At 63.9% G+C, this 57,129-nt stretch carries 49 protein-coding genes (1 of these 49 only partly in view); 25 read left to right on the top strand and 24 right to left on the bottom strand.

What is annotated here, in order from left to right:
* The 3 genes from RR51_RS20955 to RR51_RS20945 form a co-directional block, all read right to left on the bottom strand.
* Positions 1-706: the 5' portion of an ABC transporter permease gene (locus tag RR51_RS20955; RefSeq protein ID WP_039614575.1), read on the bottom strand. It extends 146 nt beyond the left edge of the window; 706 of the gene's 852 nt are visible here — the first part of the coding sequence; the start codon lies at positions 704-706; its stop codon lies beyond the left edge, outside the window.
* Positions 703-1,509, bottom strand: coding sequence for an alkaline phosphatase family protein (locus tag RR51_RS20950; RefSeq protein ID WP_013971416.1), 807 nt, complete (start codon positions 1,507-1,509; stop codon positions 703-705). Before RR51_RS20950 ends, RR51_RS20955 begins: the two co-directional genes overlap by 4 nt.
* A 147-nt stretch (positions 1,510-1,656) precedes the next feature.
* Entirely contained in the window at positions 1,657-2,721 is a 1,065-nt protein-coding gene (locus tag RR51_RS20945; protein ID WP_039614574.1) for an ABC transporter substrate-binding protein, read from the bottom strand.
* Positions 2,722-3,036: 315 nt separating this feature from the next.
* Here RR51_RS20945 and phnR point away from each other — a divergent pair, with 315 nt between their 5' ends.
* Positions 3,037-3,750, top strand: coding sequence for a phosphonate utilization transcriptional regulator PhnR (phnR, locus tag RR51_RS20940; RefSeq protein ID WP_013971418.1), 714 nt, complete (start codon positions 3,037-3,039; stop codon positions 3,748-3,750).
* 100 nt (positions 3,751-3,850) lie between these two features.
* Here the strand turns inward: phnR and RR51_RS20935 are convergent, their stop codons facing one another.
* From RR51_RS20935 to minC, 7 genes are all read right to left on the bottom strand, one after another.
* Positions 3,851-5,980, bottom strand: coding sequence for a mechanosensitive ion channel family protein (locus tag RR51_RS20935; protein ID WP_039614591.1), 2,130 nt, complete (start codon positions 5,978-5,980; stop codon positions 3,851-3,853).
* Positions 5,981-6,024: 44 nt separating this feature from the next.
* Positions 6,025-6,192 (bottom strand): hypothetical protein, encoded by a 168-nt coding sequence (locus tag RR51_RS31310; RefSeq protein WP_003260099.1) that lies wholly within the window; start codon positions 6,190-6,192, stop codon positions 6,025-6,027.
* Between the two features lie 196 nt (positions 6,193-6,388).
* Entirely contained in the window at positions 6,389-7,678 is a 1,290-nt protein-coding gene (locus RR51_RS20930) for a M18 family aminopeptidase (RefSeq protein WP_039614573.1), read from the bottom strand.
* A gap of 169 nt (positions 7,679-7,847) precedes the next feature.
* Positions 7,848-8,483, bottom strand: coding sequence for an RluA family pseudouridine synthase (locus RR51_RS20925; protein WP_011532730.1), 636 nt, complete (start codon positions 8,481-8,483; stop codon positions 7,848-7,850).
* Positions 8,484-8,643: 160 nt separating this feature from the next.
* Entirely contained in the window at positions 8,644-8,898 is a 255-nt protein-coding gene (minE, locus tag RR51_RS20920) for a cell division topological specificity factor MinE (RefSeq protein ID WP_003252572.1), read from the bottom strand.
* Between the two features lie 3 nt (positions 8,899-8,901).
* Positions 8,902-9,714: a septum site-determining protein MinD gene (gene minD / locus RR51_RS20915; RefSeq protein WP_013971423.1), complete on the bottom strand. Its 813-nt coding sequence runs from the start codon at positions 9,712-9,714 to the stop codon at positions 8,902-8,904.
* A 101-nt stretch (positions 9,715-9,815) separates the two neighbouring features.
* A complete protein-coding gene (minC, locus tag RR51_RS20910) occupies positions 9,816-10,574 on the bottom strand; it encodes a septum site-determining protein MinC (RefSeq protein WP_023660587.1) in 759 nt (252 codons plus the stop codon).
* A gap of 111 nt (positions 10,575-10,685) precedes the next feature.
* On the opposite strand from minC, the gene RR51_RS20905 reads away from it, so the two are divergent.
* Both RR51_RS20905 and RR51_RS20900 read left to right on the top strand, forming a co-directional pair.
* Positions 10,686-11,621, top strand: coding sequence for a lipid A biosynthesis lauroyl acyltransferase (locus RR51_RS20905; RefSeq protein WP_024086430.1), 936 nt, complete (start codon positions 10,686-10,688; stop codon positions 11,619-11,621).
* A 149-nt stretch (positions 11,622-11,770) separates the two neighbouring features.
* Positions 11,771-12,919: a patatin-like phospholipase family protein gene (locus tag RR51_RS20900; protein ID WP_013971426.1), complete on the top strand. Its 1,149-nt coding sequence runs from the start codon at positions 11,771-11,773 to the stop codon at positions 12,917-12,919.
* Positions 12,920-12,998: 79 nt separating this feature from the next.
* Here RR51_RS20900 and RR51_RS20895 read toward each other — a convergent pair whose 3' ends face one another.
* Positions 12,999-13,742 carry an MlaA family lipoprotein gene (locus RR51_RS20895; protein ID WP_043936071.1) on the bottom strand — a complete coding sequence of 248 codons (744 nt, stop codon included), beginning with the start codon at positions 13,740-13,742 and terminating at the stop codon, positions 12,999-13,001.
* A gap of 73 nt (positions 13,743-13,815) precedes the next feature.
* A complete protein-coding gene (locus RR51_RS20890; protein ID WP_003260096.1) occupies positions 13,816-15,114 on the bottom strand; it encodes a hypothetical protein in 1,299 nt (432 codons plus the stop codon).
* A gap of 190 nt (positions 15,115-15,304) precedes the next feature.
* On the opposite strand from RR51_RS20890, the gene RR51_RS20885 reads away from it, so the two are divergent.
* Positions 15,305-15,673 carry a hypothetical protein gene (locus tag RR51_RS20885; RefSeq protein WP_039614572.1) on the top strand — a complete coding sequence of 123 codons (369 nt, stop codon included), beginning with the start codon at positions 15,305-15,307 and terminating at the stop codon, positions 15,671-15,673.
* 127 nt (positions 15,674-15,800) lie between these two features.
* Here RR51_RS20885 and RR51_RS20880 read toward each other — a convergent pair whose 3' ends face one another.
* Complete coding sequence (locus RR51_RS20880; protein WP_039614571.1) at positions 15,801-17,366, bottom strand: glycoside hydrolase family 17 protein; 1,566 nt, start codon at positions 17,364-17,366, stop codon at positions 15,801-15,803.
* Between the two features lie 197 nt (positions 17,367-17,563).
* On the opposite strand from RR51_RS20880, the gene RR51_RS20875 reads away from it, so the two are divergent.
* From RR51_RS20875 to RR51_RS20865, 3 genes are all read left to right on the top strand, one after another.
* Positions 17,564-18,424 (top strand): glycine betaine ABC transporter substrate-binding protein, encoded by an 861-nt coding sequence (locus RR51_RS20875; RefSeq protein WP_013971431.1) that lies wholly within the window; start codon positions 17,564-17,566, stop codon positions 18,422-18,424.
* A gap of 242 nt (positions 18,425-18,666) precedes the next feature.
* Positions 18,667-18,978 carry a DUF485 domain-containing protein gene (locus tag RR51_RS20870; RefSeq protein WP_003260090.1) on the top strand — a complete coding sequence of 104 codons (312 nt, stop codon included), beginning with the start codon at positions 18,667-18,669 and terminating at the stop codon, positions 18,976-18,978.
* Positions 18,975-20,639, top strand: a complete 1,665-nt coding sequence (locus RR51_RS20865) for a cation acetate symporter (RefSeq protein WP_013971432.1) — start codon at positions 18,975-18,977, stop codon at positions 20,637-20,639. The genes RR51_RS20870 and RR51_RS20865 overlap by 4 nt, the downstream gene beginning before the upstream one ends.
* A 55-nt stretch (positions 20,640-20,694) precedes the next feature.
* On the opposite strand, the gene RR51_RS28695 is transcribed toward RR51_RS20865, so the two are convergent.
* Positions 20,695-20,847, bottom strand: coding sequence for a DUF3309 family protein (locus tag RR51_RS28695; protein WP_039614570.1), 153 nt, complete (start codon positions 20,845-20,847; stop codon positions 20,695-20,697).
* Positions 20,848-21,159: 312 nt separating this feature from the next.
* Here RR51_RS28695 and RR51_RS20855 point away from each other — a divergent pair, with 312 nt between their 5' ends.
* Entirely contained in the window at positions 21,160-21,969 is an 810-nt protein-coding gene (locus RR51_RS20855) for an SDR family oxidoreductase (RefSeq protein ID WP_039614569.1), read from the top strand.
* A 120-nt stretch (positions 21,970-22,089) separates the two neighbouring features.
* Entirely contained in the window at positions 22,090-22,278 is a 189-nt protein-coding gene (gene csrA, locus RR51_RS20850) for a carbon storage regulator CsrA (protein WP_003259056.1), read from the top strand.
* Positions 22,279-22,392: 114 nt separating this feature from the next.
* Here the strand turns inward: csrA and RR51_RS20845 are convergent, their stop codons facing one another.
* From RR51_RS20845 to mnmC, 5 genes are all read right to left on the bottom strand, one after another.
* Positions 22,393-22,620 carry a YheU family protein gene (locus RR51_RS20845; RefSeq protein WP_013971435.1) on the bottom strand — a complete coding sequence of 76 codons (228 nt, stop codon included), beginning with the start codon at positions 22,618-22,620 and terminating at the stop codon, positions 22,393-22,395.
* 82 nt (positions 22,621-22,702) lie between these two features.
* Complete coding sequence (locus RR51_RS20840) at positions 22,703-23,887, bottom strand: osmoprotectant NAGGN system M42 family peptidase (RefSeq protein WP_013971436.1); 1,185 nt, start codon at positions 23,885-23,887, stop codon at positions 22,703-22,705.
* 128 nt (positions 23,888-24,015) lie between these two features.
* Positions 24,016-25,761 (bottom strand): N-acetylglutaminylglutamine synthetase, encoded by a 1,746-nt coding sequence (ngg, locus tag RR51_RS20835; RefSeq protein WP_039614568.1) that lies wholly within the window; start codon positions 25,759-25,761, stop codon positions 24,016-24,018.
* Between the two features lie 3 nt (positions 25,762-25,764).
* Positions 25,765-27,552, bottom strand: a complete 1,788-nt coding sequence (locus tag RR51_RS20830) for an N-acetylglutaminylglutamine amidotransferase (protein ID WP_013971438.1) — start codon at positions 27,550-27,552, stop codon at positions 25,765-25,767.
* A gap of 152 nt (positions 27,553-27,704) precedes the next feature.
* A complete protein-coding gene (gene mnmC / locus RR51_RS20825; RefSeq protein ID WP_039614567.1) occupies positions 27,705-29,669 on the bottom strand; it encodes a bifunctional tRNA (5-methylaminomethyl-2-thiouridine)(34)-methyltransferase MnmD/FAD-dependent 5-carboxymethylaminomethyl-2-thiouridine(34) oxidoreductase MnmC in 1,965 nt (654 codons plus the stop codon).
* A 153-nt stretch (positions 29,670-29,822) separates the two neighbouring features.
* Between mnmC and pap the strand changes: the two genes are divergently transcribed.
* Together pap and RR51_RS20815 are read left to right on the top strand one after the other, a co-directional pair.
* Complete coding sequence (gene pap, locus RR51_RS20820) at positions 29,823-31,316, top strand: polyphosphate:AMP phosphotransferase (protein WP_013971440.1); 1,494 nt, start codon at positions 29,823-29,825, stop codon at positions 31,314-31,316.
* Positions 31,317-31,569: 253 nt separating this feature from the next.
* The gene (locus RR51_RS20815; protein WP_039614566.1) at positions 31,570-32,532 is read left to right on the top strand and encodes a DMT family transporter; all 963 of its coding nucleotides are present in this window, start codon (positions 31,570-31,572) and stop codon (positions 32,530-32,532) included.
* Between the two features lie 123 nt (positions 32,533-32,655).
* Here RR51_RS20815 and RR51_RS20810 read toward each other — a convergent pair whose 3' ends face one another.
* Entirely contained in the window at positions 32,656-34,050 is a 1,395-nt protein-coding gene (locus RR51_RS20810; RefSeq protein WP_013971442.1) for a class II fumarate hydratase, read from the bottom strand.
* Positions 34,051-34,205: 155 nt separating this feature from the next.
* Between RR51_RS20810 and RR51_RS20805 the strand changes: the two genes are divergently transcribed.
* The 7 genes from RR51_RS20805 (at position 34,206) to RR51_RS20775 (ending at position 42,205) form a co-directional block, all read left to right on the top strand.
* Complete coding sequence (locus RR51_RS20805; protein ID WP_003259051.1) at positions 34,206-34,730, top strand: DUF2059 domain-containing protein; 525 nt, start codon at positions 34,206-34,208, stop codon at positions 34,728-34,730.
* Between the two features lie 10 nt (positions 34,731-34,740).
* Complete coding sequence (locus tag RR51_RS20800) at positions 34,741-35,037, top strand: BolA family protein (RefSeq protein ID WP_003252644.1); 297 nt, start codon at positions 34,741-34,743, stop codon at positions 35,035-35,037.
* 226 nt (positions 35,038-35,263) lie between these two features.
* Complete coding sequence (gene trhO, locus RR51_RS20795) at positions 35,264-36,196, top strand: oxygen-dependent tRNA uridine(34) hydroxylase TrhO (RefSeq protein ID WP_013971443.1); 933 nt, start codon at positions 35,264-35,266, stop codon at positions 36,194-36,196.
* 3 nt (positions 36,197-36,199) lie between these two features.
* Positions 36,200-36,832, top strand: coding sequence for a DsbA family protein (locus tag RR51_RS20790; RefSeq protein ID WP_015269296.1), 633 nt, complete (start codon positions 36,200-36,202; stop codon positions 36,830-36,832).
* The gene (locus RR51_RS20785; protein WP_039614565.1) at positions 36,825-38,657 is read left to right on the top strand and encodes an ABC transporter ATP-binding protein; all 1,833 of its coding nucleotides are present in this window, start codon (positions 36,825-36,827) and stop codon (positions 38,655-38,657) included. The genes RR51_RS20790 and RR51_RS20785 overlap by 8 nt, the downstream gene beginning before the upstream one ends.
* A 275-nt stretch (positions 38,658-38,932) precedes the next feature.
* Positions 38,933-41,389 carry an EAL domain-containing protein gene (locus RR51_RS20780; RefSeq protein ID WP_039614564.1) on the top strand — a complete coding sequence of 819 codons (2,457 nt, stop codon included), beginning with the start codon at positions 38,933-38,935 and terminating at the stop codon, positions 41,387-41,389.
* A gap of 30 nt (positions 41,390-41,419) precedes the next feature.
* Complete coding sequence (locus tag RR51_RS20775) at positions 41,420-42,205, top strand: TenA family transcriptional regulator (RefSeq protein WP_015269299.1); 786 nt, start codon at positions 41,420-41,422, stop codon at positions 42,203-42,205.
* A 126-nt stretch (positions 42,206-42,331) separates the two neighbouring features.
* Here the strand turns inward: RR51_RS20775 and RR51_RS20770 are convergent, their stop codons facing one another.
* The 3 genes from RR51_RS20770 to ubiG all read right to left on the bottom strand — a co-directional run bounded on the left by RR51_RS20770 (position 42,332) and on the right by ubiG (position 44,597).
* Positions 42,332-43,072 carry a YciK family oxidoreductase gene (locus tag RR51_RS20770; protein WP_015269300.1) on the bottom strand — a complete coding sequence of 247 codons (741 nt, stop codon included), beginning with the start codon at positions 43,070-43,072 and terminating at the stop codon, positions 42,332-42,334.
* A gap of 152 nt (positions 43,073-43,224) precedes the next feature.
* Entirely contained in the window at positions 43,225-43,896 is a 672-nt protein-coding gene (gene mupP / locus RR51_RS20765; protein ID WP_024086445.1) for an N-acetylmuramic acid 6-phosphate phosphatase MupP, read from the bottom strand.
* Between the two features lie 2 nt (positions 43,897-43,898).
* Positions 43,899-44,597, bottom strand: coding sequence for a bifunctional 2-polyprenyl-6-hydroxyphenol methylase/3-demethylubiquinol 3-O-methyltransferase UbiG (ubiG, locus tag RR51_RS20760; protein ID WP_003260863.1), 699 nt, complete (start codon positions 44,595-44,597; stop codon positions 43,899-43,901).
* Positions 44,598-44,708: 111 nt separating this feature from the next.
* Here ubiG and mtnA point away from each other — a divergent pair, with 111 nt between their 5' ends.
* From mtnA to rpsA, 7 genes are all read left to right on the top strand, one after another.
* A complete protein-coding gene (gene mtnA, locus RR51_RS20755) occupies positions 44,709-45,785 on the top strand; it encodes an S-methyl-5-thioribose-1-phosphate isomerase (protein WP_039614563.1) in 1,077 nt (358 codons plus the stop codon).
* A 366-nt stretch (positions 45,786-46,151) separates the two neighbouring features.
* Positions 46,152-48,917, top strand: coding sequence for a DNA gyrase subunit A (gene gyrA, locus RR51_RS20750; protein WP_039614562.1), 2,766 nt, complete (start codon positions 46,152-46,154; stop codon positions 48,915-48,917).
* Between the two features lie 267 nt (positions 48,918-49,184).
* The gene (gene serC / locus RR51_RS20745; RefSeq protein WP_015269304.1) at positions 49,185-50,270 is read left to right on the top strand and encodes a 3-phosphoserine/phosphohydroxythreonine transaminase; all 1,086 of its coding nucleotides are present in this window, start codon (positions 49,185-49,187) and stop codon (positions 50,268-50,270) included.
* Positions 50,270-51,364: a prephenate dehydratase gene (gene pheA, locus RR51_RS20740; protein WP_013971453.1), complete on the top strand. Its 1,095-nt coding sequence runs from the start codon at positions 50,270-50,272 to the stop codon at positions 51,362-51,364. Before serC ends, pheA begins: the two co-directional genes overlap by 1 nt.
* 211 nt (positions 51,365-51,575) lie before the next feature.
* Positions 51,576-53,783 carry a bifunctional prephenate dehydrogenase/3-phosphoshikimate 1-carboxyvinyltransferase gene (locus RR51_RS20735; RefSeq protein WP_039614590.1) on the top strand — a complete coding sequence of 736 codons (2,208 nt, stop codon included), beginning with the start codon at positions 51,576-51,578 and terminating at the stop codon, positions 53,781-53,783.
* Positions 53,780-54,466 (top strand): (d)CMP kinase, encoded by a 687-nt coding sequence (cmk, locus tag RR51_RS20730; RefSeq protein ID WP_003260862.1) that lies wholly within the window; start codon positions 53,780-53,782, stop codon positions 54,464-54,466. Before RR51_RS20735 ends, cmk begins: the two co-directional genes overlap by 4 nt.
* Positions 54,467-54,590: 124 nt before the next feature.
* A complete protein-coding gene (gene rpsA, locus RR51_RS20725; protein ID WP_003252673.1) occupies positions 54,591-56,267 on the top strand; it encodes a 30S ribosomal protein S1 in 1,677 nt (558 codons plus the stop codon).
* A 243-nt stretch (positions 56,268-56,510) separates the two neighbouring features.
* Here the strand turns inward: rpsA and RR51_RS20720 are convergent, their stop codons facing one another.
* Positions 56,511-56,966: an REP-associated tyrosine transposase gene (locus RR51_RS20720; protein WP_039614560.1), complete on the bottom strand. Its 456-nt coding sequence runs from the start codon at positions 56,964-56,966 to the stop codon at positions 56,511-56,513.
* Positions 56,967-57,129: the final 163 nt, after the last annotated feature.

The following is a 57,129-nucleotide window of genomic DNA, read 5'->3' as shown; positions in this document are numbered from 1 at the left end:
GCAGTACGTTGAAGTTGCCGGTTGTCAGCGCGTACACGGTGGCGTAGGCACCGAGGGCGTTGGCCAACAGGATGACGAAAGTGCCCAGCAGTGCCGGGGTCAGCACCGGCAGGCCGATGTGCCGCCAGAATTGCCAGTGGCTGGCCCCCAGCAGTGCGGCCGACTCGCGCCAGTCTTCGCGCAGTGCGTCGAACGCGGGGTACAGCAGCAACACGCCAAGCGGGATCTGGAAGTAGGTGTACACCAGGATCAGCCCGCTCTTGGAATAGATGCTGAAGTCCTCCAGCAGGCCGACCTGCTTCAGCAGCAGGGTCAGCGCGCCGTTGAAACCGAGCAGGATGATGAAGGCGAAGGCCAGCGGCACCCCGGCGAAATTGCTGGTCATGTTGGCGAAGGCGCTGACGAAGTCGCGCAGCTTCGAGTCCACCTGGCGCAGCGAGTAGGCGCCCAGGGTGGCGATGACGATGCCGAACAGGCTTGACCAGAAGCTGATTTCCAGGCTGCGTTGCAGGGCCTGCAGGTAGAACTTCGAGGCGAATACCTTGCTGAAGTTGTCCACGCCCCAACCCGCTTCCGATTGCAGGCTGTTGATCGCCACCCAGGCCAGCGGGGCGATCTGGAAGATGACGAAGAACACGGCGAACGGTAGCAGGCAGAGCAGGGCCAGGTAGCGGCCACGGGTGTTGCTGCTCTTGGGTGTGGTCACTTCAGCAGCTCCCGGCAGACGGTCTTGTCATGCGGCGCGCCGAGCAGCTCGCAGATGGTCCCGCACAACTCGGTCTGCAGCGGTTTGGCCGCAGGATCGAGGCTGAAGGCATCGCCGAAGACGAACAGCGGCACTTCGCGCTCCTCGGTCAGCAGGCCATTGTGCGAGCGGTCGTTGTTCATGCCGTGGTCGGCGGTAACCAGTACCTGGTAGCCCTCTTCGAGCCAGCCTGGCAGGTAGTCGGCCAGCAGGATGTCGGCGCTGCGTGCGGCGTTGCGGTACTGGCTGCTGTCCAGACCGTGGTGGTGGCCGACATCGTCGATGCTCATCGGGTGCACCAGCAGGAAATTGGGGGCGTGGCGGCGGCGCAGGTATTCGCCATCGGCCAGCAGGTGCGAATCGGGGTAACGGTCGTCCCAGTAGAACAGCCCGTGCTGGATCGGCAGCTTCGGTGCGTGGGTATGGCGGTCGCGCTGCGGGTCGAAGGGCGAGCGGTTGTACAGCTCGCTCATCCAGTGATAGGCCGCAGCCGCAGTGCCCAGGTTGGCCTCGCGGGCGTAGTGGAACACGCTGCGCTGGTTGGACAGACGGTTGACGTTGTTGTGCACGATGCCGCTGTCGATCGGCGGTACACCGGTGAGGATGCACTCGTACAGCGGCCGCGACAGCGACGGCAGTTCGCATTCCACGCGGTACAGCGCGGCACGGTCGGCCTCGACGTAGGCGTGCAGGTGGCCCATGGCGTGATGCGCGACCTGGTAGTTGAGGCCGTCGAGCAGGACCAGGATGACGTTGTGTTGCATGGTGGCTCCAGTCATAAACCGCGTTGGCTTCTTCGCGGGTAAACCCGCTCCTACAGGGGCATGCGCCGGCCTTGAGGTGTGCGCTGTACCTGTGGGAGCGGGTTTACCCGCGAAAGGGCCCGTCCAGGCGCTAGAGAAACTAGTCCCTTACTCCATCTCGATGATCACCTGCTCCTGCCACATCTGCGGCAGTTTCTTCGAGCTCGCTTCCCAGGCCTCGGCATTCTTGATCGGCTGTGCAGCCTTGTACTGTTCGTTGGGCAGCAGCTTGGCCTGCACATCGTCCGGCAGCTTCAGGTGCTCGGCACGGATCGGCCGCGCATGCCCTTTGGCCAGGTTGATCTGCCCGGCATCGCTGAAGATGTATTCACGTGTCAGCTTGGCCGCATTCGGGTGCTTGGCGTACTTGTTGATGATGGTGGTATAGCCGGAGATCACCGAGCCATCCGACGGGATCAGCACTTCGAAACGCTTGGGGTCGATCTGTTCACGGTAGCTCAGGCCGTTGAAGTCCCACACCACGCCCACTTCCACCTCGCCCTTCTCCAGGGTCTGGATGGTCGGGTTGGCCAGCGACAGGCGCTTCTGCTGGGCCAGCTTGGTGAACAGTTGCAGACCCGGTGCCAGGTTGGTCTCGTCACCCTTGTAGGCGATAGCCGCTGCCAGCACGCCGTTGGCGGCCTGGGCTGCGGTGCCGACGTCACCGATGGCAACCTTGTACTTGCCTTTTTCCAGGTCGTGCCAGGTCGTTGGCCGCTCGCCTTCCTTGACCAGGTCCTTGTTGATGATGAAGGCGATGGTGCCGGTATAGGCCAGCGCCCAGTGGCCGTCCTTGTCCTTGGCCCAGGTCGGCACCTGGTCCCAGGTGCTCGGCTTGTACGGTTGGCTCACGCCCTTGCTCACGGCGATCGGGCCGAAGGCGGCACCCACGTCGCCGATGTCGGCGCTGGCGTTGTCCTTCTCGGCTTCGAACTTGGCGATTTCCTGTGCCGAGCTCATGTCGGTGTCGCTGTGCTTGAGGCCGTACTTGCTGGCCAGGTCTTCCCAGGTGCCTTTCCAGTTGGCCCAGGCATCGGGCATGCCCACGCTGTTGATGTTGCCTTCCTTGCGGGCGGCGTCTTCCAGGGCCTTGAGGTCGGTATCGGCGGCCATTGCCGTGGTACACAGGGCGATGGCCGAACCGAGCAGTGACGCCATGAACAACTTTTTCATCCGAAGCTCCTTGGTGGGTGCCTTTAGCGATGGTTGTTATGAGTGAAGCCGTTGTCTGGTGACCGTTGGTCTAGGTCAGCAAACCTTGAGCCAAGGTAGGCTGCTTGCGTGACAGTTTGATGTAGGGAAGGGCCGGTGAAGGCCCTGAAGCTACAGCGTAGACCACGGAACCGCCCCGGTTCTGCTGGCTTGGCGCGTTTCTGGCAGTGTCTGGCCAAAGCCTTGTCACAGGATGTTCATCAGCCCTGCCTAGGCTTGCACTATTCTCCAAGTGCCCTGTTCTGGGGCTGGACTAGTCCAGATAGGTAACCTTTGATGCAGCCGATGCCACCGCGTGCGGTAACAGCCATCTGTCACGCCCTGCAGGAACAGATCGAGCACGGCCTGCTGGCGCCGGGCGGCAAGCTGCCGGCCGAGCGCAAGCTCAGCGAGGTGTTCGATACCACGCGCATTACCCTGCGTGAGGCGCTGGTGCAGCTGGAAGCCCAGGGGCTGATCTACCGCGAAGAGCGTCGCGGCTGGTTCGTCGCGCCCGAACGGCTGACCTACGACCTGATCGAGCGCAGCCACTTCCATGCCATGGTCCGCGACCAGGGGCGGGTGCCCAGTACCGAACTGTTGTCGGCGCGGCTGCAGCCGGCCTCGGCGGCCATCTGTGCGCGCTTGCAGCTGCCGGCGTTGTCCAGCGTGGTACGTATCTGCCGGTTACGGCGGATCGATGGGCGGGCGGTGCTGTATGCCGAGCACTACCTCAACCCCCGGTACTTCCCGGAGATTCTCGAACAGGACCTGGCCCAGTCGCTGACCGAGATTTATGGGCGGGTGTACGGCATCCAGTATGGGCAGGTGTGCTTCGAGATCTTGCCGACGGCGTTGCCGGTGGAGGCAGCCGGTGCCTTGAAGGTGTCGGCGGGAAGCCCCGGGTTGCATATCACCCGGGTCAACAGTGACCAGCATGGGCACCTGATCGACTGCGACCTGGAGTATTGGCGGCATGATGCCATCCGCATCCGCGCCCAGGCGGGTTGAGGTGTTGGCTTCTTCGCGGGCTCGCCCGCTCCCACAGGGGCCGCACAGGTTTCAGCCTTTGCACAGTACTTGTGGGAGCGGGTTCACCCGCGAAGAGGCCTTAACTGGAAGAACCGGCAGTCACTACCTGCACTGACAACCGTGGCGTTGCCAAATCCAGCCCGGCCTCATCCAGCTGCCGCTTCAAAGCCAGGTTGAAGGCCCGCGACACTTCCCACTGCTTGATCGGCGCAGTCTTGAACCGCGCTCGCAAGATCGCCGACCCCGACTCGAAGCTCTCCACCCCTTGCAGCTCCAGCGGCGACCAGATGTTGCGGCGCATCAGCGGGTCGTTGCGCAGCTTCTGCCCCACTTCGCGAATCAGCGTGATGGCCTGGTCGATGTTCATGCTGTGCGGGATCGCCACGCGGAAGATCGCGTAGCCGAACTCACGCGAGTAGTTCTTGATGCTCTTGATCTCGCTGAACGGGATGGTATGCACGATGCCGTCGATGTCACGCAGGCGTACGGTACGGATGGTCAGCCCCTCCACCGTGCCCAGGTGGCCGCCCACATCCACGTAGTCGTCGATGGCCAGCGAGTCCTCGATGATGATGAACAAGCCGGTGATCAGGTCGGCCACCAGCGACTGGGCACCAAAGCCGATGGCCAGGCCGATCACACCGGCACCCGCCAGCAGCGGGGTGACGTTCATGCCCATGTTGGCCAGGGCGACAATCACCGCGATGATGAAGATGACCACGAACATCACATTGCGGATCAACGGCATCATGGTTTGCGCGCGGGCGTTGGCCAGGCCCCGGCGCGAACGCACCAGTGCGTGGTGCACGGCGGTGTCGGCAAGGATCCACACCAGCCAGGCGACGATCAGCGTGCCGGCCAGGCCCAGCAGGCGCACGCTTATGTCGTGCCCGTCGCCTTCGGCGAAGCTGATCATCGACAGGCCCCATACACGCAGCCCCAGCTCGATGAACACCAGCCAGATGAACAGGTGCACCAGCAGGTAACCGAAGTTGCGCAGGCGCTCGGCGTACACCGCCTGGCGCTTGCTGGCGCGCTTGGGGTTGGCGGCGTGGCGGCGCACCAGGCCGTTGAGCACCATGCACACCACCACCAGCACCGTGCACATCAGCGACTGGCGCAGGGCGGTGCTGGTGTCGCCGGCCGAGATAAAGGTAGCGAACAGCGAAATCGCCACCAGGATCAATGCTGGCACGAACCAGAAGCTGCCGAGGATCTCGATGGTGTCACTGAGGGTGCGCCGGGTCAGGCGCCGTGACAGCGGCTGGTTGCGGATCAGGTGGGCGATCGGGCGACGGAAGCGCAGGATGAACAGCCCGGTGCACAGCGCCGCGATCACGTTGGCCAGGGTGGCCAGGGCGTGGGCCAGGTGGGTGCCGAGGGCGACCATCAGGCGCGGGTCGCTCATCGCTTCGCCAAACGCGGCGAAACTGCCGATCAGCCACAGCGGGCGGAAGGCCTGGTGGCGCAGGATGTACAGGGCGCGGTGGCGGTGGGGGCCGTCGAGCAGCGAGAAGGCGATCACGCAGATGGCCGAGAAGCAGGTGCCGACCACCAGTGCGTAGGCCAGCACCATGGCCAGCGACTTGCCCAGCGACGGCGGCAGCACGAAGCTCAGGTAAACGGTGAACACCAGCGCCACCAGCCATGGGCCCAGCTTGCGCAGGGCAAAGCGCACCAGGTCCCAGGTGCGCGGGTACTGCGGCAGTTCCTCGCTCAGGCCAAAACGCAGGCGTACCCGATGCCCGACCCAGTTGAAGGCGTAGGCCAGCACGCTCCAGACGGCGATGACGGCGGCAAAGCCGAACAGAATGGCCGGCCACTGGTGCACCGGCACCATCAACTCGGTCAGTTCGGCCTGGGCCTGTTCGATTTCCGCGGCCCAGCGATGGAACGGGCTGGCATCGCCGCTGAACTGCTTTTCGAAGTCCTGCAGGGCGCCGCCGATCAGGCCGAGCACGCCCTGTTCGACGGTGGGTTGCGATTGCCTGGTGGCGTCGCGCAGCTTTTTCAGGTCGGCCAGGAGCTTGGCCCGCTGCTGGTCGTTTTCCAGGTTCTTGATCACCTCGTCCAGCGACTTGCCCAGCGGTTCGCTGGCTTCTGGCTGCGCGGGCGCGCTGCCACCCAGCAGGCCTGGCAGGCCCGCAGCCTGTAACGGGGTGACAAACAGGAACAGCAGCAGGAACAGGCAACGCAGGAGAGCAGGCACTGGCAAAACTACCTCAGGTCAAACGATTGACCGAGTGTAGAGGTTCACGACGGCAGTTGCTCCAGGATTTTCCAGCAGGTGAGGCCAAAGATACCCAGTGTGCCGACCCACATCATCACAACGCCGATATTGCGCTCGCGCAGGCTGAAACCGATGGTCAGCAGCAACAGGAACAGAAACACCGGCACGAACAGGGACAGGAACGGGGACATGGACAGCAATCCTTTTGCAGTGGGGCCATGTAACAAGCATAGCGGGTAGCGGGCGAAGCGGGATTGACCTTCAGCAGGTGCAAGCAGGCCCGGCCTCTTCGCGGGTGAACCCGCTCCCACAGGAACTGTGCGGTACCTGTGGGAGCGGGTTTACCCGCGAAGAGGCCGGGCCTGCTTGCATCAAGGCATCAAGGCATCAGGGCAACTCGCGGCAACGGTAGAAGGCGCTCAGCACCTTCACCAGGTGCGCCAGGTCATGGCTGCCGCACAGTTCGCGAATCGAATGCATGGCAAAGGTCGGCAAGCCGATATCCACCGTACGCACGCCCAGGTGGCTGGCGGCAATCGGCCCGATGGTCGAACCACAGCCCATGTCGCTGCGTACCACGAAGCTCTGCACCGGCACTTCCTCGGCCATGCACAGGTGACGGAAGAACCCGGCGGTTTCGCTGTTGGTAGCGTAGCGCTGGTTGTTGTTCACCTTGATTACCGGCCCGGCGTTGAGCTTGGGCCCGTGGTTGCCGTCGTGCTTGTCGGCGTAGTTGGGGTGCACGCCGTGGGCGTTGTCGGCCGACACCATCAGCGAGCGCTGGATGGTGCGCACGTAGGCGTCGCCATCCGGCAGCAGGCGTTGCAGGGTCTGCTCCAGCATCGGCCCGTCGGCGCCACAGGCCGAGCAGCTGCCGACTTCTTCATGGTCGTTGCACACCAGTACGCAGGTCTCGTCGCTGTCGGCGGCCAGCAGTGCCTGCAGGCCGGCATAGCACGACAACAGGTTGTCCAGGCGCGCGCCGGCGATGAAATCACCGTTCAGGCCGACCAGTGCGGCGTCCTGAGTGTCGTAGAAGCTCAGCTCGTAATCCAGCACCACGTCGGCGATCAGCTCGTGCTCGCGGGCCAGTTGCTCGGTGAGCAGGGCGCGGAAGTCGATGCGCTCGTCACCCGCGACCTGGGCCAGGATCGGCGGCAGCTCGTTCTGCGGGTTGATCGCCCAGCCTTCGTTGGCGGTGCGATTGAGATGGATTGCCAGGTTGGGGATGACCGCGATCGGCAGCTTGAAGTCGATCAGCTGGCTTTCGACCTTGCCGTCACGGCGGTAGGTGACCCGGCCGGCCAGCGACAGGTCGCGGTCGAACCATGGCGCCAACAGGGCGCCGCCATAGACTTCGACGCCCAGTTGCAGGAAGCCCTGGCGCTGCAGCTCGGGCTGCGGCTTGACCCGCAGGCACGGGCTGTCGGTGTGGGCACCGACCATGCGGATACCGTTCAGCAACGGTGCCTGCTTGCCCAGCTTGATGGCGATGATCGACGAGTCGTTACGGGTGACGTAGTAGCGGCCGCCAGGTACCGTGGCCCAGCTGTCGCGCTCGTCCAGGCGCTGGTAGCCGGCAGCTTCCAGGCGCTGGGCCAGGCTGGCGGTGGCGTGAAAGGGCGTGGGGGAGGCCTTGAGGAAGTCGATAAGGCCAGAATTCAGTGCGTCGCGCATAGCTCACTCCAGACAGCAGTGGCGCGAGTTTAGCGTATTAGGTCGACAAATTGTGTCTGCCTCTTCGCGGCTGAAGCCGCTCCCACAGGTACTGCACAACCGTCGAAAGCGGTGCGGTCCCTGTGGGAGCGGCTTTAGCCGCGAAGAGGCCAGTACAGGCTGTACACAATCAGAAGGGCGCAGGGCACTCGAACTTCAACCGCTCACCGGACACCGGGTGGGTAAAGCTCAGCATCGATGCATGCAGGCACAGCCGTTCATGGGCAGCCAGTGCCTCGGGGTTGGCATACAGCCGGTCGCCCAGCAGTGGGTGCCCGATCGACAGCATGTGCACGCGCAACTGGTGCGAACGCCCGGTAATCGGTGTCAGCTCTACCCGGCAGTAATCACCGCAGCGCTCGACGATGCGCCAGAAGGTCAGCGCATGCTTGCCCTGCTCGTGGTCCACCACATGCCGTGGCTTGGTCGGCGGGTCGTAGCGCAGCGGCAGGTCGATGCTGCCGCTGTCCAGCGCCGGCTGGCCCCAGCACAGCGCGGTGTAGGCCTTTTCGGTTTCGCGGTCGTGGAACTGGCGCGACAGCTCACGGTGGCTGTCGGCATCCCGTGCCAGCAGGATGATGCCGGAAGTTTCCCAGTCCAGGCGGTGCACGATCAGCGCGTCGGGGTAGCCGTTTTCCTGCAGGCGAGTGATCAGGCAGTCCTTGTTGTCCTCGGCGCGGCCGGGTACCGACAGCAGCAGGGTCGGTTTGTTGATCACCAGGATGGCGGCGTCTTCGTGCAGGATCTGGATGTTGGACAGCGGCATTGCTTGGTCTCGGTTATATCGGGGAAAACACTGGGGCCGCTTTGCGGCCCATCGCGACACAAGGCCGCTCCTACAAGGGTTATGCATTTCCCCTGTAGGAGCGGCCTTGTGTCGCGATGGGCTGCAAAGCAGCCCCAATGCTCAAAGCCTGGTCGCCGGATCAGCGATCCGGCAAGGTGATGTTCAGCTCCAGAATCGAGCAGCTACCCTGGTTTTCCAGCTCGATATGCACATCATCGTTGCCGATGTTCACATATTTGCGGATCACTTCCAGCAGTTCTTTCTGCAGCGCTGGCAGGTAGTCCGGTTCGCTGCGTTGGCCGCGCTCGTGCGCCACGATGATCTGTAGACGCTCTTTCGCTACCGACGCGCTGGTCTGTTTCTGTCTGCCACGAAAGAAGTCAAAAAGGTTCATGGTTTACTTGCCTCCAAACAGGCGCGCGAAGAATCCTTGCTTCGGCACTTCGATGAACCGCAGGGGCTTTTCTTTGCCCAGCAGACGGTCGACGGTATCGCTATAGGCCTGGCCGGCATCGCTCTGGTCGTCGAGGATGACCGGGATACCCTGGTTGGAAGCCTTGAGCACTGCCTGGCTCTCGGGGATCACACCCTTGAGCTTGATCGCCAGGATCTCTTCGACGTCGGCGATGCTCAGCATTTCGCCCTTTTCCACGCGCTCCGGGTGGTAGCGGGTGATCAGCAGGTGTTCCTTGATCGGCTCTTCGCCGTTCTCGGAGCGGCGCGACTTGCTCGACAGGATGCCCAGCATGCGGTCGGAGTCTCGTACCGAGGATACCTCGGGGTTGGTGACCACGACGGCTTCGTCGGCAAAGTACATGGCCAGGTGTGCGCCTTTCTCGATACCGGCCGGCGAGTCGCAGATGACGAAGTCGAAGTCTTTCTTCAGCTCCATCAGGACCTTTTCCACGCCTTCCTGGGTCAGCGCGTCCTTGTCACGGGTCTGGCTGGCGGCCAGCACGTACAGGTTCTCGAGGCGCTTGTCCTTGATCAGGGCCTGTTGCAGGTTGGCTTCGCCGTTGACCACGTTGACGAAGTCGTACACCACGCGGCGTTCGCAGCCCATGATCAGGTCGAGGTTACGCAGGCCCACGTCGAAGTCGACGATGACGGTCTTGTGGCCACGCAGTGCGAGGCCGGTACCAATGGCGGCGCTGGTGGTGGTCTTGCCCACACCCCCCTTGCCGGAAGTAACCACGATAATCTTGGCCAAGGTGTTTCACCCCTAAAATAATCGGGACACACGTCCCTGCAAAAATACAAATAAATGGCAACGGTAAGAAAAGTTGCACTAAAAATGCTGGCAAGTATCCGTTAAAGACGGGTGATGTTCAACACGTCGCCAGACAGGCTGACTTGCACGCCGGTGCCCCACAGCGGGTCGCGGCGCAAGTCCTCGCAGACCTTGTACTGGCCGGCGATGGAGACCATTTCGGCGGTCATCTGCTGACAGAAGATACGTGCCTTGGTATTGCCTTTGATGCCGGCCAGGGCGCGGCCGCGCATGGCGCCGTACACATGGATGTTGCCATCGGCCAGAAGTTCCGCCCCCGGGCTGACCGAAGCGGTCACCACCAGGTCGCCGCCCTGGGCGTAGATCTGCTGGCCGCCACGTACTGGCGCAGTGATGATGCGGGTCGGGCGCACCTCGGGTTCGAGGATTGGTGGCGGGACAGGGGCTGGCTCGGGCTTCTTCACCTCGGGTTCGGGCTCCAGCGGCCGCTCGCGCGCGCCGGATGGCGGCAGCACCGGCAGGTCGATGGCGATGGCGGCGGCGATGTCCTCGATGCGGTTGGCACGGATGGCCAGGGTACGCAGGCCGTGGTGGCGGCAGATCCGCATCAAGCCGGGCAGGTCGATTGCCCCCTCGTCGGCCGGCAGCTTGTCCAGCGCCAGCACCAGTGGCGTGTTGCTGAAGAAGTTCGGTGCCTGGGCGACTTTGGCCGCCAGTTGGCGGTCGAGGGCTTCAAGGTCATTGCGCGCCAGCTCCAGCACTGTAATGGCGAGCATGCTGCCCTTGAGCTGGAACACGGAGGCGGTGTCGGGTGTGTGGTTTGGGCTCATGGTCTGCATAGACGGCTTGTTGCGAAAAAAGTGCCCTGACTTATAACGATAAGACCGGTTGCCCGCAACATGCGCTGATCCGTTGTAGAATGCGCGGCCTTTGTCTTTCCGGAAGCTTCAATGGAACGCCCGCGTTTTCGTCCCTATTTCCTTCACCCACGTTTCTGGGGCCTGTGGCTGGGCCTGGGCCTGCTGTGGCTGGTGGTCCAGTTGCCGTACCGGGTCCTGTTGAAAGTCGGTGCCGCGCTGGGAGCGGTGATGTACCGCTTTGCCGGTGAGCGGCGGCGCATTGCCGCGCGCAACCTGGAGCTGTGCTTCCCGGAGCTGTCGGTCGACGAACGGCAGCGCCTGCTCAAGGCCAACTTCGCCTCCACCGGTATCGCCTTCTTCGAAATGGCCATGAGCTGGTGGTGGCCCAAGGCCCGGTTGGCGCGCCTGGCCCATGTCGAGGGGCTGGAGCACCTGCAGGCCGCCCAGCAGGCGGGGCAGGGGGCCATTCTGATGGCGGTGCACTTCACCACCTTGGAGATCGGCGCCGCACTGCTGGGCCAGCAGCACACCATCGACGGCATGTACCGCGAGCACGGCAACCCGCTGTTCGACTTCATCCAGCGCAGCGGCCGCGAGCGGCATAACCTCGACTCGCTGGCAGTGGAGCGCGAGGACGTGCGCGGCATGCTCAAGCTGCTGCGTTCGGGCCGGGCGATCTGGTACGCACCCGACCAGGACTACGGCGCCAAGCAGAGCCTGTTCGTGCCGCTGTTCGGCATCCCGGCGGCGACGGTGACCGCTACCACCAAGTTTGCCCGGTTGGGCAAGGCGCAGGTGATTCCGTTCACCCAGAAGCGCCTGGAGGACGGCAGCGGCTATCGCCTGGTGATCCACCCGCCGCTGGCGGATTTCCCCGGGGAGAGCGAAGAGGCTGACTGCCTGCGAATCAACCAGTGGGTGGAAAGCGTGTTGCGCGAATGCCCCGAGCAGTACCTGTGGGCGCATCGCCGGTTCAAGTCGCGACCCGAAGGGGAGCCGCGGCTGTATGACAAGAAGAAGCGCTGAATTTTGTTTTGCCTGTGCCGGCCCTTTCGCGGGTGAACCCGCTCCCACAGGTATTGCACAGCCTTCAAGGCCGGTGAAGAACCTGTAGGAGCGGGTTTACCCGCGAAAGGGCCAGCACTGACAGCACATCAACCCCAGGAAGGACTCCAATGGCCCCACCCCCGGTAACCGGTCTTATCCTTTCTGGCGGCGGCGCCCGCGCCGCCTACCAGGTGGGCGTGCTGGCCGGCATTGCCGAGTTGCTGCCCGCTGGCGCGCACAACCCGTTCCCGGTCATCGTCGGCACCTCCGCCGGGGCCATCAACGCCGTCACCCTGGCCAGCGGCGCCACCCATTTCAGCGATGCCGTACAACGGCTCACCGCCTTCTGGCAGAACTTCCGCAGCCACCTGGTCATCCGCAGCGACTGGCCCGGTGTGGTCCGCCAGGCCAGCCGCTTCGTCGCCCACAACCTGCTGGGCGTGGGTGGCCCGGCGCCAGTGGCGCTCCTGGACAGCAGCCCATTGCGCGGCTTGCTGCAGGCGCACCTGAACCTGGACGGCATCGCCCACTCCCTGGCCGCCGAGCAACTGCGCGCCGTCGCGGTGACCGCGTTTGGCTACGAGTCCGGCCAGGCGGTGACCTTCTACCAGGGCCGCGGTACCATCGAAGCCTGGTTGCGCCATCGCCGTATCGGTATGCCCACGCCATTGACCATCGATCATCTGCTGGCCAGCGCGGCCATCCCGTTGCTGTTCGCCCCGGTGCGGCTGGGTGATGAATATTTCGGCGATGGTGCGGTGCGCCAGTCGGCACCGATCAGCCCGGCCCTGCACCTGGGCGCCAGCCGGGTACTGGTAGTCGGGGTCAGTGGCAACCCGCAGCGGCCGGCGCCACCGTTGCCGACCCAGCGCGTGTTCAGCGGCCAGCAGCCGAGCCTGGCGCAGATCGGCGGGCACATGCTCAACAGTACGTTCATTGACAGCCTGGAAGACGACATCGAGCTGTTGCAGCGCCTCAACCACCTGAGCCACCTGTTGCCGGCGCACCTGGACGCCCGGCGCCTGGGCCTGGCGCCGATCGACGTGCTGGTGGTGGCGCCCAGCCAGCCGCTGGACGAGATTGCCGCGCGACATCGGCGCGAGTTGCCGGCGGCGTTGCGCATGTTCCTGCGTGGGCCGGGGGCGACGCGTACCAGCGGGGCGGGGGTGTTGAGCTATTTGCTGTTCGAGGCCAGTTACTGCAGCGAGCTGATAGAGCTGGGGCGAAAGGATGCCTTGGCCAAGAAGCGGGAGCTTTGCCAGTTCCTGGGGATTTGATGTTGCTTGTGCCGGCCTCTTCGCGGGTAAACCCGCTCCCACAGGGATCGCACGATACCCGCGAAGAGGCCTGGCCTGCCTACTCGGCTATCTGCAACTTGCGCGCCTGGGTATACACATACCGCACCTTCTCGTACTCGAACGGCGAGTTGAGCTGGCCATAGCGGAATTTGGTGCTGTAGCGCTTGTCCACCACGCGCAGCACGGAGATTTCCGGGTGGTCGCTGCTGGCTTCGGCCACGTTCAGGTAGTTGATCGCCTGTTCGCCTGCATAGTCCACCACCAGCCCGGTGGTATCGCGCAGGTTCGAAGGCCCCAGCACCGGCAGCATCAGGTACGGCCCGTCCGGTACGCCATAGAAGCCCAAGGTCTGGCCAAAGTCTTCACTTTGCCGCGGCAGGCCCATCTTGGTTGCCGGGTCCCAAAGCCCACCCACGCCGATGATGGTGTTGAACATCAGCCGCGCGGTGATCTCGGCCGAGCGCTTGGCCTTGAGCTGCAACACGCTGTTGAACAGGTTCGGCACGTCGCCCAGGTTGTTGAAGAAGTTGGTCACCCCGGTGCGCACGAAGCGCGGGGTGACGTACTGGTAGCCGCTTACCATCGGCAGCAGCACCCATTGGTCCAGACGGTAGTTGAAGTGATAGACGCGCCGGTTGATCGACTCCAGCGGGTCGTACACGTTCAGCGCTTGCAGGGTGGAGCGCTCGAACTCGCGCTGGTCCAGCCCCGGGTTGAATTTCAGCTCACGCAGCGGGTCGAGGAAACCATCGGTCTCCGGCGCCAGTGGCGCTTCGGTGACTTGCGGGTCGGCCTCGACCACGCTGGCGCGGGGGGCGGTTTCGGCAGCCAGGGCGTGGCCGGCGGCGAACAGGGCAGTGGCGAAGAGGAGTTTGTTAACCACGGAAGAACTCCAGCATGGCGTCACTGTTGACGCGGTAATTGAGGTTGCCGCAATGGCCGCCATGGGGGTAAAGGGTCAGACGCTCACCGAACACCTTGCGCAGGAAGCCAATGTCACCAGGGCCGAGGATGACGTCGTCGGCGTTGTGCATCACGGCGATCTTGTCGCTGCTGCTCAGGTAGTCTTCAAGTGCATACAGGCTGACCTGGTTGACCAGTTGCAGGATGCTGTTGCCGTCGGTACGGGCGCGCCACATGGGGATGACCTGCTCGGTCATGTAGCAGTCGAAGTCGCACTGCAGGGCACGCTTGAAGAATGGCGTGAGGCTGCTGCCCTCGGTGATCGGGAACTTCGGCGGAATGATCAGGCCGCGGCGGTTGATCAGGTCGGAGGTGAAGGCAATATCGGCCGCCGAGAAGCGGAACGAGGTGCCGATCAGCATGGCCATCTGCTCGTTGGACAGGTGCTGGCGCGACTGCTGGAAGTCGTACAGCAAGGCCTCATTGAGGTCGATGTAGCCCTTTTCCTGGAAGTAGCGGGTCAGCTTGGCCAACATCAGCTCGTAGAAGGTGGTGCTGCGGTCGATGCCCTTGACCTGGGTCTGCACCAGCTTGTCCAGGTTGTTGATCGAGGTGTACAGGTTGACCGGCGGGTTCAGCAGCAGTACGCGCTTGAAGTTGAAGCTGCGGCGGGTTTCGTCCAGGTGGCTGACAAAGGCAGCGTCGAGTGCGCCCAGGCTGTAGCCGGTGAGGTAAAACTCGCTGATCGGCAGGCGCGGGTGCTGGGCACGCACGGCCTGCATCACCCGGTACATGTCTTCGGCATCCTCCTGGCTGACGCCTGGGGTGGCGAAGCGCGAGGCGGCGCTCATGAAGTCGTAACTGGTTGGCGACGACAGCTGCACCACGTGGAAGCCGGCCTGGTAGAACAGCTTCTTCAGGTATTCGTTGATGCTGCTGGTGTAGGGCGCACCGGTGCCGGCGATGATGAAAATCAGCGGCGCCTCGCGGTCCTGGCGGGCCAGGCGGTACTTGAGCTTTTTCACCGCCCAGAAATTGTCCGGCAGAGTGAATTCACGGTCCGGGCGCAGGTTGAGGCTATAGTCGGACTGGTTGATTTCATCATCTTCGGGCAGGGTGGGGCGCTGGTCCGGTGGCGTGGTGGCGATGGTTGCCTCGAACGGGTTGGTCAAGGGAAAACCATAGCTCGCGGCGTCGATATCCCGCGCCGAAGCGGCCACAGCCATGAGCAGGCCACCGAGCAAGGCAGCGAGGCGCAAAGATCGAAGCATGTAATCCCCCAAAAGAACGCAAGGTCGAGCAGTGTGCAGGCTAGGACCACAACGGGCCGGGCAAAGTTGCCAGGTGCGGTGGTCTTTGGTGTGCTTGTTATCTGCAACATAGCTGCAGGGATGTGATTTTGCCTTACAACTGGGCATAAGCGATCATGGATGCTTTCGATTACCGCTATTGGAGAGCTGGATGTCTCGTTCGCTGCCGGCTGCGCTGCTTGTGCTGTTTCTGGGGCTCTGGCTTGCTGCCAGTTATGGCGTGCGCTATGGGCTGATGGAGGACGGGCAGTGGGTGGGGCTGTGCACGGCGCCGGCGGCGTACTGGCAGTGTGAGGTGCGGTCTTTGTTGGGGTTGGGCATTCATCATCAGGTGATGGCCTGGATCGGGCTGGGGCTGGCGCTGCTGGCGCAGGTCGTTGCCGGCCGTGGCGGCTGGTGGCTGGCGGTGGTGGCGTTGGTGTTCGCGGTGCCGGCACTGGTGCTGTATACCGCCAGCATTGCCGTGTTCGCGCTGGTGCTGGCTGGGTTGCGGTTGGTCAGGTTGCCGGATCAAGGCTGAAAGGGGCCGCTTTGCGGCCCATCGCAGGCAAGCCAGCTCCCACAGGGACCGCGCCGATTTCATAGGCAGCATAACTCCTGTGGGAGCTGGCTTGCCTGCGATGGAGCGCGAAGCGGTCCCAAGGATATCAGGCCGGGCGCAGCCGCAAGCTCCGCCACAAAGCCGCGGTCATCAGCACACTCACCCCGGCCCACCCCCAGGCCTGTTGGTTCTCCAACCCTTCCACAAACAACTGCGGCGCCACCCCGGCACCGACGATGAACGCCAGTAACGCTGCCTCTGCACGCCGCGCCCGCACCGGCCACACTGCAAACACCAGCGCCGGCAACGCCAACGCTGCGCTGGGGAAGCTGCGGTAGCGTGGGTCGAACACCATCGCCAGCATGCTCACCGCCGCGGCAAAACCCGCCGCCAGCAACAGCCAGCCGGCCCGCGCCTGCAACCAGGCATACAGGCGCTCGCGCCAGCCCGCGCGCCGTGCCAGGGCCAGCACGGCATGGGCCAGCACCAACAGGTTCAGCCCTGCCAGCAGCACCGCCCACAGCCACTCCCCGGCAAAGCGCGCATGGGTGCGCATCAGCTCGCCCCAAAGCCCCAGGCAGCCTGCCCCAAACGCTGCCAGCAACGGCAGCAGCATGGCTGCCGTCGGGGTGGCAGGGCGCCCGGCAAGCATCAGCATCAGCACCATCAGCACGGCACTGGCCAGCAACCACTGCGGCCAGTAAGGCAGGTTGCTCACCGGCCCTTCGAGTATGCCCTTGTCCTGCCGGTCGGCATCGTAAAGCCCCCAGTAACCACCAACCGCCCCCTCATTGGCGCGCTTCCATGGCTGGTCGAACGCCTCGATCAGGTTGTAGTGCCAGCCGTTGCTTTCGGCCATGGCCACGAACCCGCGAATGAAACGCGCCTCGTTGACCCGGCTGGGCTGTGCGGTTTCGCGCTGGCGGCCTTCGCTGGGCCAGCCGGTTTCACCGATCAGAATGTCCTTCGGCGCGAAGCGCGTGCCGAACACCCGGCGCACATCGGCGACGTGGGCCAGGGCTTCGTCGATGCCCCGCGGGTCGTCTTCCCAGTAAGGCAGCAAGTGGATAGTCAGGAAGTCCACCGCAGGCGCTACCTGCGGGTGCTGCAACCAGAATTCCCACACATCGGCGTAGGTTACCGGCACCTTGACCTGGCTTTTCACCCGGGCGATCAGCGTGGCCAGGTGTGCGCCGGTCACCTCCTTGCGTAGCAGCGTCTCGTTGCCGACGATCACCGCGCTGACCACGTCGGGGTTGGCATTGGCGGCGGCGATCAGTAGCTCGATTTCTTTCTCGGTGTCGGCCGGGTGGGCGTTGACCCAGGCACCCAGCATCACCTTCAGGCCATGCTTGCGTGCCAGCGCCGGGATTGCTTCAAGACCGGTCTGGGAATAGGTGCGGATGCACTGGAAACGCTCGGCCAGCAACGCCAGGTCGGCATCCATGCGGGCCGGGCGCAGGCGCAACGGCTGGTCGTAGGGCGACTGGTCCTTGTCGAACGGGGTATACGAGGCGCATTGCAGCTTGTGCGTCGGGCTGGCCGCATCCGGCAGTTGCACCGGCTTGCCAAGCCCGTACCAGAGCCCTCCGAGCCCGAGCAGGGCGAGCAGGCAGGCAAGCAGGTACAACGGCAGCAGCAGGCGGGTAGAACTGGGCATCGGGCGGTCCATCGTCAGGCGCAAAAGGGTAGATAGTAGCCCGGCGCCAAACTTTTGGCATGCAAGGATCGCGCAGGGCGGCATAGGCCGATGGCGCTAATGGCATAGTGCTGTCGCATATGGGGCGGATATAGGTCGTAGCTGGAGCAGGTCGACTATTGTTGCAGGACGATGATGCAAATTCCGAGACCTGACGAGGGGATGCTTTGATGGCTGCTAATACAAAAATGCGACGTTTCCTGGGTGTGGGCACCGCCATGGTACTGGCCATGAGTGCGGCACAGGCAATGGCCAAAGAAGTCAGCATTGGTTACGTGGATGGTTGGGCTGACAGCGTGGCGACCACCAACGTGGCTGCCGAAGTGATCAAGCAGAAGCTCGGCTACGACGTGAAGTTGCAGGCCGTGGCCACCGGGATCATGTGGCAGGGCGTAGCCACCGGCAAGCTCGATGCCATGTTGTCGGCCTGGTTGCCGGTAACCCATGGCGAGTACTGGGCCAAGAACAAGGACAACGTGGTCGACTACGGCCCGAACTTCAAGGACGCCAAGATTGGCCTGATCGTCCCTGAGTACGTCAAGGCGGTGAGCATCGCCGACCTCAAGACCGATGACACCTTCAAGCAGAAGATCGTCGGCATCGACGCCGGCTCCGGCGTAATGCTCAAGACCGACCAGGCAATCAAGGACTACGACCTGACCGGTTACAAGCTGCAGGCCAGTTCCGGCGCGGCGATGACAGCAGAACTGGGCCGTGCCTATGCCAAGCAGCAGTCGATTGCGGTGACCGGCTGGGTACCGCACTGGATGTTCGCCAAGTGGAAGCTGAAGTTCCTCGAAGACCCGAAAGGCGTGTATGGCGCCGCGGAAACCGTGAACAGCATCGGCAGCAAGGAACTGGCCACCAAGGCCCCGGAAGTGGCGGAGTTCCTGAAGAAGTTCAACTGGCAGTCGAAGGACGAGATCGGCGAAGTGATGCTGGCTATCCAGGAAGGCGCCAAGCCTGAAGCGGCGGCCAAGGACTGGGTGGCCAAGCATCCTGACCGCGTGAAGGAGTGGACTGGCAAGTAACAACCTGTCAGGGCCAGTTTTGCTGCTTCGCGGGTGAACCCGCTCCCACAGGGATATCACTGCCTTCCGGGCTGGTGATACCCCTGTGGGAGCGGGTTTACCCGCGAATGGGCCATCACTTTGTTACGCAACCGGTAAAACACCGTTGCATCTAAGACTAAGGTCGTCTGGTTGGCGTCCGATAGCCGCATAAAGTAAGGGTCGTGGGTTCCACCCCTATCTGTGCTGCTAGGACAAAAACAATGAACGACAGCATTTACCTCTCGATACAAAACAGCCCCCGCTTCAAGGAGCTGGTCACCAAACGCGAACGGTTCGCCTGGATTCTCTCGGCGATCATGCTCGGCCTGTACTGCGCCTTCATCCTCCTGATCGCCTACGGTCCTCAGATTCTGGGCACCAAGCTCAGCCCTGAGTCGTCGATTACCTGGGGCATCCCCCTGGGCGTCGGCCTGATCGTCTCGGCATTCGTCCTGACCGCCATCTACGTACGCCGCGCCAACGGCGAATTCGATGAGCTGAACAAGGCCATCCTGAAGGAGGCGCAACAATGATTCGCCACGCCAAAGCCCTGGCCGTATTGGCCTGCGGAGCCTTCGCACCCGCCGTGTGGGCCGCCGATGCCCTGACCGGCGAGGTGCAGAAGCAACCGCTGAACGTCTCCGCGATCGCCATGTTCGTGGCCTTCGTCGCCTTCACCCTCGGTATCACCTACTGGGCCTCCAAGCGCAACAAGTCGGCGTCGGACTACTACGCCGCCGGGGGCAAGATCACCGGCTTCCAGAACGGCCTGGCGATTGCTGGTGACTACATGTCGGCCGCCTCGTTCCTGGGTATTTCCGCACTTGTATTCACCTCTGGCTACGATGGCTTGATCTATTCGATCGGCTTCCTGGTCGGCTGGCCGATCATCCTCTTCCTGATCGCCGAACGCCTGCGCAACCTGGGCAAGTACACCTTCGCCGACGTGGCCTCGTACCGCCTTGGGCAGAAGGAGATCCGCACCCTGTCGGCCTCCGGTTCGCTGGTGGTGGTGGCGTTCTACCTGATCGCGCAGATGGTCGGTGCCGGCAAGCTGATCGAGCTGCTGTTCGGCCTGGACTACCACGTGGCGGTGATCCTGGTGGGTATCCTGATGTGCCTGTATGTACTGTTCGGCGGCATGCTGGCCACTACCTGGGTACAGATCATCAAGGCCGTGTTGCTGCTGTCCGGTGCCAGCTTCATGGCGCTGATGGTGATGAAACACGTAGGCTTCGACTTCAATACCCTGTTCTCCGAGGCAATCAAGGTGCACGCCAAGGGCGAGGCGATCATGAGCCCGGGCGGCCTGGTCAAGGACCCGATCTCGGCATTCTCGCTGGGCCTGGCGTTGATGTTCGGTACCGCCGGCCTGCCGCACATCCTGATGCGCTTCTTCACCGTCAGTGACGCCAAGGAAGCGCGCAAGAGCGTGCTGTACGCCACCGGCTTCATCGGCTACTTCTACATCCTCACCTTCATTATCGGCTTTGGCGCCATCCTGCTGGTCAGCACCAACCCGGACTTCAAGGACGCCGCTGGCGCCCTGCTGGGTGGCAACAACATGGCAGCGGTGCACCTGGCCAACGCCGTGGGTGGCAGCGTGTTCCTCGGCTTCATCTCGGCTGTTGCCTTCGCCACCATCCTGGCGGTGGTCGCCGGCCTGACCCTGGCCGGTGCCTCAGCGGTGTCCCATGACCTGTACGCCAGTGTATGGCGCAAGGGCAAGGCCAACGACAAGGACGAGATCCGCGTGTCGAAGATCACCACCGTCGCCCTGGGCGTACTGGCGATCGGCCTGGGTATCCTGTTCGAGAAGCAGAACATCGCCTTCATGGTCGGCCTGGCGTTCTCCATCGCGGCCAGCTGCAACTTCCCGGTACTGCTGCTCTCGATGTACTGGAAAAAGCTGACCACCCGCGGCGCCATGATCGGCGGCTGGCTGGGCCTGGTGAGCGCGGTGACGCTGATGATCCTCGGCCCGACCATCTGGGTACAGATCCTCGGCCACGAGAAGCCGATCTACCCGTACGAGTACCCGGCGCTGTTCTCGATGCTGATCGCCTTCGTCGGTATCTGGTTCTTCTCGGTCACCGACAAGTCCAAGGCTGCCGAAGACGAACGTGCGCTGTTCTTCCCGCAGTTCGTGCGTTCGCAGACTGGCCTGGGCGCTTCGGGTGCTGTTTCGCACTGATCCTTCCGGCAATGAAAAAACCGCGCCTCGGCGCGGTTTTTTTGTGTTTTCGCTGCTAGATCATGCCTAGTAGCAACAAAACCAGCAGAACTACCAGCACGATGCCGATGATGCCAGACGGGCCATAGCCCCAGCTGCGCGAGTGCGGGAAGACCGGTAAGCCACCAATCAGCAGAAGGATCAGGATGATGATGAGAATCGTGCTCATGACGGAGTCCTTGCGTGGTTGAGGGTCAAGGGCCTCGGACTGCTGGCCTCTTGTAAATAAGGACTGGTGGTGAGTGTCAAAGATTCCATTTGAATGGTTGCCAGTACCGGCCTCTTCGCGGGTAAACCCGCTCCCACAGGGACAGCGCAACCCTCAGGCTTGTGGTGATCCTGTGGGAGCGGGTTTACCCGCGAAGAGGCCGGTACTGACCACACAATCATGCCCCTCCATTCACTACCTTGATGAACCCTGCCTGCCCCCCAGGCCTTGATTAGACTGGTTGCACAACCCATCAGAACAAGGCCAGCCACCATGCAAAACCGCATCATGATCACCGGCGCCGGGTCCGGCCTCGGTCGCGAGATCGCCCTGCGCTGGGCGCGCGAGGGCTGGCGCCTGGCGCTGGCCGATGTCAACGAAGCCGGCCTGCGCGAAACCCTGGAGCTGGCCCGCGCAGCCGGTGGCGATGGCTTTGCCCAGCGTTGCGACGTGCGCGACTACAGCCAGCTCACCGCCCTGGCCCAGGCCTGCAGCGAGCAGTTCGGTGGTATCGATGTGATCGTCAACAACGCCGGCGTTGCTTCGGGCGGGTTCTTCGCCGAACTGTCGCTGGAGGACTGGGACTGGCAGATCGCGGTAAACCTGATGGGCGTGGTCAAGGGCTGCAAGGCCTTTCTGCCGCTGCTGGAGCGCAGCAAGGGGCGGATCATCAACATCGCCTCGATGGCTGCGCTGATGCAGGGCCCGGGCATGAGCAACTACAACGTGGCCAAGGCCGGCGTACTGGCCCTGTCGGAAAGCCTGCTGGTCGAGCTACGCGAACTGGAAGTGGCGGTGCACGTGGTGTGCCCGTCTTTTTTCCAGACCAACCTGCTGGACTCGTTCCGCGGGCCGAACCCGGCGATGAAAGCCCAGGTCGGCAAGCTGCTTGAAGGCTCGCCGATCAATGCGGCGGACATCGCCGAATACATCCACCGGCAGGTTGCCGCTGGTGAGTTCCTGATCCTGCCCCATGAGGCCGGGCGCCAGGCCTGGCAACTGAAGCGTCATGCACCTGAGCGGCTGTATGACGAGATGGCTGAGATGGCGGTGAAAATGCGGGCCAAGGCTCGGTCGCGATGATTCGTCTGTAAGGAAAGTTACCGGCAGATGTAGGGTGCTTCTGAATCACGGCAGAACTATTGAGTAGCCCTATGCCGTCAAGGCAGGCTCCGGTTTTCCCTTTCGCTGGAGGAACGGAGCATGCTGGTAATAGGGCGCGAAGTGGGAGAGATCATCGTGATTGGTGATGACATTCGGATCATGGTCGTGGAAACGCGGGACGGGATGGTGCGTTTTGGCGTGGATGCACCGCGGCAGGTACCGGTGCATCGGGCCGAGGTGTACAAGCGCATCAAGGAAGGGCAGCAGGCCAAAGCCCGCAGGGTTTGATGTTGCCTGTGCCGGCCTCTTCGCGGGCACGCCCGCTCCCACAGGTACTGCACCGCCCTCAAGACTTGTGAAATGCCTGTGGGAGCGGGCGAGCCCGCGAAGAGGTCAGACCTGTTAGTCGAGCAGCTCGCGGGGCACATCATGCTTGGCCAGCAACTGGCACTGCTGGCTTTCCGGGTCGAACAGGATGAACGCCTGGCCCTTGGCCAATGCCTGGCGCACCCGCAGCACTCGGGTTTCCAGCGGGGTGTCGTCGCCGTTGTCGGTACCGTCGCGGGTGACGAAGTCCTCGATCAGGCGGGTCAGGGTTTCGGCTTGCAGTTGGTCGTAGGGGATCAGCATGGTGGCGTTGCCTAGGGTGTTGGTGGGGGCATGCTACGCGAAACATTCGGGATTTTGGGGCTGCAACACAGCCCCCATGGCCTCAAGCCTTGTTGCCAACCAGGCTATCCACCGCCGGCACCCGCGTATCGCTCTCCATCTGTGCATCATGTTCCAGCTGGTGGCTGAAGCGCTCCAACGACGCATTGGCCGGCTGCGAATCACTGGCAAACACCGGCGGGCTCAGCAGGTACGCCGACAACAAGCGGCTCAACGCCGCCAGGCTGTCTATGTGTGTTCGCTCGTAGCCATGGGTGGCATCGCAACCAAAGGCTACCAGCGCGGTACGAATATCGTGCCCCGCCGTCACTGCCGAATGGGCATCGCTGAAGTAGTAGCGGAACAGATCGCGCCGCACCGGCAGGTCGTGGTCGCCGGCCAGTTTCAGCAGGTGCCGGGACAGGTGGTAGTCGTAAGGCCCCGACGAGTCCTGCATGGCCACGCTCACTGCATGTTCGCTGGAGGCCTGCCCAGGCGCCACCGGGGCGATGTCGATGCCGACGAACTCGCTGACGTCCCAGGGCAGGGCGCCAGCCGCTCCCGAGCCGGTCTCTTCGGTGATGGTGAACAGCGGGTGGCAGTCGATCAACGGTTGGCGGCCGCTTTCCACCACGGCTTTCAGCGCCGCCAGCAGCGCTGCCACGCCGGCCTTGTCGTCCAGGTGGCGGGCGCTGATGTGGCCGCTTTCGGTGAATTCGGGCAGCGGGTCGAAGGCAACGAAATCACCGATGCTTACACCCAGCGCCTCGCAGTCGGCGCGGGTGGCGCAGTAGGCGTCCAGGCGTACCTCAACGTGCTCCCAGCTGACCGGCATCTGGTCGATGGCGGTGTTGAAGGCATGCCCGCTGGCCATCAGCGGCAGCACGCTGCCCCGGTATACGCCGGTGTCGGTGAATACGCTGACCCGGCTGCCTTCGGCGAAGCGGCTGGACCAGCAACCGACCGGCGCCAGGGCCAGGCGGCCGTTGTCCTGCAACTGGCGCACGCTGGCGCCGATGGTGTCCAGGTGAGCGGACACGGCGCGGTCGGGTGAGGTTTGCCGGCCCTTGAGGGTAGCGCGGATGGTGCCGCGGCGGGTCAGCTCGAAAGGGATGCCCAGTTCGTCCAGGCGCTCGGCCACGTAGCGCACGATGGTGTCGGTGAAACCGGTGGGGCTGGGGATGGCGAGCATCTCCAGCAGCACGCGCTTGAGGTAGTCGAGATCAGGTTCGGGATGTCGGTCGGACATGGTTGGGGACTCCTTACTCCTGTGCCGGCCTCTTCGCGGGTAAACCCGCTCCCACAGGGCCCCCACAGAGCCCGAGTGCAGCACCGTACCTGTGGGAGCGGGTTTACCCGCGAAGAGGCCAGCAGCGGTTACGGCAAAGGCCGGCTATGCGGAAACAGCAGATCGATAAAACGCTCGGCGGTCGGTTGCGGTTCATGGTTGGCCAAGCCGGCACGCTCGTTGGCCTCGATGATCACGTACTCCGGTTGCCCGGCATCACGCACCATGAAGTCCAGCCCCACCACCGGGATCTCCAGCGCCCGTGCAGCGCGCACGGCGGCGTCGGCCAGCACCGGGTGCAGGCGTTCGGTCACGTCTTCCAAGGTGCCGCCGGTGTGCAGGTTGGCGGTGCGTCGCACGGCCAGGCGCTGGCCGGCGGGCAACACGTCGTCGTAGCCAAAGCCCGCCGCGCGCAGGGTGCGCTCGGTTTCGTCGTCCAGTGGAATGCGGCTTTCGCCACCGGTTGCGGCCTGGCGCCGGCGGCTCTGGGCATCGATCAGCTCGCGGATGCTGTGCTTGCCATCGCCCAGCACTTGCGCTGGGTGGCGGATGGCTGCCGCCACCACTTCATAGCCGATCACCACGATGCGCAGGTCATGCCCGGCATGGAAGCTTTCCAGCAACACGCGGCTGTCGAACTGGCGGGCATGCGCCACGGCTTGGGTGATGTCGTCGATGCAGGTGAGGTTCACCGCCACGCCCTGGCCTTGCTCGCCATCGACCGGCTTGACCACCACCGCGCCATGCTCTTCGAGAAACGCCAGGTTGTCGTCGGCATTGCCGGCCAGCTGCTGCGCCGGCACCTGCAGCCCGGCATTGTGCAAGGCATGTTGGGTAAGGCGCTTGTCCTGGCACAGGGTCATGGTCACGGCGCTGGTCAGGTCGCTGAGCGACTCACGGCAGCGAATGCGGCGCCCGCCCAGGCTGAGGGTGAACAGGCCGCCAGCGGCATCGTCCACTTGTACCTCAATGCCTCGACGCAGCGCTTCGTCGACGATGATGCGTGCGTAGGGGTTGAGGTCGGCTTGAGGCCCCGGCCCCAGAAACAGCTGTTCGTTGATGCCGTTCTTGCGCTTGACCGCGAAGGTCGGCAGGTTGCGAAAACCCAGCTTCTGGTAAAGGCGCTTGGCCTGGCGGTTGTCGTGCAGCACCGACAGGTCCAGGTAGGCCAGGCCGCGGCTCATGAAGTGTTCGATCAGATGGCGCACCAGCACCTCGCCCACGCCAGGGCGGGTGCAGTGCGGGTCTACCGCCAGGCACCAGAGGCTGCTGCCGTGCTCGGGGTCGTCGAACGCCTTGGCGTGGTTCAGGCCCATGACGCTGCCGATCACCGCGCCGCTGTCTTCGTCCTCGGCCAGCCAGTACGCCGGGCCGCCCAGGTGCAGAGGCGTAAGCAGCTCGGCGTCGACCGGCAACATGCCGCGCGCCTGGTACAGGGTGTTTATCGCCTGCCAGTCGCCCGGGTTCTGCGCCCGGCGCACACGAAAGCCGCGGAACACCCGCTGCGCCGGGCGGTAGTCGGTGAACCACAGGCGCAGGGTGTCGGACGGGTCGAGGAACAGTTGCTGCGGGGCCTGGGCCAGCAGCTGCTGCGGCGCGGCCACATACAGGGCGATATCGCGCTCGCCGGGGCGTTCTTCCAGTAGGTCGGCGGCCAGGTCGGCCGGGTTGGGGTAGGTGTGGCCGATCAGCAGCCGGCCCCAGCCGCAATGTACGGCGCGCGGCTGGTCGTGGGGCTGGCTGCCGTCGCCGGCCAGGCGCGCCTGCAGGCGCTCGTAGGACGGCGCCTGGCCGCGCAACAGGCGCTGACCGTAAGCGATTTCATGGGCTTTCATCGGTCAGATTCCTTGTTCGCTCAGCCACAGGTTCAACGCCGCCAGCTGCCACAGCTTGGAGCCGCGTAGCGGTGTCAGCTGGCCGTGCGGGTTGCTCAGCAGGCGGTCGAGCATGGCCGGGTTGAACAGCCCGCGGTCCTGGCTGGGGTCGGTCAGCAGTTCACGTACCCAGCCGAGGGTGGCGCCTTCCAGATGCTTCAGGCCCGGCACCGGGAAGTAGCCCTTCTTGCGGTCGATCACCTCGTGCGGGATCACCCGCCGCGCCGCCTGCTTGAGCACCTGCTTGCCGCCGTCGGGCAGCTTGAAGCGTGCCGGAATGCGTGCCGAAAGCTCCACCAGCCGGTAGTCGAGGAATGGCGTGCGCGCCTCCAGGCCCCAGGCCATGGTCATGTTGTCGACCCGTTTGACCGGGTCGTCGACCAGCATCACCGTGCTGTCCAGGCGCAGCGCCTTGTCTACCGCATCGGGGGCGCCAGGGCGGGCGAAGTGTTCACGGACAAAGTCGCCCGCTGCGTCGCTTTCCAGCAGCCAGGGTGCCTGCACGGTGTCGCGGTACTCGGCGTGGCTGCGATCGAAGAAGGCTTCGCGGTAGGCGGCAAAGGCATCCTCTGCGCCGTCCACCTGCGGGTACCAGTGGTAGCCGGCGAACAGTTCGTCGGCGCCCTGGCCGCTTTGCACCCCCTTGCAGTGCCTGGCCACTTCCCGCGACAGCAGGTAGAAGGCGATGCAGTCATGGCTGACCATGGGTTCGCTCATGGCGCGGAAGGCGGCTGGCAACTGGTCGATGATTTCGTGCTCGGCAATGCGCAGCTGGTGGTGACGGGTGCCGTAGTGCTTGGCGATCAGGTCGGAGTACTGGAACTCGTCGCCGCGTTCGCCACCGGCATCCTCGAAACCGATGGAGAAGGTCGACAGGTCATCCACGCCCACTTCGCGCAGCAGGCCGACCAGCAGGCTGGAATCGACCCCGCCAGACAGCAGTACACCTACGTCCACCGCTGCCCGTTGGCGAATGGCCACGGCGTCGCGGGTGGCGTCGAGCACCCGGGTGGTCCAGCCTTCCAGGTCCAGCTCACGTTCATCGGGGTTGGCGCCGTAGTGCAGCTGCCACCAGGTCTGGCGTTCCACTTCGCCATGACGATCGATGCGCATCCAGGTACCGGGTTCCAGCTTTTGCACGTTGGCCAGCAGGGTGCGTGGCGCCGGCACCACGGCGTGGAAATTCAGGTAGTGGTTGAGTGCCACCGGGTCGAGCATCGGGTCGATGTCACCCCCCTTGAGCAGCGCTGGCAGGGTCGAGGCGAAGCGCAGGCGCTCGCCGTTGCGCGACAGGTACAAGGGCTTTACGCCCAGGCGGTCGCGGGCGAGGAACAGGCGCTGGTTGTCGCGTTCCCAGATGGCCAGGGCGAACATGCCATTGAGCTTGGGCAGCAGGGCCGCGCCCCAGGCGTGGTAGCCCTTCAGCAACACCTCGGTGTCGCCGTCGGACCAGAAGCTGTAGCCCAGGGCCTGCAGCTCCTGGCGCAGTTCGGGGAAGTTGTAGATGGCGCCGTTGAAGGCCAGCGACAGGCCCAGGGTGTTGTCCACCATCGGCTGGGCAGAGCCGTCGGACAGGTCCATGATTTTCAGGCGCCGGTGGCCGAGGGCGATGGGGCCTTGGCTATGGAAGCCCCAGGCATCCGGGCCGCGGGGCGCCAGGTGGTGGGTTATGCGCTCTACCGCAGCCAGGTCGGCTGGGCGAGGGGCTTGGTCGATAGGTGTAAAACGCAACTCTCCTGCTAATCCGCACATAGGTCCTTACCGGTTTTTCCGTTGGGGAGGGGGTGCCCCGGATTAGGGCACCTTAAGGAACTGACCCATGTGGTTTGCGAGAGTTTTAGATCGATCTGTTATATGGGGCTGCTGCGCAGCCCTTCGCGGGCTCGCACAGCGGCCCCAATCTCCTATTTCCCGCGAATCAACCTGCGCAAGGCAAACCGATTCGGGTGGCACGCCTCCGCCACCGCCCGTGGCAACGGCAGCGGTTCCCCGCACACCCACGCCGCCACCAGTTCGCCGCTCAACGGCGCCGTGATCAACCCGCGCGAGCCGTGCCCGCTGTTCACATACAACCCATCCAGCCACGGGCAGGCCACATCCGGCACCTGCCGCGCATCCCGGCCCAGTACTGCATAGGCCTGGGCGAACGCCTGCGCATCCGCCACCGGCCCAACGATCGGCAGGTAATCCGGGCTGGTGCAACGGAACGCTGCACGCCCCTGCAATTGCCCGGGGTCCAGTTCGGTGGTGCCCAGGCGCTGGGCCAGATCGACCGAAATCTCGTCCAGCAATGCCAGGTTGCCCTGGTGCTCGGCTACCGTCGGCGCCAGGTCTGTGCTGTGGAAGTCGAAGCTCGCGCCCAAGGTGTGTTCATCCCCGCGCGGCGGCGCTACATAGCCTTCCGCACACACCACGGTGCGCAGCGCGCGGCTGCTGGGGGTGGCCGGCAGGCGGGTGATCTGCCCGAGGATGCGCTTGAGCGGCAGCTGCGTGCATGGTTCGAAGCGCAGTACGTCGGCGGCACCGGCCAGCACCACCACCGGCGCGCTGGCCAGCAGGTGTTCGCCAGCCCAGGCTTGCCACTGCCCGTCGACCTTGCGCAGCTCGAGCACCTCCTGGTGCGTCAGCAGGCGAATACCCGGGTGCTGCAACTGCTGCTGGCACAGCGCCGGCGGGTGCACCCAGCCACCTTCGGGATAGAACAGCCCGCCAGCCGGCAAGGCCACACCTGCGATGGCTTCGGCTTCTGCACGTTCCAGCGAGTGCAGCAGGCCATGTTCGAAGGCCCCAGCCAGTTTGCACTGGCGTTCGGCTTCCTTGCTGTCGAAGGCCAGTTGCAGCACGCCGCAGGCATCCCAGTCGTGGCCACGTTGCAGGCGCTGCAGCTGGCGCCGGGTGTAACCGAAACCGGCCAGGATCATCTGCGACAACGCCGTGCCATGGGCGGACAACTTGAGGTACAGCACCCCTTGCGGGTTACCCGAAGCTTCCCGAGCCGGCGTGTCGTGGCGTTCCAGCACGGTAACCTGCCAGCCACGCCGTGCCAGGCTGGCGGCAGTGGTGCTGCCGGCGAGCCCGGCGCCTATCACCAGCGCTTCACGCGGCCCTGCAACGGCAGCCGGGCGCGCATACCATGGCGCACCGGGGCTGGGCACAGGGCCGACATAGGCGCCGCTCATCACTTCCCATTTCTTGCCGATGCCCGGCACCTTCTTCATGGCGAAGCCGGCATCGACCAGGCTGCGGCGTACCCAGCCGGTGGTGGTGAAGGTGCCTAGCACCGTGCCCGGGTGTGACAGCCGTGCCAGTTGCGCGAACAGCTCTGGGGTCCACATGTCGGGGTTCTTGGCCGGCGCGAAGCCGTCGAGGAACCACACATCGATCTGCGCATCGAGTTGCGGCAGCTGCTCCAGGACGTCGCCTATCAGCAGGGTGAGGGTGACCCGGCCGTTGTCGAAGGTGAACTGCTGGAAGCCAGGGTGCACCGCCACGTACTGCTCCAGCAGGGGCTGGCTGTAGGCCGCCAGTTCCGGCCACAGGCGTATGGCACGGGCCAGGTCGTCGCGACCGAGGGGGTATTTTTCGACGCTGACGAAATGCAGGCGGGCCTCGGCATGGGCGTGCTGCTCGAACAGTTGCCAGGCGCAGTAGAAATTCATGCCGGTGCCGAACCCGGTTTCGCCGATCACCACGCAGGCGTGCGGGGCGAGGTTGGCAAAGCGTTCGGCCAGACGGGTTTGCCCGAGAAACACGTGCCTGGTTTCTTCGATGCCTTCGTTGACTGCGAAATAGACGTCGTCGTATTGCCGCGAATGGGGGCGGCCCTGGTCGTCCCAGTCGATCTGGGCGTGCTGGAGGAGGGTGGACATGGTTGGCTCGGTTGCAGCGGATGGGCGGATTTTATGCCATCTGAGGATTTTGCGCTGGCTGTGCCGGCCCTATCGCCGGCACGCCCGCTCCCACAGGTACTGCACAAGCCTTCAAATCCGCTAGTCTTGCTTATCCATTGAAGGAGCCAGTGCATGTTCGAATCCGCAGAAATCGGCCACAGCATCGACAAGGAGGCTTACGACGCCGAGGTACCCGCTTTGCGCGAGGCCCTGCTCGAAGCCCAGTACGAACTCAAGCAGCAGGCGCGCTTCCCGGTGATCGTGCTGATCAACGGTATCGAAGGCGCCGGCAAGGGCGAGACGGTCAAACTGCTGAACGAATGGATGGACCCGCGCATGATCGATGTGCTCACCTTCGACCAGCAGACCGACGAAGAGCTGGCCCGCCCGCCGGCCTGGCGTTACTGGCGGGCCCTGCCACCCAAGGGGCGGATGGGCGTGTTCTTCGGCAACTGGTACAGCCAGATGCTGCAGGGGCGGGTGCACGGGGTGTTCAAGGATGCCGTGCTCGACCAGGCCATCACCGGCGCCGAACGCCTGGAAGAGATGCTGTGCGACGAAGGTGCGCTGATCATCAAGTTCTGGTTCCACCTGTCCAAGAAGCAGATGAAGGCGCGGCTGAAATCGCTCAAGGACGACCCGCTGCACAGCTGGAAGATCAGCCCGCTGGACTGGCAGCAGTCGGAAACCTACGACCGTTTCGTGCGCTTTGGTGAGCGCGTGCTGCGCCGCACCAGCCGCGACTACGCGCCGTGGCATGTCATCGAGGGCGTCGACCCGAACTACCGCAGCCTGGCGGTAGGGCGCATCCTGCTGGAAAGCCTGCAGGCGGCACTGGACAACAACCCCAAAGGCAAGCACCAGGGCAACGTCGCCCCGCTGGGCCGCAGCATCGACCAGCGCAGCCTGCTCGGCGCGCTGGACATGACCCTGCGCCTGGACAAGTCCGACTACCAGGAGCAACTGGTCACCGAGCAGGCCCGCCTGGCCGGCCTGCTGCGCCACAAGCACATGCGCCGGCATGCCCTGGTGGCGGTGTTCGAAGGCAACGACGCTGCCGGCAAGGGCGGTGCCATCCGCCGCGTGGCCGCCGCGCTGGACCCGCGCCAGTACCGCATCGTGCCGATTGCCGCGCCCACTGAAGAAGAACGCGCGCAGCCATACCTGTGGCGGTTCTGGCGGCACATTCCGGCGCGTGGCAAGTTCACCATCTTTGACCGTTCCTGGTATGGCCGGGTGCTGGTGGAGCGTGTGGAAGGCTTCTGCAGCCCCGCCGACTGGATGCGTGCCTACAGCGAGATCAACGATTTCGAGGAACAGCTGGTGAATGCCGGCACGGTGTTGGTCAAGTTCTGGTTGGCGATCGACCAGCAGACCCAGCTGGAGCGTTTCGAAGAGCGCGAGCAGATCCCGTTCAAGCGTTACAAGATCACCGAGGATGACTGGCGCAACCGCGACAAGTGGGACGACTATGTCCAGGCGGTGGGCGACATGGTCGACCGCACCAGCACCGAAATTGCGCCGTGGACGCTGGTGGAGGCCAACGACAAGCGCTGGGCGCGGGTGAAGGTGTTGCGCACCATCAACCAGGCGCTTGAGGCGGCGTTTGCCAGGGACAAGAAATAATCGAAGTTCCTGTTTGCCTGTGCCGGCCTCTTCGCGGGTGAACCCGCTCCCACAGGAATACCACAGGGCTGAATCTTGTGTGATCCTTGTGGGAGCGGGTTTACCCGCGAATAGGCCAGAACAGGCAGCACAACTGCCAAGCCATGCCGCAGAAGAATGACCTGATGAATTCTTTTCCCGGCACCCACCACCGTCCCCGCCCTCCAAGCCCGTAGAATTCAACCACCCCACCACGGGCTCGATCGAGGATTTTATGCACACCATTACCGGCCGCTGGGGCTATGGCCTTTTCCTGGCACTTTTGACGGCGTTGCTCTGGGGCATCCTGCCGATCAAGCTCAAGCAGGTGCTGCAAGTGGTCGACCCGGTCACCGTCACCTGGTACCGCCTGCTGGTCTCCGGCGGCCTGCTGTTCGCCTGGCTGGCCGCCAAGCGCAGGCTGCCTTCCTTCAGCAAGCTGACGCCCAAAGGCAAAGGCCTGGTGTTAGTGGCCGTGCTCGGCCTGATGGGCAACTACGTGCTGTACCTGATTGGCCTGAACCTGCTCAGCCCGGGCACCGCGCAACTGGTCGTGCAGATCGGCCCGGTGCTGTTGCTGGTGGCCAGCGTGTTCGTGTTTCGCGAGCGCTTCAGCCTGGGGCAGGGCGTGGGCCTGCTGATCCTGCTGGCGGGGTTCGGGCTGTTTTTCAACCAGCGCCTGGAAGAGCTGCTGACCTCGCTCGGCACCTATACCACCGGCGTGCTGACCATCCTGCTGGCCACCAGCGTCTGGGTGTTCTATGCGCTCAGCCAGAAGCAGTTGCTGACGGTGTGGCATTCGCAGCAGGTAATGATGGTGATCTACCTCAGTTGCGCCGCGCTGCTGACACCCTGGGCCCACCCGTTGGAGGCGTTGCAGCTGACCCCGGTGCAAGGCTGGTTGTTGCTGGCCTGTTGCCTGAATACCCTGGTGGCCTATGGCGCGTTCGCCGAGGCGCTGGCGCACTGGGAGGCGTCGCGGGTGAGTGCCACGCTGGCGCTGACCCCGCTGGTGACCTTTGTCGCGGTGGCACTGGCGGCGTTGGTCTGGCCTGATTATGTGCACGCCGAGGACATCAATGCCCTGGGCTATGTGGGGGCGGTGACCGTGGTGCTGGGCTCGGCGCTGGTGGCACTGGGGCCTTCGCTGGTGGCCGGGTGGCGCGCCCGCAGGGCGCGGTTGGCCCAGGCTCAATGATCGCCTGTACCGGCCTCTTCGCGGGTGAACCCGCTCCCACAGGGATCCCACAATATTCAGCCTTGTGGTAATCCTGTGGGAGCGGGTTCACCCGCGAAAGGGCCGGTAAAGGCAGTGCACGACTCAGCCCTTGCCCCCCGGAGCCAGCATGTTCTCCGGCCTCACCCACTGGTCGAACTGCTCATTGGTCAGGTACTTCAACTCCAGTGCCGCCTCGCGCAAGGTCTTGCCTTCGCCATAGGCCTTCTTGGCAATTTCTGCCGCCTTGTCATAGCCAATATGCGGGTTCAGTGCCGTCACCAGCATCAACCCCCGCTCCAGGTGTGCCGCCATCTGCTCGGCATCCGGCTCGATGCCCGCCACGCAGTGCTGCTGGAAGTTGCGGCAGCCGTCAGCCAGCAATTCGATCGACTGCAGCAGGTTGTGGATGATCACCGGCTTGAACACGTTCAGTTGCAAATGCCCCTGGCTGGCGGCAAAGCCGATCGCCGCGTCGTTGCCCAGCACCTGACAGGCCAGCATCGACAGCGCCTCGCACTGGGTAGGGTTGACCTTGCCTGGCATGATCGAGCTGCCCGGCTCGTTGGCCGGCAGGCGTACCTCGGCCAACCCGGCGCGCGGGCCGGAACCCAGCAGGCGCAGGTCATTGGCGATTTTCATCAGGGCCACGGCCAGGGTCTTCAGGGCGCCGGCCAGGCTGGTCAGCGGCTCGTGGCCGGCGAGGGCAGCGAACTTGTTCGGCGCAGTGACGAACGGCAGGCCGGACAGCGCCGCCAGCTCGGCGGCGATGGCTTCGGCAAAACCATGCGGGGCGTTGAGCCCGGTACCCACGGCAGTGCCGCCCTGGGCCAGTTCGCACACCGCCGGCAGGGTGGCGCGGATGGCACGCTGGGCGTAGTCGAGCTGCGCGACGAAGGCCGAGACCTCCTGGCCGAAGGTGATCGGCGTGGCGTCCATCATGTGCGTGCGGCCGGTCTTTACCAGCTTGTGGTGGCGTGCCGACAGCTCGGCCAGCCCCGAGGACAGCTCGGCGATGGCCGGCAGCAGCTTGTCGTGCACCGCGTGCGCCGCAGCGATGTGCATGGCGGTGGGGAAGCAGTCGTTGGAGCTCTGCGAGCGGTTGACGTGGTCGTTGGGGTGCACGGGCGCCTTGCCGCCACGGCCCTTGCCGGCCAGTTCATTGGCCCGCCCGGCAATCACTTCGTTGACGTTCATGTTGCTCTGGGTGCCGCTGCCGGTCTGCCAGACCACCAGCGGGAACTGGTCGTCATGCTCGCCGCCCAGCACTTCGTCGGCGGCCTGTTCGATCAGCCGGGCGATGTCGGCCGGCAAGTCGCCGTTGCGGTCGTTGACGCGTGCCGCGGCCTTCTTGATCAGCGCCAGGGCATGCAGCACCGCGATGGGCATGCGTTCCTTGCCAATGGCGAAGTTGATCAGCGAACGCTGGGTCTGCGCACCCCAGTAGGCGTCCTCAGGAACTTCGACCGGGCCCAGGCTGTCTGTCTCGATACGGCTCATTCTGTACTCACTCCCTTGTAGTTCGAAATCGCAGTTTAGGCCCTGATTCGACCGAGCGGTTCCGTCGCTCGTCGTGCCACTTGAGCACATCGCCACCACGGCGCAGAATGCTCTACTCTGAGGTACCCGCCTCCCTCTCTTCTGAAGGAAATGCAATGACCCGTCTCCGTGTCCTTTGTGCCGCCGTTGCCCTGGCTTGCGCCAGCGGCCAGGTACTCGCTGCCACCGCCAGCCACAACGCTGCTGCCGAGAAATTCCTGACCCTGGCCAACGCCGACAAGCTGGGCACCCCGGTGTACATGCAGGTCCAGCAGATGTTCGCCCAGCGTTTCGCCCAGACCAAGGCCCCGGCCACCAAGCAGCCGGTGCTGGAAAGCTACCAGGCCAAGGCCAACGCCGCGCTGGACAACGCCATCGGCTGGAACAAGCTGAAGCCGAAGATGGTCGACCTGTACACCCAGACCTTCACCGAGCAGGAGCTCAAGGACCTGGTCAAGTTCTACGAATCGCCGCTGGGCAAGAAAGTGCTGCGCGAAATGCCCAAGGTCACCCAGCAGTCGGCCCAGCTGACCCAGCAGAGCCTGGAGCCAGCGGTACCGGTGGTGAACAAGCTGCTGGATGACATGACCAAGGAACTGGACCCGAACGCTGGCAAGGCCGCCGCCCCGGCGAAGAAGTGAGTACGTCGCGATGACCATGCAACAGCGTATCGAACAGCAGCTGGCCGCCCTGGCGCCGCAACACCTGCAAGTGCTCAATGAAAGCCACATGCACAGTCGTGGTCAGGAGACCCACTACAAGGCAGTGATCGTCAGTGAGCAGTTTGCCGGGTTGAACAGCGTCAAGCGCCACCAGAAGGTGTACGCCACCATGGGTGAGCTGATGGGCGAGATCCATGCCCTGGCCATTCACACCTACACCGCCGAAGAGTGGGCCAAGGTCGGCGTTGCACCGGCCTCGCCGGTGTGCGCGGGCGGCGGGCACTGAAACCTTGTTGTTGTTCTGGTAGAATCCTGCAAAATCCGGGGGCCGCTTTGCGGCCCATTCGCGGCACAAGGCCGCTCCTACAGGGATAGCGCAGCCCGTCGGCTGGTGCATTCCCCTGTAGGAGCGGCCTTGTGCCGCGAATGGGGCGCAAAGCGCCCCCGCTTTTTTGTCACACTGTCAAACCCGGTCCGCCCCTTACGAGGGCAACCACTGGAGATCCTGCTTCATGTCCCAACCCATCGTCGTCGCGGCGCTGTACAAGTTCGTCACCCTGGAAGACTACGTCGAGCTGCGCGAGCCGCTGCTCAAGACCATGCTCGACAACAACGTCAAGGGCACCCTGCTGCTGGCCCACGAGGGCATCAACGGCACCGTGTCGGCCACCCGCGAAGGCATCGACGGCCTGCTGGCCTGGCTGCGCAACGACCCACGCCTGGCCGATGTCGACCACAAGGAATCGTACTGCGACGAACAGCCGTTCTACCGCACCAAGGTCAAGCTCAAGAAAGAGATCGTAACCCTCGGCGTACCGGGCGTGGACCCGAACCAGGCGGTCGGCACCTACGTCGAGCCCAAGGACTGGAACGCGCTGATCAGCGACCCGGAAGTGCTGCTGATCGACACCCGCAACGACTACGAAGTGGCCATCGGTACCTTCAAGGGCGCCATCGACCCGAAGACCGAAACCTTCCGCGAGTTCCCCGACTACATCAAGGCCAACTTCGACCCCAGCAAGCACAAGAAGGTTGCCATGTTCTGTACCGGCGGTATCCGTTGCGAAAAAGCTTCCAGCTACATGCTCGGTGAAGGCTTCGAGGAGGTCTATCATCTTAAGGGCGGCATCCTGAAATACTTCGAGGAAGTGCCTCAGGAAGAAAGCCTGTGGGACGGCGACTGCTTCGTCTTCGACAACCGCGTCACGGTGCGCCATGACCTGAGCGAAGGCGAGTACGACCAGTGCCACGCCTGCCGTCACCCGATCAACGCAGAGGAGCGCGCGTCCGAGCACTATTCGCCAGGGGTCAGCTGCCCGCATTGCTGGGACACCCTGAGCGAGAAGACCCGGCGTAGCGCCATCGACCGGCAGAAGCAGATCGAGCTGGCCAAGGCCCGCAACCTGCCGCACCCGATCGGTTACAACTACAAAGCCGAGGCTTGATGCATGTCTGCACGCCTGATCTATGTGATGGACCCGATGTGCTCCTGGTGCTGGGGTTTCGCACCCGTGGCCGCGGCCCTGATCGCCCAGGCGCGTGACGCAGGCGTGCCCACCCGCCTGGTGCCGGGCGGGCTGCGTACCGGCGGCAGTGCCCTGGACAGCTCTACCCGCAAGTACATCCTTGAACACTGGCAGGCCGTGGCCGACGCCACCGGCCAGCCGTTCCGCTTCGAGGGGGCCATGCCCGACGGCTTCGTCTACGACACCGAGCCGGCCTGCCGTGCCCTGGTCACCGCCCGCGAGCTGGACGCCGAACGCGTCTGGCCGCTGCTGGCGCTGATCCAGCGTTCGTTCTACGAGCAGGGCGTGGACGTCACCATTGCGCCGCATCTGGTCGACCTGGCCGAACAGGCAGGCTTCGACCGCACCGTGTTCGCCGAGGCCTTCGCCTGTGCCGACACCCGCGCCGCCACTGCAGCCGATTTCAGTTGGGCTCAGGACCTGGGCATCGCCGGTTTCCCGACCTTGCTGGCCGAACGCAATGGCCAACTGGCCCTGCTGACCAACGGCTATCAGCCGCTGGAGCGCCTGCAACCCTTGCTCGGCCGCTGGCTGCAGCAGGCCGCCTGTGCTTGATGTGCCTGGGTCACCCGACCCGGTGCCGGGCAAGCCTCACACTGCGGCCGATCGACTGAGCTGGGCGGAAATCCGCCGCCTGGCCCTGCATCACAAGAAAAACCTCTGGTCCGCCAACTTCATCGCCGTATTGGCGGCCTGCTGCAGCGTGCCCATCCCGCTGTTGCTGCCGCTGCTGGTGGACGAAGTGCTGCTGGGCCACGGCGATGCCGCGCTGAAGTGGATGAACCACCTGCTGCCGTCCAGCTGGCAGGTGGCGGCGGGCTACATCGGCCTTATGTTGCTGCTGACCCTGTGCCTGCGCCTGGCCGCGCTGGCGTTCAACGTGATCCAGGCCAAGCTGTTCGCCGGCCTGGCCAAGGACATCGTCTATCGCCTGCGCATTCGCCTGATCGAGCGGCTCAAGCGCATCTCGCTGAAGGAATACGAAAGCCTGGGCAGCGGCACGGTAACCACCCACCTGGTCACCGACCTGGACACCCTCGACAAGTTCGTCGGCGAAACCCTGAGCCGCTTCCTGGTGGCCATGCTGACCCTGACCGGCACGGCGGCCATCCTGATCTGGATGCACTGGCAGCTGGCCATGCTGATATTGCTGTTCAACCCGCTGGTGATCTATTTCACCGTACAGTTGGGCAAGCGCGTCAAGCACCTGAAAAAGCTCGAGAACGACAGCACCGCACGCTTTACCCAGGCGCTGGCGGAAACCCTCGACGCCATTCAGGAAATCCGCGCCGGTAACCGCCAGGGCTACTTCCTCGGTCGCCTTGGCCTGCGCGCCCGCGAAGTGCGGGACTACGCCGTGGACTCGCAGTGGAAAAGCGATGCCAGCGGCCGCGCCAGTGGCCTGCTGTTCCAGTTCGGCATCGATATCTTCCGCGCCGCGGCCATGCTCACCGTGCTGTTCTCCGACCTGTCGATCGGCCAGATGCTGGCGGTATTCAGCTACCTGTGGTTCATGATCGGCCCGGTGGAGCAGTTGCTCAACCTGCAATACGCCTACTACGCCGCCGGTGGTGCGCTGAGCCGCCTCAACGAACTGCTGGCACGCGACGACGAGCCGCAGTACCCGGCTGCCAGCGACCCGTTCGCCGGCCGCGAGACGGTGGGCATCGAAGTGCGCGACCTGCGCTTTGCCTATGCCGACGAGCCGGTGCTCGAGCACCTCGACCTGTCCATCGCCCCGGGCGAGAAGGTGGCGATAGTCGGCGCCAGCGGTGGCGGCAAGAGCACCCTGGTGCAGCTGTTGCTGGGGCTTTACAGCGCCCAGGCCGGCACCATCCGCTTTGGCGGTGCCAGCCTGCAGGAAATCGGCCTGGAAACCCTGCGTGAAAACGTCGCGGTGGTGTTGCAGCACCCTTCGCTGTTCAACGACACCGTGCGCGCCAATCTGACCATGGGCCGTGACTGCAGCGACGAGGCCTGCTGGCAGGCGCTGCGTATTGCCCAGCTGGATGCCACCATCGCCGCCTTGCCGCAGGGCCTGGACAGTGTGGTGGGGCGCTCCGGCGTGCGCTTGTCCGGTGGCCAGCGCCAGCGCCTGGCCATTGCCCGCATGGTGCTGGCCGAACCCAAGGTGGTGATCCTCGACGAAGCCACCTCGGCCCTGGATGCCGCCACCGAGTACAACCTGCACCAAGCCCTGGCGCGCTTCCTCAGCGGCCGCACCACACTGATCATCGCCCACCGCCTGTCGGCGGTGAAACAGGCCGACCGGGTGCTGGTGTTCGACGGCGGGCATGTGGCCGAGGATGGCGACCACCAGCAGCTGATTGCCGAAGGTGGGTTGTATGCCAAGCTTTACGGGCACCTGCAGCAGAGCTGAATTTGTGGCTGCCTGTGCGGGCCCCTGTGGGAGCGGCCTTGCGTCGCGAAAGGGCCGCAAAGCGGCCCCAGACAATCAAGGCAGATGCAGAAATTGCCGGGGCTGCTTTGCAGCCCTTTCGCGACGCAAGGCCGCTCCCACAGTGCGAGTTCAGGCCATATGCAAATCACCCCCCTTTCCTGCCATAAAAAACCCAACCGCCGGGATGGCAAATGGCCTACGCTGTGCTTTGTCTGGGTTGATTTGCGCCTTATCTGCTCTGTGACAGGGACTCCATGAAGGGACATCGCACTCTAGAAGCGCCAAAGTTGCTCGGTATCACCTGGCCCTTCATCGCCGTTGTGGTCTTCCAGGTAGCCTTGGGCAGCCTGAGCCTTTATACGCTCTCGGCCGTGCGTGCCTACGTCGCGGGCGAAAGTTTGTGGTCCAAGGCGCAGAAAGACGCCATCTACTACCTCAACCTGTACGCCGAGACCCGCGACGACAGCACCTATCAGCGCTATCGCCAGGCCATCACCGTGCCCCAGGGCGACCACCAACTGCGCGAAGTGATGGACCAGCCCAGCCCCGACCTGGATGCCGCGCGCCAGGCCGTGCTGCAAGGCGGTAACCACCCCGACGATGTCGAGCGGATCATCTGGTTCTACCGTAACTTTCGCAATGTAAGCTACATGCAGACGGCCATCGACTACTGGGACATCGGCGACGACTACCTGGGCAAGCTGGATATGCTGGCCGTGGAAATGCGCAGCAGCTTCGCCGCTGGCCCGGTCGACGCCCGTACGGTAAGCGACTGGAAGGCGCGCATCGTCACTATCAACGAAGGGGTAACCCCGGCCGCCAAGGCGTTCAGCGATGCCTTGGGCGAAGGCTCGCGCATGTTGCTGCGGGTGCTGCTGATCACCAACCTGCTGACCGCAATGTTCCTGATTGCCATTGCCTGGCGCCGCTCCAGCAAGCTGCTGGCCCAGCGCCAGGCCTTTGCCAGCGCCCTGCAAGAAGAAAAGGAGCGGGCGCAGATTACCCTGCAGGCCATTGGCGATGCGGTGATTACCACCGATGTGGAGGGCAGTATCGGCTACATGAACCCGGCCGCCGAACAACTGACCCACTGGCAGGCCGGCCAAGCCCAGGGCCTGCCGTTGTCGGCGCTGTTCAGCCTGGTGGACGAGCAGGCCGAGGAAGACGGCCGCAGCCTGGTCGAGCAGGTGCTCAGTGGCAGCCTCAAGGGCGGCGCCGAGCATGCCCGGCTGATCCAGCGCCTGGACGGCAGCACTGTGTCGGTCAACCTGGTCGGCTCGCCGATCGTCAATGACGGCCAGGTCAGCGGTATCGTGCTGGTGCTGCACGACATGACCCAGGAGCGCCAGTACATCGCCAACCTGTCCTGGCAGGCGACCCACGATGCCCTGACCGGCCTGGCCAACCGCCGCGAGTTCGAATACCGCCTGGAGCAGGCGCTCAATGACCTGGCGCGCCAGGCCGGGCGGCATTCGCTGATGTTCCTGGACCTCGACCAGTTCAAGCTGGTCAACGATACCTGCGGGCATGCCGCCGGCGACGAGTTGCTGCGGCACATCTGCGCCGTGCTGCAGTCCGGCCTGCGCGAAGGCGACACCCTGGCCCGGCTGGGTGGTGACGAATTCGGCGTGCTGCTGGAAAACTGCCCGCCCGACCAGGCCGAGCGCATTGCCGAGCAGCTGCGCCAGCTGGTGCAGAGCCTGCATTTCGTGTGGAAAGGGCGGCCGTTCGTCACCACCGTCAGCGTCGGCCTGGTGCACATGGCCCAGTCCCCCGGCACCCTCGAAACCTCGCTGCGCGCCGCCGACATGGCTTGCTACATGGCCAAGGAAAAGGGCCGCAACCGCGTGCAGGTGTACCATGCCGACGACAGCGAGCTGTCCATGCGCTTTGGCGAAATGGCCTGGATCCAGCGCTTGCACGTGGCCCTGGAAGAAAACCGCTTCTGCCTGTACGCCCAGGAAATCGCCCCGCTGAAAACCTTCGAAGGCCCCGGCCATATTGAGATCCTGCTGCGCCTGCACGACGAAAGCGGGCGTACCATCCTGCCCAGCAGCTTCATCCCGGCGGCCGAGCGCTACGGCTTGATGACCGCGCTGGACCGCTGGGTGGTGCGCAATGTGTTCCTGGTCATCCGCCAGTGCCTGGACGAAGGGCGCGAGGGGCCGCTTTCGATCTGCGCGATCAACCTGTCGGGGTCGAGTATCGGTGACGACAAGTTCCTCGAATATTTGCAACGCCTGTTCGTCGAATACGCTATTCCGCCACGGATGATCTGTTTCGAAATCACCGAAACCAGCGCCATAGCCAACCTTGGCAGTGCCATCCGCTTCATCAACGAGTTGAAGGGGTTGGGTTGTCGCTTCTCGCTCGACGATTTCTGCGCCGGCATGTCGTCGTTCGCCTATCTCAAGCATTTGCCCGTGGATTACCTGAAGATCGACGGAAGTTTCGTCAAGGACATGCTCGACGACCCGGTCAACCGGGCCATGGTCGAGGTCATCAACCACATCGGTCACGTAATGGGTAAGCGCACCATTGCCGAATTCGTCGAAACACCCTTGATCGAGCAGGCCTTGCAGGAAATTGGCGTGGATTATGCCCAGGGCTACCTCATCGAACGCCCCCAGGTGTTCACCTGTGACAGTCTGCAGCGCCAACGGATCGCCGCCCGGCCTCTGTTGCAGCGGGCACCTGGCACGTTTCGCTAGCTAGAAATCACAAGGATCAAGGAGCTGAAAGTGATTGACGCATTCGTTCGTATCGGGCCTTTGATGGATCCCGCCAGCTACCCCCAATGGGCCCAGCAACTGATTGAAGACTGCCGCGAGAGCAAGCGCCGGGTAGTCGAGCATGAGTTCTACGCGCGCCTGCGCGATGGCCAGTTGAAGCAATCGACCATCCGCCAGTACCTGATTGGTGGCTGGCCGGTGGTGGAGCAGTTCTCGCTGTACATGGCCCACAACCTGACCAAGACCCGCTATGGCCGGCACCAGGGCGAAGACATGGCGCGGCGCTGGCTGATGCGCAACATCCGTGTCGAGCTCAACCACGCCGACTATTGGGTGAACTGGTGCCAGGCGCATGGCGTGCACCTGCACGAGCTGCAGGCCCAGGAAGTGCCGCCAGAGCTGAACGGCCTGAATGACTGGTGCTGGCGCGTGTGCGCCACCGAGAACCTGGCCATTTCCATGGCGGCGACCAACTACGCCATCGAAGGTGCGACCGGTGAATGGTCGGCGGTGGTGTGCTCCACCGACACCTATGCGCTGGGTTTCCCGGAGGACCAGCGCAAGCGGGCGATGAAGTGGCTGAAGATGCATGCCCAGTATGACGACGCGCACCCGTGGGAGGCGCTGGAGATCATCTGCACCCTGGCGGGCGAGAACCCGACCCTGGGGCTGCGCAATGAACTGCGCAAGGCGATTTGCAAGAGCTACGACTGCATGTACCTGTTCCTGGAACGGTGCATGCAGCTGGAAGGGCGCCAGCAGGGGCGCATGCGCCCGGTGTTGGCAGCGGGCTGATCGCTCTCCTGTCCCGGCCTCTTCGCGGGTAAACCCGCTCCCACAAGTACTGCGCTGCCCTCATGGGCGGTGAATAACCCTGTGGGAGCGGGTTCACCCGCGAAAGGGCCGGTACAGGCAAAAGCCTTACTGGGCGTTGAACGCCTGCCCATTCACCCCTTTGCTGTCCGGCCCCATCAGGTACAGGTACACCGGCATGATCTCTTCCGGCAGCGGGTTGTTCTGCGGGTTCTCGCTGGGGTAGGCCTGTGCCCGCATCGCCGTGCGCGTGGCGCCCGGGTTGATGCTGTTGGAGCGCACCGGTGCCACGCCTTCCAGTTCATCGGCCAGGGTTTGCATCAGGCCCTCGGTGGCGAACTTAGACACGCCATAGGCGCCCCAGTAGGCCCGGCCCTTGCGTCCGACGCTGCTGCTGGTGAACACCACCGAAGCGTCTTCCGACAGCTTCAGCAGCGGCAGCAGGGTGCTGGTGAGCATGAAGGTGGCATTGACGTTGATGTGCATCACGCGCATGAAGTTGTCACCCGACAGCTGCTCCAGCGGCGTACGCGGGCCGATGATCGAAGCGTTGTTCAGCAGGCCGTCGAGGCGGCCGAACTGGTCTTCGATCATCACCGCCAGTTCGTCGTACTGGTGGGGCAGGGCGGTTTCCAGGTTGAACGGGATCACTACCGGTTGCGGGTGCCCGGCGGCTTCGATCTGGTCGTAGACCTCGTTGAGGTTGGCCTCGGTCTTGCCCAGCAGCAGCACGGTAGCGCCCAGCGCAGCGTAGGCCTTGGCGGCAGCGGCGCCGATGCCGCGGCCGGCACCGGTAACCAGGATGACCCGGCCTTGCAGCAGGTCGGGGCGGGCGGTGTAGTCGAACATGGTAGGTCCTTCGAGTTCGTTGGCGCGGCACCGTACCCTGTGGGAGCGGGTTTACCCGCGAATGCGTACGATCAGGCACCGCTGGCGCCGGGGCTGACGCATTCGCGGGTGAACCCGCTCCCACAGGGGCTGTGCTGCGGTCTAGACGGGGTTCAGCAGCCGCACAGCGCGCTGTCGATCACCTTGCGCAGTTCCAGCGGGTGGTCCACCACCACATCGGCGCCCCAGTTGTTGGGGTTGTCCTCTGGATGAATATAGCCGTAGCGCACTGCCGCCGTGCGAGTACCGGCGTCGCGGCCAGACTCGATGTCGCGCAGGTCGTCGCCGACGAACAGTACACTGGCCGGGTCCAGGCCGAGGGTCTTGCAGGCGAGGATCAGCGGCTCGGGGTCGGGCTTGCTGTTCTTGACGTGGTCCGGGCAGATCAGCAGCGCCGAACGCTCGGCCAGGCCCAGTTGCTGCATGATCGGCTCGGCGAAGCGCACCGGCTTGTTGGTGACCACACCCCACAGCAGGTTGCCTTTCTCGATGTCGGCCAGCAGCTCGGCCATGCCGTCGAACAGCTTGCTGTGCACCGCGCAGTCGCGCTGGTAGCGCTCGAGGAACTCCAGGCGCAGGGCTTCGAAGCCCTCGGCCTCCGGGCTGATGGCGAAGGTCGCGGCGACCATCGCGCGGGCACCGCCGGAGATCACGTCGCGGATCACCTTGTCATCGACGGCCGGCAGGCCGCGCTCGGCGAGCATGGCCTGGCAGATGGCGATGAAGTCCGGCGCCGTGTCGAGCAAGGTGCCGTCCATGTCGAAGAGTACTGCTCGCAAACTCATGTTTATTCCTCGCGCAGGGTCTGGACCATGTAGTTGACGTCGACGTCGCTGCTGAGCTTGTAGTGCTTGGTCAGTGGGTTGTAGGTCAGGCCGATGATGTCCTTCACCTGAAGGCCGGCAACGCGGCTCCAGGCGCCCAGCTCGGACGGGCGGATGAATTTCTTGAAGTCGTGGGTGCCGCGCGGCAGCATCTTCAGGATGTACTCGGCGCCGACGATGGCCAGCAGGTAGGCCTTGGGGTTGCGGTTGATGGTGGAGAAGAACACCTGGCCGCCAGGCTTGACCATGCGGTAGCAGGCGCGGATGACCGAAGACGGGTCGGGCACGTGCTCGAGCATTTCCAGGCAGGTGACCACGTCGAACTGTTCGGGCATTTCCTCGGCCAGGGCTTCGGCGGTGATCTGCCGGTATTCCACCTGCACGCCCGACTCCAGCTGGTGCAGCTGGGCCACGGCCAGTGGCGCCTCGCCCATGTCGATGCCGGTGACCGTAGCGCCGCGCAGGGCCATCGCCTCGCTGAGGATGCCGCCGCCGCAACCCACGTCCAGCACCTTCTTGCCGGCGAGGCTGACGCGCTCGTCGATCCAGTTGACGCGCAGCGGGTTGATTTCGTGCAGCGGCTTGAACTCGCTTTCGCGGTCCCACCAGCGGTGGGCCAGCGCTTCGAACTTGGCGATTTCGGCGCGGTCGACGTTGCTCATTAGAACAGTCCTCTGAAACTTCGCAAAATTGCGCCGGAGTATACCCGAGCGCTCGGCCCCGAGGGTCGCTATAATCGCCGGCTTTTGATATCCGAACGACGGGGAGAGGCGATGCGCGAGCGACTTTTGGCGGCGGAGAAGGTGACCGGGATCCGCTGGCAGGGCGGCGTCCTGCACCTGCTCGACCAGCGCCTGCTGCCGTCGGAAGAGTGCTGGCTGGCCTGCGACAATGTCGCGCAGGTTGCAGCGGCGATCCGCGACATGGCCGTGCGCGGCGCCTCGGCCATCGGCATTGCCGCGGCCTATGGCCTGGTGCTGGCCCTGGAAGAGCGGCTGGCCGAGGGCGGCGACTGGGAAATGGACCTGGAGGAAGACTTCCTTGTCCTGGCTGAAGCGCGCCCTACCGCCGCCAACCTGTTCTGGGCGCTGAACCGCATGCGTGAGCGCCTGCAGCGCCTGCGTCCGGACGAAGACGTGCTGGCGGCACTGGAGGCCGAGGCGGTGGCCATCCACGAGAGCGATCGCGAGGCCAACCTGACCATGGCCCAGCACGGTATCGAGCTGATCCGCCGCCACCAGGGCAACGCCCAGATCCTGCTCACCTATGGCAACGCCGGTGCTCTGGCCTGTGGTGGTTTCGGTACCGCGCTGGGGGTGATCCGTGCCGGTTACCTGGAGGGCATGGTCGAGCGTGTATACGCCGGCGAGACCCGCCCTTGGCTGCATGGTTCGCGCCTGACTGCCTGGGAACTGGCCAACGAAGGCATCCCGGTGACCCTGTGCGCCGACTCGGCGCTGGCCCACCTGATGAAAAGCAAGGGCATCACCTGGGTGGTGGTGGGCGCGGACTGCATCGCCGCCAACGGCGATGTGGCCAGCAAGATCGGCACCTATCAGCTGGCGGTCAGCGCCATGCATCACGGCGTACGGTTCATGGTGGTGGCGCCGAGCACCAGCATCGACCTGAACCTGGCCACGGGCGAGGACATCCCGCTGGAAGAGCGCGCTGCCGACGAGTTGCTGGACATTGGCGGCACCCGCGTGGCGCCGGATGTCGAGGTGTTCAACCCGGTATTCGACGTGACCCCTGCCGACCTGATCGACGTGATCGTGACCGAGCGCGGCATCGTCGAGCGGCCGGATGCCGCCAAGCTGGCGCAACTGATCTGCCGCAAGCGCCTGCACTGATATTCGTAGTGCCTGTGCCGGCCTCTTCGCGGGTAAACCCGCTCCCACAGGGATAGCACAAGGTCTGAGGGCGGTGGTGTACCTGTGGGAGCGGGTTTACCCGCGAAGAGGCCGGCACAGGCTATAAAAAATCCAGATTTACCCTCGTGTGAGGCCACCTGCCACATCTCCCCACCGCCCCTGCCTTTGTGATAACATCCGGCAGTTTCCAAGACCGCCCACCACGGCGGCCTTCATTGCGCAGATCCATGGCACAACTCATTGATTTGTCGTAAGTCGTCGCACCCTTATGCGCTGCGGCGGCGAGCTTCGTTCGGCCCTTGATGGAGCTGCGAAGTTTCACCAGAAAAAGGAATCAGGCTTCTCATGGGCGAACTGGCCAAAGAAATCCTCCCGGTCAATATCGAAGACGAACTGAGACAGTCTTACCTCGACTACGCGATGAGCGTGATTGTCGGGCGAGCGCTGCCCGATGCGCGTGACGGCTTGAAGCCCGTGCATCGTCGCGTTCTCTATGCGATGAGCGAACTGGGCAACGACTGGAACAAGCCGTACAAGAAATCCGCCCGTGTGGTCGGTGACGTGATCGGTAAGTACCACCCGCACGGCGACACCGCGGTCTACGACACCATCGTGCGTATGGCCCAGCCGTTCTCGCTGCGCTACCTGCTGGTCGACGGCCAGGGCAACTTCGGTTCGGTGGACGGCGACAACGCCGCAGCCATGCGATACACCGAAGTGCGCATGGCCAAGCTGGCCCACGAGCTGCTGGCCGACCTGCACAAGGAGACCGTCGACTGGGTGCCCAACTACGACGGCACCGAGCAGATCCCGGCGGTCATGCCGACCCGTATTCCCAACCTGCTGGTCAACGGTTCCAGCGGTATCGCCGTGGGCATGGCGACCAACATCCCGCCGCACAACCTCGGCGAGGTCATCGATGGCTGCCTGGCACTCATCGACAACCCCGAAGTCACCATCGATGAGCTGATGCAGCACATCCCTGGCCCCGACTTCCCGACTGCCGGCCTGATCAACGGCCGCCAGGGCATCATCGAGGCCTATCGTACCGGTCGTGGCCGCATCTACATGCGCGCCCGTTCCGAGATCGAAGACATCGACAAGGTCGGTGGTCGCCAGCAGATCGTGGTTACCGAGCTGCCGTACCAGCTGAACAAGGCACGCCTGATCGAAAAGATCGCCGAGCTGGTCAAAGAGAAGAAGATCGAAGGCATCACCGAGCTGCGCGACGAGTCCGACAAGGACGGCATGCGCATCGTCATCGAGCTGCGTCGCGGCGAGGTGCCGGAAGTGGTGCTCAACAACCTCTACCAGCAAACCCAGCTGCAGAGCGTATTCGGTATCAACGTGGTGGCCCTGGTCGACGGCCGTCCGCGTCTGCTCAACCTCAAGGACCTGCTCGAAGCGTTCGTGCGTCACCGCCGTGAAGTGGTGACCCGCCGTACCGTGTTCGAGCTGCGCAAGGCCCGCGAGCGCGGCCATATCCTCGAAGGCCAGGCGGTCGCGCTGTCCAACATCGACCCGGTCATCGCCCTGATCAAGGCCTCGCCGACCCCGTCCGAGGCCAAGGAAGCCCTGATCTCCACTGCCTGGGAATCCAGTGCCGTGCAGGTCATGGTCGAGCGCGCCGGCGCCGATTCCTGCCGCCCCGAGGACCTGCCGGAGCAGTACGGCCTGCGTGAAGGCAAGTACTACCTGTCGCCGGAACAGGCCCAGGCCATTCTCGACCTGCGCCTGCACCGCCTGACCGGCCTGGAGCACGAGAAGCTGCTGGCCGAGTACCAGGAAATCCTCGAGCAGATCGGCGAACTGATCCGCATCCTCAGCAGCGCCGAGCGCCTGATGGAAGTGATCCGCGAAGAGCTGGAAGCCATCCGCGCCGAATATGGCGATGCCCGCCGTACCGAAATCCTCGATGCGCGCCACGACCTCAACTACGGCGACATGATCCCGGAAGAAGAGCGCGTGGTGACCATCTCCCACGGCGGCTACGCCAAGACCCAGCCGCTGTCCGCCTACCAGGCCCAGCGCCGTGGCGGCAAAGGCAAGTCGGCTACCGGGGTGAAGGACGAGGACTACGTCGAGCACCTGCTGGTTGCCAACAGCCATGCCACCCTGCTGCTGTTCTCCAGCAAGGGTAAGGTGTACTGGCTGAAGACCTACGACATCCCTGAAGCGTCCCGCGCCGCCCGCGGCCGCCCGCTGGTCAACCTGTTGCCGCTGGAGGAAGGTGAACGCATCACCGCCATGCTGCAGATCGACCTCGAGGCCCTGCAGCAGAACGCTGACGCCGACGAAGAGCTGGAGGACGCGGAGGACACCGTGCTCGAAGGCGAAGTGGTCGAGGCCGAGGAAGTGGACGAGGAAGACGGCGACACCCCTGAATGGGTGGCCGAGCCGACCGGCGCCTACATCTTCATGGCCACCGCTTCGGGTACCGTGAAGAAGACCCCGCTGGTGCAGTTCGCCCGTCCGCGCTCCAACGGCCTGATCGCCCTGAAGCTGAAGGAAGGTGACACCCTGATCGCCGCGGCCATCACCGACGGCGCCAAGGAAGTCATGATGTTCTCCGACGCCGGCAAGGTGATCCGCTTCGCTGAAAGCGTGGTGCGCGAGATGGGCCGTAACGCCCGTGGCGTGCGCGGCATGAAGCTGGGCAAGGGCCAGCAGATCATCTCCATGCTGATCCCGGAATCTGGCGCGCAGATCCTCACCGCGTCCGAGCGTGGCTTCGGCAAGCGCACTCCGCTGTCCAAGTTCCCGCGTCGCGGCCGTGGTGGCCAGGGTGTGATCGCCATGGGCACCAAGGGGCGCAACGGTCTGCTGATCGGTGCCATCCAGGTGCAGGAAGGTGAGGAGATCATGCTGATCTCCGACCAGGGCACGCTGGTGCGTACCCGCGTTGGCGAGGTGTCCAGCCTGGGCCGCAACACTCAGGGCGTGACCTTGATCAAGCTGGCTGCCGACGAGACACTGGTGGGCCTGGAGCGTATCCAGGAGCCTTCCGAGGACGAACTCGATGATGGGATCGAGGCGGACGAAGAGGGTGTCGAGGCTGAAGTGCCAGACAACGAAGAAGCTGCTGGCGCCGAAGAGGCCCCGCAGGAGTAAGCAAGCGTAAAACCCGAGCGGGGCGACCAAGGTCGCCCCGTTTGACTGATTACAGCAGGCAATGGCAGGCCCTGAAGGGGCAGGCGGTTTTTTGTAGGAGCAGCCTTGTGCTGCGAATGGGACGCGAAGCGGCCCGGGATTTCAGCGTCAACGCATGGATAGCCGGGGCCGCTACGCGTCCCATTCGCAGCACAAGGCTGCTCCTACAAGAGCGATGCGAGGCCTGCAAGAAACGAATTTGTACCATTTGGCAGAGCGAGAGTGGATGTGAGCAAACGAGCCTTTAACTTCTGCGCAGGCCCTGCCGCGCTTCCTGACGCTGTTCTGCAGCGCGCCCAGGCCGAAATGCTGGATTGGCGTGGCAAGGGCTTGTCGGTGATGGAAATGAGCCATCGTAGCGACGATTACGTGGCCATCGCCGAAAAGGCCGAGCAGGACTTGCGTGACCTGCTGTCCGTCCCCTCCAACTACAAGGTGCTGTTCCTGCAGGGCGGCGCCAGCCAGCAGTTCGCCGAAATCCCGCTGAACCTGCTGCCGGAAAACGGCACCGCCGACTACATCGAGACCGGCATCTGGTCGAAAAAGGCCATCGAGGAAGGGCGCCGCTTCGGCAACGTCAACGTCGCCGCCAGCGCCAAGCCTTACGACTACCTGGCCATCCCGGGCCAGAACGAGTGGAAGCTGACCAAGAACGCTGCCTACGTGCACTATGCGTCCAACGAGACCATTGGTGGCCTGCAGTTCGACTGGGTGCCGGAAACCGGTGACGTGCCACTGGTGGTCGACATGTCGTCCGACATCCTCTCGCGTCCGATCGATGTGTCGCAGTACGGCCTGATCTACGCCGGCGCGCAGAAGAACATCGGCCCGAGCGGCCTGGTGGTGGTGATCGTGCGCGAAGACCTGCTGGGCCGCGCCCGCAGCAGCTGCCCGACCATGCTCGACTACAAGGTCTCGGCCGACAACGGCTCGATGTACAACACCCCGGCCACCTACTCCTGGTACCTCTCGGGCCTGGTGTTCGAGTGGCTGAAAGAGCAGGGTGGCGTCGATGCCATGGAACAGCGCAACCGCGCCAAGAAAGACCGCCTGTACGGCTTCATCGATAGCAGCGAGTTCTACACCAACCCGATCAGCCACAACGCCCGTTCGTGGATGAACGTGCCGTTCCGCCTGGCTGACGAGCGCCTGGACAAGGCCTTCCTCGCCGGCGCCGATGCCCGTGGCCTGCTCAACCTCAAGGGCCACCGTTCGGTAGGCGGCATGCGCGCCTCCATCTACAACGCCCTGGGCCTTGAAGCGGTCGAAGCCCTGGTGGCCTACATGGCCGAATTCGAGAAGGAGCACGGCTGATGTCCGAGCACGAACTGAAGGCGTTGCGCGTTCGCATCGACAGCCTCGACGAGAAGATCCTCGAGCTGATCAGCGAGCGCGCCCGGTGCGCCCAGGAAGTGGCCAAGGTCAAGACCGCCTCGCTGGCGGAAGGCGAAAAGCCGGTGTTCTACCGCCCCGAGCGTGAAGCCGCCGTGCTCAAGCGCGTGATGGAGCGCAACAAGGGGCCGCTGGACAACGAAGAGATGGCGCGGCTGTTCCGCGAAATCATGTCGTCGTGCCTGGCCCTGGAAGAGCCGCTGAAAATCGCCTACCTCGGCCCTGAAGGTACCTTCACCCAGGCTGCGGCCATGAAGCACTTCGGCCACGCGGTGATCAGCCGGCCGATGGCGGCCATCGACGAAGTGTTCCGCGAAGTGGCGGCTGGTGCCGTCAACTTCGGCGTTGTGCCGGTGGAAAACTCCACCGAAGGCGCGGTCAGCCACACCCTGGACAGCTTCCTCGAGCACGACATGGTGATTTGCGGCGAGGTCGAGCTGCGCATCCACCACCACCTGCTGGTGGGCGAGAACACCAAGACCGACAGCATCACCCGCATCTACTCCCACGCCCAGTCGCTGGCCCAGTGCCGCAAGTGGCTGGACGCGCACTACCCGAACGTGGAGCGCGTGGCCGTGTCGAGCAATGCCGAGGCCGCCAAGCGGGTCAAGGGCGAGTGGAATTCGGCGGCCATCGCCGGCGACATGGCGGCCAACCTGTACGGTTTGACTCGCCTGGCCGAGAAGATCGAAGACCGCCCGGACAACTCCACGCGCTTCCTGATGATCGGTAACCAGGAAGTACCGCCGACCGGCGACGACAAGACCTCGATCATCGTTTCGATGAGCAACAAGCCGGGTGCCTTGCACGAGCTGCTGGTACCGTTCCACCAGAACGGCATCGACCTGACTCGCATCGAGACCCGCCCGTCGCGTAGCGGCAAGTGGACCTACGTGTTCTTCATCGACTTCGTCGGCCACCACCGCGACCCGCTGATCAAGGCGGTGCTCGAGCAGATCAGCCAGGAGGCTGTGGCGCTGAAGGTGCTGGGGTCGTATCCGAAGGCGGTGCTTTGATCGAAGATTGCCGGGGCCGCTGTGCGGCCCATCGCGACACGAGGCCGCTCCTACAGGTATTGTGCAGGCCTCGAAACTGTACTGGCCCCTGTAGGAGCGGCCTTGTGCCGCGATGGGCTGCAAGGCAGCCCCAATGGCCCTCACAGGCTGTCTAGATTTCTGAACAGGGTTCGCACCAGTGGTAAAAGCAGTAACAACCAAACCCGCGCCAATCATCAACCGCCTGGTCGTGGTCGGCCTCGGCCTGATCGGTGGCTCGTTCGCCAAGGGCCTGCGTGAAAGCGGCCTGTGCCGCGAAGTGGTCGGTGTCGACCTGGACGCCCCCTCGCGCAAGCAGGCCGTGGCCCTGGGCGTGGTCGATCGCTGCGAAGAAGACCTTGCCGCCGCCTGTGTCGGTGCCGATGTCATCCAGTTGGCCGTGCCGATCCTGGCCATGGAAAAAGTCCTGGCCCGCCTGGCCAAGCTCGACCTTGGCGCTGCCGTCATCACCGACGTCGGCAGCGCCAAGGGCAACGTCGTGCGTGAGGCGCGGGCGGTCTTTGGGGAGCGCTTGCCGCGCTTCGTCCCCGGCCACCCCATCGCCGGCTCCGAGCAGAGCGGGGTAGAGGCCTCCAACGCCACCCTGTTCCGCCGGCACAAGGTCATCCTCACGCCGCTGGCCGAAACAGACCCGGCCGCCCTGGCCCTGGTCGACCGCTTGTGGCGCGAGCTGGGCGCCGATGTGGAGCACATGTCGGTCGAACGCCACGACGAAGTGCTTGCCGCCACCAGTCATTTGCCGCATCTGCTGGCCTTCGGCCTGGTCGATTCACTGGCCAAGCGCAATGAAAACCTCGAAATCTTCCGGTACGCTGCGGGAGGCTTCCGCGATTTCACGAGAATCGCTGGCAGCGACCCGACCATGTGGCATGACATCTTTCTCGCCAACCGCGACGCTGTCCTGCGCACGCTTGATACATATCGCAGCGATCTCGACGCCTTGCGCGACGCGATCGCTGAAGGGGACGGGCACCAGCTGCTGGGTGTATTCACCCGCGCACGCGTTGCCCGCGAGCATTTCAGTAAAATCCTGGCCCGCCGGGCCTATGTGGACGCTATGAACGCCAACGATCTGATTTTCCTGGCCCAACCGGGTGGCCGCCTGTCCGGGCGAATCCGCGTACCGGGCGACAAGTCGATTTCCCACCGCTCGATCATGCTCGGCTCGCTGGCCGAAGGCACCACCGAGGTCGAAGGCTTCCTCGAAGGTGAGGACGCGCTGGCGACCCTGCAGGCATTCCGTGACATGGGTGTGGTCATCGAAGGCCCGAACCACGGTCGCGTGACCATTCACGGCGTCGGCCTGCACGGCCTCAAGCCGCCACCCGGGCCGCTTTACGTGGGCAACTCGGGTACCTCGATGCGCCTGCTGTCCGGCCTGCTGGCCGGCCAGCCGTTCGACGTGACCATGACCGGCGACGCTTCGCTGTCCAAGCGCCCGATGAACCGTGTGGCCAACCCGCTGCGCGAAATGGGTGCCGTGGTCGAGACCGGCCCTGAAGGCCGCCCGCCGCTGACCATCCGCGGTGGCCACAAGCTCAAGGCGCTGACCTACACGCTGCCGATGGCCAGTGCCCAGGTCAAATCCTGCCTGCTGCTGGCCGGCCTGTACGCCGAAGGCAAGACCACCGTCACCGAGCCTGCACCAACCCGTGACCACACCGAGCGCATGCTGCGCGGCTTCGGCTACAGCGTCGAAAGCAACGGCCCGGTGGCCTCGCTGCAGTCCGGCGGTAAGCTAACTGCTACCCGTATCGAAGTACCGGCCGACATTTCCTCGGCGGCGTTCTTCCTGGTGGCAGCGTCCATCGCCGAAGGCTCCGAGCTGGTGCTGGAGCACGTTGGCATCAACCCGACCCGTACCGGCGTGATCGACATCCTGCGCCTGATGGGCGGCGACATCACCCTGGAAAACCAGCGTGAAGTCGGCGGCGAACCGGTGGCCGACCTGCGTGTGCGCGGTGCCAAGCTGAAGGGTATCGACATCCCTGAAGAGCTGGTGCCACTGGCCATCGACGAGTTCCCGGTGCTGTTCGTCGCCGCTGCCTGCGCCGAAGGGCGTACCGTGCTGCGTGGTGCCGAAGAGTTGCGGGTGAAGGAATCCGACCGTATCCAGGTCATGGCCGACGGCCTGATCACCCTTGGCATCAAGTGCGAGCCGACCCCGGATGGCATCATCATCGACGGCGGCCAGTTGGGCGGCGGCGAAGTGCATGGCCACGGTGACCACCGTATCGCCATGGCCTTCAGTGTTGCCTCGCTGCGCGCCAGCGCGCCGATCCGCATCCATGACTGCGCCAACGTCGCAACCTCGTTCCCCAACTTCCTGGCGCTGTGCGCCGAAGTGGGCATCCGCGTGGCCGAAGAGGGCAAGTCGTGAGTGCCCTGGCGCCGGTCATCACCATCGACGGGCCAAGCGGTTCGGGCAAGGGCACGGTCGCCGGGCTGCTGGCCCGCGAACTGGGCTGGAGGTTGCTGGACTCTGGCGCGCTGTACCGTCTGCTGGCGTTCAACGCCAGCAACCACGGCGTCGACCTGACCAACGAAGAGCTGCTGACCAAGCTTGCCGCCCATCTGGATGTGCAGTTCATCGCCGCCGAGCCCGGTAAGCTGCAACAGATCATCCTCGAGGGCGAGGACGTCAGCAACGTCATCCGCACCGAGACCGTTGGTGCCGGTGCCTCGATGGTTGCTTCGCTGCCGGCCGTGCGTGATGCGCTGTTGGTGCGTCAGCGCGAATTCCGCGAGGCGCCTGGCCTGATAGCCGACGGCCGCGACATGGGCACCGTGGTGTTCCCGGACGCGCCGTTGAAAGTCTTCCTCACCGCCAGCGCGGAGGAGCGGGCGCGTCGCCGCTACCTGCAGTTGAAGGGCAAGGGTGAAGATGTTAGTCTGTCGAGTCTGCTGGATGAGATTCGTGCGCGTGATGAGCGCGACACCCAACGTGCAGTGGCCCCGCTGAAGCCAGCGGTCGATGCCATTCAGTTGGACTCTACCGAGTTGTCCATCGAGCAGGTGTTGCAACGTATCAGGAGCGAGATCGCACTGCGCGACCTTCTCTGATAGCCAGGAAAGCAGGCAGGGGCACCAGTCAACGTCCTGCAGGCTTTCCTTTACTTAAAACAAACCCACATTGTCTGGAATGTGGCTATGGGCGTCTGTTTCGCCCGAATCTACAGGAATTAAAATGAGCGAAAGCTTTGCAGAACTCTTTGAAGAAAGCCTGAAAACCCTCAATCTTCAGCCGGGTGCCATCATCACCGGTATCGTTGTCGACATCGACGGCGACTGGGTTACCGTACACGCTGGCCTGAAGTCCGAGGGCGTCATCCCGCTCGAGCAGTTCTACAACGAAGCTGGCGAGCTGACCATCAAGGTCGGTGACGAAGTTCACGTTGCGCTGGACGCGGTCGAAGACGGCTTTGGCGAAACCAAGCTGTCCCGTGAAAAAGCCAAGCGCGCCGAGTGCTGGATTGTTCTGGAAGCAGCTTTCGCCGCCGAAGAAGTGGTCAAGGGCGTTATCAACGGTAAGGTTAAGGGCGGCTTCACTGTCGACGTTAACGGCATCCGTGCGTTCCTGCCGGGCTCCCTGGTTGATGTCCGCCCAGTGCGCGACACCACCCACCTGGAAGGCAAAGAGCTGGAATTCAAGGTCATCAAGCTGGACCAGAAGCGCAACAACGTTGTCGTTTCCCGTCGCAGCGTGCTGGAAGCCGAGAACAGCGCCGAGCGCGAAGCCCTGCTGGAAACCCTGCAGGAAGGCCAACAAGTCAAAGGTATCGTCAAGAACCTCACCGACTACGGCGCCTTCGTGGACCTGGGCGGTATCGACGGCCTGCTGCACATCACCGACATGGCTTGGAAGCGCATCAAGCACCCATCGGAAATCGTTAACGTTGGCGACGAAGTCGACGTACGCGTTCTGAAGTTCGACCGTGAGCGCAACCGCGTTTCGCTGGGTCTGAAGCAGATGGGCGAAGATCCGTGGGTAGCTATCACTGCCCGTTACCCAGAAGGTACTCGCGTACAGGCTCGCGTTACCAACCTGACCGACTACGGCTGCTTCGCTGAGCTGGAAGAAGGCGTTGAAGGTCTGGTGCACGTTTCCGAAATGGACTGGACCAACAAGAACATCCACCCGTCGAAAGTCGTTCAGGTTGGCGACGAAGTGGAAGTCATGGTTCTGGACATCGACGAAGAGCGTCGTCGTATCTCCCTGGGCATCAAGCAGTGCAAGTCCAACCCATGGGAAGACTTCTCCGGCCAGTTCAACAAGGGTGACAAGATCACCGGTACCATCAAGTCGATTACCGACTTCGGTATCTTCATTGGTCTGGACGGCGGCATCGACGGCCTGGTTCACCTGTCCGACATCTCCTGGAACGAAACCGGCGAAGAAGCCGTACGTCGTTTCAAGAAGGGCGACGAGCTGGAAACCGTCATCCTGTCGGTCGACCCAGAGCGCGAGCGCATCTCCCTGGGCATCAAGCAGCTGGAAGACGATCCGTTCTCCAACTTCGTTGCTGTCAATGACAAGGGCGCTATCGTCAAGGGCATCGTGAAAGAAGTTGACGCCAAAGGCGCCATCGTCACCCTGGCCGACGACATCGAAGCTACTCTGAAAGCTTCCGAAATCAGCCGTGACCGCGTTGAAGACGCGCGTAACGTCCTGAAGGAAGGCGAAGAGATCGAAGCCAAGATCATCAGCGTTGACCGCAAGTCCCGCGTTATCAGCCTGTCCATCAAGTCGAAGGACGATGCTGAAGAGCGCGAAGCCATCCAGAGCCTGAAAAACGCTCCGGAAGCGGCTGCCGACACCACCATGGCTGCGCTGCTGCGCGAAGCAATGGCCAAGCAGAACTGAGTTCTGTTTGATCGGTAAAAAAGGGCGACCCTCGGGTCGCCCTTTTTTTTTGGCGTGGATTCAGGTTTGTGTTGTTCGTCGTGGGTTATGTGGCGTCTGGCAGATCGAGCGCCACCCGCGCGACTGGCCGAAACAAACGTAGGAGCGAGCGCAGCTCGCGATGCGCCGCGCGGGCGGCGCTCGATTGACAGGCGCAGACACTCCACCGTCAAACCCTCCCGCTCTACCGCCACCCCCCCCCCCTCAAAGCCAAACCGCATCCCAATGCGGGTAATCGCCGGCCCTGTTAACCAGCCCCGCCCGAATCGGATTGGCCACGATATATCTGGCTACCTTGATAATATCCTCGTCCCGGCGCAAGGCCCTGTCGTAATAACCTGCTTGCCAGATCGGCGACGCCTTCGCCCCGGCCTTGTGCAATGCTCTGCTGGACTGGCACTTGAACCGTTGCATCAGTGTGCCAAGCGTCGTGTTTTTCAATTCGAGCAGCCAATGCACGTGGTCTGGCATCACTACCCACGCTAGAGAATGACAGTGCTGTCTCTGTTCTGCGTGGCGCATGTTGTGGATAGCCAGGCGGGCATAGTGGAAGTTTTGAAACAAAGGTCGGCGTTGGTGGGTAACGGTTGTCAGCAGGTAAAGCCTGCCTGGTACCGAGCATCGTGCATGGCGAAGCCGGTGGCCGTGGGGTTTGAGCATTGTGTTCATCCTTGAGCACGGGCGTATGGTCGTAGCGTAGTTGCGTTGGGCGGATACCGGTGGGGTTTAGGGTTGCAGCATGTAAGTGGATGGCGCGAGGTTTGTGGGTGTGTGGTAGGTCGAGCGCCGCGCGCGGCGCATCGCGAGCTGCGTCGCTCCTACG

It is taken from the genome of Pseudomonas sp. C5pp (assembly GCF_000814065.1).
In the GTDB taxonomy this organism is placed as follows: domain Bacteria; phylum Pseudomonadota; class Gammaproteobacteria; order Pseudomonadales; family Pseudomonadaceae; genus Aquipseudomonas; species Aquipseudomonas asiatica.
This window is presented reverse-complemented; position numbering and strand designations above follow the sequence as displayed.

Coding starts and splice junctions, on each gene's coding strand:
- RR51_RS20950 (WP_013971416.1), bottom strand. CDS start 1,509: ATGCAACACAACGTCATCCTGGTCCTGCTCGACGGCCTCAACTACCAG.
- RR51_RS20945 (WP_039614574.1), bottom strand. CDS start 2,721: ATGAAAAAGTTGTTCATGGCGTCACTGCTCGGTTCGGCCATCGCCCTG.
- phnR (WP_013971418.1), top strand. CDS start 3,037: ATGCAGCCGATGCCACCGCGTGCGGTAACAGCCATCTGTCACGCCCTG.
- RR51_RS31310 (WP_003260099.1), bottom strand. CDS start 6,192: ATGTCCCCGTTCCTGTCCCTGTTCGTGCCGGTGTTTCTGTTCCTGTTG.
- RR51_RS20930 (WP_039614573.1), bottom strand. CDS start 7,678: ATGCGCGACGCACTGAATTCTGGCCTTATCGACTTCCTCAAGGCCTCC.
- RR51_RS20925 (WP_011532730.1), bottom strand. CDS start 8,483: ATGCCGCTGTCCAACATCCAGATCCTGCACGAAGACGCCGCCATCCTG.
- minE (WP_003252572.1), bottom strand. CDS start 8,898: ATGAACCTTTTTGACTTCTTTCGTGGCAGACAGAAACAGACCAGCGCG.
- minC (WP_023660587.1), bottom strand. CDS start 10,574: ATGCAGACCATGAGCCCAAACCACACACCCGACACCGCCTCCGTGTTC.
- RR51_RS20905 (WP_024086430.1), top strand. CDS start 10,686: ATGGAACGCCCGCGTTTTCGTCCCTATTTCCTTCACCCACGTTTCTGG.
- RR51_RS20900 (WP_013971426.1), top strand. CDS start 11,771: ATGGCCCCACCCCCGGTAACCGGTCTTATCCTTTCTGGCGGCGGCGCC.
- RR51_RS20890 (WP_003260096.1), bottom strand. CDS start 15,114: ATGCTTCGATCTTTGCGCCTCGCTGCCTTGCTCGGTGGCCTGCTCATG.
- RR51_RS20885 (WP_039614572.1), top strand. CDS start 15,305: ATGTCTCGTTCGCTGCCGGCTGCGCTGCTTGTGCTGTTTCTGGGGCTC.
- RR51_RS20880 (WP_039614571.1), bottom strand. CDS start 17,366: ATGGACCGCCCGATGCCCAGTTCTACCCGCCTGCTGCTGCCGTTGTAC.
- RR51_RS20875 (WP_013971431.1), top strand. CDS start 17,564: ATGGCTGCTAATACAAAAATGCGACGTTTCCTGGGTGTGGGCACCGCC.
- RR51_RS20870 (WP_003260090.1), top strand. CDS start 18,667: ATGAACGACAGCATTTACCTCTCGATACAAAACAGCCCCCGCTTCAAG.
- RR51_RS20865 (WP_013971432.1), top strand. CDS start 18,975: ATGATTCGCCACGCCAAAGCCCTGGCCGTATTGGCCTGCGGAGCCTTC.
- RR51_RS28695 (WP_039614570.1), bottom strand. CDS start 20,847: ATGAGCACGATTCTCATCATCATCCTGATCCTTCTGCTGATTGGTGGC.
- RR51_RS20855 (WP_039614569.1), top strand. CDS start 21,160: ATGCAAAACCGCATCATGATCACCGGCGCCGGGTCCGGCCTCGGTCGC.
- csrA (WP_003259056.1), top strand. CDS start 22,090: ATGCTGGTAATAGGGCGCGAAGTGGGAGAGATCATCGTGATTGGTGAT.
- RR51_RS20845 (WP_013971435.1), bottom strand. CDS start 22,620: ATGCTGATCCCCTACGACCAACTGCAAGCCGAAACCCTGACCCGCCTG.
- RR51_RS20840 (WP_013971436.1), bottom strand. CDS start 23,887: ATGTCCGACCGACATCCCGAACCTGATCTCGACTACCTCAAGCGCGTG.
- ngg (WP_039614568.1), bottom strand. CDS start 25,761: ATGAAAGCCCATGAAATCGCTTACGGTCAGCGCCTGTTGCGCGGCCAG.
- RR51_RS20830 (WP_013971438.1), bottom strand. CDS start 27,552: ATGTGCGGATTAGCAGGAGAGTTGCGTTTTACACCTATCGACCAAGCC.
- mnmC (WP_039614567.1), bottom strand. CDS start 29,669: ATGTCCACCCTCCTCCAGCACGCCCAGATCGACTGGGACGACCAGGGC.
- pap (WP_013971440.1), top strand. CDS start 29,823: ATGTTCGAATCCGCAGAAATCGGCCACAGCATCGACAAGGAGGCTTAC.
- RR51_RS20815 (WP_039614566.1), top strand. CDS start 31,570: ATGCACACCATTACCGGCCGCTGGGGCTATGGCCTTTTCCTGGCACTT.
- RR51_RS20810 (WP_013971442.1), bottom strand. CDS start 34,050: ATGAGCCGTATCGAGACAGACAGCCTGGGCCCGGTCGAAGTTCCTGAG.
- RR51_RS20805 (WP_003259051.1), top strand. CDS start 34,206: ATGACCCGTCTCCGTGTCCTTTGTGCCGCCGTTGCCCTGGCTTGCGCC.
- RR51_RS20800 (WP_003252644.1), top strand. CDS start 34,741: ATGACCATGCAACAGCGTATCGAACAGCAGCTGGCCGCCCTGGCGCCG.
- trhO (WP_013971443.1), top strand. CDS start 35,264: ATGTCCCAACCCATCGTCGTCGCGGCGCTGTACAAGTTCGTCACCCTG.
- RR51_RS20790 (WP_015269296.1), top strand. CDS start 36,200: ATGTCTGCACGCCTGATCTATGTGATGGACCCGATGTGCTCCTGGTGC.
- RR51_RS20780 (WP_039614564.1), top strand. CDS start 38,933: ATGAAGGGACATCGCACTCTAGAAGCGCCAAAGTTGCTCGGTATCACC.
- RR51_RS20770 (WP_015269300.1), bottom strand. CDS start 43,072: ATGTTCGACTACACCGCCCGCCCCGACCTGCTGCAAGGCCGGGTCATC.
- mupP (WP_024086445.1), bottom strand. CDS start 43,896: ATGAGTTTGCGAGCAGTACTCTTCGACATGGACGGCACCTTGCTCGAC.
- ubiG (WP_003260863.1), bottom strand. CDS start 44,597: ATGAGCAACGTCGACCGCGCCGAAATCGCCAAGTTCGAAGCGCTGGCC.
- mtnA (WP_039614563.1), top strand. CDS start 44,709: ATGCGCGAGCGACTTTTGGCGGCGGAGAAGGTGACCGGGATCCGCTGG.
- gyrA (WP_039614562.1), top strand. CDS start 46,152: ATGGGCGAACTGGCCAAAGAAATCCTCCCGGTCAATATCGAAGACGAA.
- pheA (WP_013971453.1), top strand. CDS start 50,270: ATGTCCGAGCACGAACTGAAGGCGTTGCGCGTTCGCATCGACAGCCTC.
- rpsA (WP_003252673.1), top strand. CDS start 54,591: ATGAGCGAAAGCTTTGCAGAACTCTTTGAAGAAAGCCTGAAAACCCTC.
- RR51_RS20720 (WP_039614560.1), bottom strand. CDS start 56,966: ATGCTCAAACCCCACGGCCACCGGCTTCGCCATGCACGATGCTCGGTA.